Raw genomic sequence first — 55,443 nt, forward strand, 5'->3', positions numbered from 1 at the left:
GGCCACCGGCGCGTCACTGCGGCTGACGGACGACATGGACGGCGCGTTCTCGCTCGTCAACCGACTGCGGGACCAGGGGCTGACACTGGTCCACCCCTTCGACGACCCGCTGGTGATCGCCGGGCAGGGGACGGTCGGACTGGAGTTCGCGGACGACGCGGACGACCTCACCGACGTCCTCGTCAGCGTCGGGGGCGGCGGTCTGATCGCCGGGGTCGCGGCGGCGCTGCGGGCGCGTCGTCCGGGGGTCAGGGTCTGGGGCGTGGAGACCGAGGGCGCCGAGGCCATGTCCCGGGCGCTCGCCCAGGGCGGCCCGGTGCCGGTCGCGCTGTCCTCGGTGGTGTCCACGCTGAGCGCCCCGGCCGTGTCGCAGTTGACGTACGACCATGCGGCGGCTCTGGTCACCGAGGTGCTCGTGGTTCCGGACCGGGAGGCCGTGCGGGGCTGCCTGGACCTCGCCGACCACGCGAAGGTGTGGGGCGAACCGGCGGCCGGCTGCCTCCTGCCCGCCGCCCGACAGGTGCGCGAACGCGTCGGCGACGACTGCCGGCTGGGCCTCGTGGTGTGCGGCGGCAACGCGACGACCGCCGACGTCATGGCGTGGGCCGAGCGCTTCGGAGTGCGTTGAGCGAGGCGCTCGGACCCGGTCGAACGAGGCGCCCGACTCCGTTCGTTCTACTGACTTGTGAGTCAGATACCGACCGGTCAGAAAGCGGATTCCACCGGTTGAGGATTTGATTGAACGGACCCCGCCGCACCCGCCGTACCTCTGTGAAAGGTGAGAGCCAGGGGTTCAGCGAGGGATGACCATGGTCAAGGCGCACGTCTCCACACACGGGTTGGTCGCGGGACGGTACCGGCCCCTGGACGTCCTGCATCGCGAGACCAACCGGACCTGCTGGTACGGCGAGGACGTCTCGGTCGAACGCCCCTGTCTGCTCACCGAGATCGAGCTCCCGGCCTCCACGGACGAGGAGACCGCGCTGCGCACCGCCGGGGGTGTCGTGCGGATGTCCAAGACGATGCGGGTGGTCTCCCCCGGCCGGATCGCCTCGGTCGTCGACGCCGTGGTGCAGGAGGGCGTCCTGTGGACCGTCACCGAACCCGTCGACGGCATACCGCTGGGTGAACTGCTCGCCCAGCGGGGGACGTTCGACCACGCCCAGGCGGCACGCGTCGGTCTGGAGCTGCTGGAGGTGCTGGAAGCGGCGCACGGCGAGGGCATCACGCACGGCGAACTCAGCCCGGGCCAGGTGTTCGTGCGCGACCGGGGTGCCGTCGTGGTCACCGGCTTCGGCCTGGCCGGCGCGACCCTCGCCCCCAGGCTCTCGGCACCCTCGTACGCCTCCCCCGAACAGGCCCGTGACGAGCGCATCGGTCCGGCAGCGGACCTGTGGGCACTCGGCGCGATCCTCTACACCCTGGTGGAGGGCCGGCCGCCGTTCCGGGACCGCGACCGTCCCGCGGCCACCCTGAAAGGGGTCGACCGGTTGCCGCTGCGGGCGCCGGTGCGGGCCGGACCGCTCACCCACATCATCCAGGGGCTGCTGCGCAAGAACTCCCAGGAGCGGCTGACCCGCTGGGCCGTGCGCAACGCGCTCGTCAAGATCCTCAGCGAGGAGCCGGACGCGGTCCCGCCGGAGGAGCCCAGGCAGCGGCTGCGCGGCATGCCCGGTGTGGCCACGGGCCGCGGCAGCCGCGTCCTGATCGCGGGCACCGCCCTGGCCGTGGTCGCGGTGGCCGCCGCCGTCCTCACGATCACCAAGGCGCTGCCCGGCACCGACTCCGCGACGACCGGCGAGGCGCCCGCCCCGTCCGCCTCGGCCTCCGCGCCCGCCCCGGCGCCACCGTCCCCGTCCGTCTCCGCGTCCCCGTCGGCCTCCGCGCCCGGGAACCGTACCGACGAGACCTCCACCCCTCCCACGCCCACCCCGACCGGGTCGGCGTCCCCCACCGCGGGCACCGGGTTGCCGTCCGGGTACCGCGAGTACCGCTCCCCCGAAGGCTTCTCGCTCGCCCTGCCGAAGGGCTGGAAGCCGCTGGACACCTCGCGCCAGGATGATCTGGCCTACCGGGTCACCTTCGGCGCCGCCGGCGACCCGCGCACCCTCGCCGTCACGTACAGCAAGGCCGTGGGCTCGGACGCGGTGGCCGTCTGGCGCGACGACGTGGAGCCGGACCTCGAGGACAACCCCGGGTACGAGCGTCTCGGTGACATCCGTGCGACGACCTACCAGGGCCGGGAGGCCGCCGACATGCAGTGGATCGAGAAGGTCGACGGCACCCGGGTGCGCACCTTCGGCCGCGGCTTCCTCATCGGCGGGGGCAGCGGCTACTCGCTGCGCTGGACGACCCCGGCGGACGACTGGAACGACGCCGCGAACCAGACGGCGCTGGACACCTTCCTGCGCACGTTCGAGGTGCCGTCAGTGTGAGCCGCGCGGCGCCCTCATCCGCCGCAGCGGGCCCACGTGCAGCGGCCGGGTGCGCCAGCGCGCGGTGAACGTCCGGTCCTCCGGCGAGCACGTGACCAGCAGGTGGTGCGGGGTCTCCAGGAACGCCACGTCGACGAAGAGGGTCCCCGCGTCGGTCCGGCCGCCGCTCACCGCGACCGGGACCGGCTCGTCGACCACCGTCCAGCCGCCCTCCCCGAGCCCGGGCCCGAGTTCCAGCCGCTCGCCGCCGTCCACCAGGGTCACGCGGCCTCCCGGGCCCACCTCGACCGCGGTCAGGCTCGGCTGGTCCGCGCAGGTGCCGGTGGCGGGGGTGAACACGCTGGTGCTCTCCGCGGTGACCGCCTTGCCCTCGGCCGGAGGCAGCGCGAGCCGCGTCAGACGGTCGGCCAGCGCCGCGTCCGCCGCCTCCCGGCCGGGCAGCGGGCCGGGCCCGAAGGCGGGCAGCAGATGCTCCCAGGTCAGGTCAAGGACCTGCTGCATCTCCTCGCTGTCCGAGGTGATCGCCAGCACGGCGTCCTGCTCGGGCAGCACCACGCAGAACTGCCCGTAGGCCCCGTCCCCGCGATAGCCGTGCCGGGAGATCCAGAACTGGAAGCCGTACCCCTGCTGCCAGTCCGGCCAGCCGCCCTCCGGCCCTGTCTCGTGCGCGATCCGAACGCGCGTGGCCTCCGCGACCCACGACTCGGGCAGCAGCCGTTCGCCCTCCCAGACACCGCCCCGCAGGTACAGCAGACCCAGCCGGGCGATCGCGTCGGTGGTGGCGTGCAGTCCGCTGAAGCCGAGCTCGCGGCCCGCCCGGTCGTGGATCCAGGCCGCCTCGCCGATGCCGAGCGGCTCGAACAGGCGGGGCCGCAGGTACTCGGTGAGCTTCTGGCCGGTCACGCGCTGCACGATCGCGCCGAGCGTGTAGGTGGCGGGCTGGTTGTAGGCGAAGACCGTGCCGGGCTCGCGGTCCGGCGGGACCAGCAGGAAACCCCGGACGAGCTCGCCGCGGTCCAGAGCCAGCGCACGGTCCAGCGTCTCCTCCGCATGCCCGCTGGCCATCGACGCGACATGCCGTACGAGCATCGCGCGGCTGCGCGGGTCGGTGACGTCGGCCTCGAACTCCGGGAAGTACGAGATCACCGGGTCGTCCAGCCGGATCAGCCCCTCGGCCACGGCGAACCCGGCGGCCGTGGCCGTGAAGCTCTTGCTGAGCGAGTAGAGGAGGTGGGGCCGTTCCGGGGCGTACGGCGACCACCAGCCCGAGGCCACGACCTGGCCGTGACGCAGCAGCATCAGGCTGTGCGGCTCGATGCGCGGGTCGGATTCGAGGGCGTCGAGGAAGGCCTGTATGCCCGCGGCGTCGACGCCCTGGGCCGCGGGGGTGCTCGTGGGCAGGGAACTCATGCGGGCATCCTGCCGCGTTTCGGGGCCATGATCGAGAGGGCCTCGGTGTGACGGGGAGACGGCGGGAGACCCGTTTTCCCCTCCGGTCACCGGGGACTCGGACCCCATGGTGCAAATCGGATACACGATGATGACCGAGCAGGCCGGTCCGCGTGACCTCGTGGGCCATGTGGTGCGGGCCGAGGAGGTCGGCTACGACTTCTCGGTGACCTCGGACCACTACTTTCCGTGGCTGCGGTCGCAGGGACACTCGCCGTACGCGTGGAGCGTGCTCGGGGCGGCCGCGCAGGCGACCTCGCGCATCCCGCTGATGACGTACGTGACCTGTCCTTCCTTCCGCTACCACCCGGCGGTGGTGGCGCAGAAGGCGGCGACCATGCAGCTGCTCTCGGAGGGGCGGTTCCGGCTGGGTCTCGGATCGGGCGAGAACCTCAACGAGCATGTGGTGGGCGGCGGCTGGCCGTCGGCCGACGTACGGCACGAGATGCTGGAAGAGGCCGTGGAGATCATCCGCGCGCTGTTCCGGGGCGGCCATGTGAACCACCGCGGGAAGCACTTCGACGTGGAGTCGGCGCGGTTGTGGGACCTGCCCGACGAGCCGCCGCGGATCGGCCTCGCCGTCTCCGGGGAGCAGTCGTGCGAACTGGCGGGCCGGCTCGCCGACCTGGTCATCGCCACCGAGCCCAAGGCGGGCCTGCTCGACGCGTTCGACCGGCACGGCGGCGAGGGCAAGCCGCGCGTGGGCCAACTCCCCGTCTGCTACGACCCCGACCGGGACACGGCGATCAAGCGGGCGCACTCCCAGTTCCGCTGGTTCGGCAGCGGCTGGAAGGTCAACTCCGAGCTTCCGCACCCGGACGCGTTCGAGGCGGCCACGCAGTTCGTCACGCCCGACGACGTCGCCGCGTCGATCCCCTGCGGTGACGACCCCGACGACTTCGTCGAGGCGGTACGGCCGTACGCGGAGGCCGGGTTCACCGAGATCGCCCTGGTGCAGATCGGCGGTGACGCGCAGCCGGAGTTCCTGGACTGGTCGGAGAAGACACTGCTGCCCGCGCTGCGCGACGCGTTCGCCTGAGCGGGACGGCTGCCGGGGCGGCACCCGGGGGTGCCATAGGCTTCCGAGCTGCACAGGGCGCGGTCCGAGGCGCTGTTCCGCGACACTGTGCGGTCCGAACGAGCCTGCCCAGGAGACGCACCCGTGACCACAGCGATCGACCCGTCCGAGACGCCCGCGCAGACCCCGGTCGAGACACCGGCCGAGATCTGGGTGGAGCCCTCGGCCGAGAGGTCCGCCGCCCCGCTGTCCGACCTCGTCGCGCGGGACGCCCGCGAGTTCGGGGTGTACGCGCGGACCGGCGGCTGGGCCTTCGGCCTGATGGTGGCGCGCAGTGTGCGCCCCGGCGGCCAGGGCGCGTACGAGACACCGAAGGTGTCCGCGAAGGAGTTCGCCGAGCTCGCCGGCTGCTCCCCCGAGCGCGTCCTTCGCTACTACAAGGCCTGGGACCGCGCCGCGGACGACGGCATGGTCCCGCACTTCGAGGCGCTGTCCCCCGGCCAGGAGGTGGAGCTGCCGGACGCGGACGTGTGGCTGGACTACTACTCGTCCCGCAGCAGTGCCACGTCCGACCGCGGCACCGCCATCGCCGAGGCCGCCGAGGCCGAGGGCATCCGCCCCACGAAGGCCCTGGAGGTCGCCGAGAACCCGACCGCCCTGCGCGCCGCGATCCTCGCCGACCCCTCCACCGCCCGGGCCGCGCGCAGCGCGCTGCTCGACCGCATCAAGGAGGACCCGGAGCTCCAGGCGTCGCTGGCCCGGGACGTGGTGCGCACGGACGACCTGAAGAAGGCCGTGGCCACCGAGAGCCGGGCCGCCGACCGGATCGGGTACGTCCGCCAGATCGCCGAGTCGGGTCAGGTGAAGACGCCGGCCGGGCAGACCATCGACGCCCCGGTGGACCTCCGCCAGGAGGCCGAGCGCCACCTGTCGCTCCTGGCGGAGCTGGAGGAGGACGAGGACACCGGCGAGTGGGCGGCCGAGGCGTTCGACACCATGAAGTCGCTCGTCGCCGAGGCCGTGGAGGCCGATCCCGAACTCCGGGTGCAGGAACGGCGGACGAAGTTCTACAGCAGCCTCCAGAAGGCGACCAGGGCCTTCGAGGAGCTGACCTTCGACGACGCCCAGGACTTCTACGAGGACGACATGGTCCAGCAGTTGGAGGAACTCCAACAGGCCATCGCCGCGTGCATCACGTCCCTGCGCGGAGTGAAGGGGAATCACCCGGAAGGCTGAGCATCTTGGCCGTGGGAGGGGTACTAGAGGGCTCTACGTCGTTCTCCCCGGAGGCCTCCAGGTGAACTCCTTCGTCCACAGGACCGCACACAAGACTCTCGTCGTGCAACTCCAGGCGGGCGGTACGGGCCGTTGCCCCGTGCTCGCCCATCTGGGGTACGACGCGGCGGACCCGTTCGCCGTCACCGCGGTGTTCAGCCATGACGGCCGGGTGCTGGCGCGGTGGCGGCTGGACCGGGAGATGCTCGCCGAGGGCCTGAGCGGCCCGGTGGGCGTCGGGGACGTGCGGCTGAGCCCCGTGTCGACCGGGGTCTGGGAGGAGCTGCGCATGGAGTTCTACGGCGAGGCCCGCACCGACGGGGGCCGCCAGCACGCGGTGGTCTTCGCCTGGGCCCCGGCGCTGGCCTCCTTCCTGCGCGAGACCCGCGAGATCGTGCCGCTCGGCCAGGAGGAGGTCAGCGTCGACGACTTCCTGGCCTCGGTCATCGCCGGTGGCTGAGACGGGTGCCGCTGCGCACGGGGGCTGAGTAGCCGTACTCATGCCGTCGGCGGCCCCCCGGCCCCGACGATGAGGGCTCCTACGACAAGGAGCACCTCATGACCGCTGGGCGAAGGCCGCTGCCCGTTCTGCTCGCGTGGGCCGTGGTCGCCGCGCTGGCCCTGTCCGCGTGGGGCCCGCGCGACCGCACCACCTGGTTCCTGGAGACCGTGTGGGTGCTGGTCGGGCTGCCGCTGATCGTGCTGACCTGGCGCCGCTTCCCGCTCACGGACCTGCTGTGCTGTCTGCTCGCGCTCCACGCGCTCGTGCTGATCGTGGGCGGCCACTACACGTATGCGCAGGTACCGCTCGGCGGCTGGGTGCGGGACACCTTCGGCCTCGACCGCAATCCGTACGACCGTTTCGGCCACCTCATGCAGGGGTTCGTGCCGGCGGTCCTGGTGCGGGAGTTGCTCAGCCGTACCTCACCGCTGCGGGGCAGCCGCTGGCTGGCGCCGCTGACGGTGTGTGCGTGTCTGGCGTTCAGTGCCGTCTTCGAGATGCTGGAGTGGGCGGCCGCGGTGATCGGTGGCCAGGCGGCGGACGCCTTCCTGGCCACCCAGGGCGATGTCTGGGACACCCAGTGGGACATGTTCTGCGCGCTGGTCGGTGCCACGGTGTCGGTGCTCGTCCTGAGCCGTGTGCACGACCGGCAGCTCGACGGGCGGGCCGTCAGTCCGTCGTGTAGCGGCGCCGGGTCCACAGCGGCAGGGCGAACCAACACAGCAGGTACCAGGCCACGACCGCGGTGACGAGCCAGGGCACCCAGGAGTCGTGGGTGGCAACGCGCAGGATCAGCAGCAGGGCGGCCGTCATCGTCGTCAGGAGGAGGACAAGGCCCACGAAGGTCAGCCGGGAGGCGATCCGCACGGCCTGCGGCTTGATGCGCCGACCGGAGACGAGGCGGTGCAGGGACACCGGCCCGATGAGGGCGCCGGTGGCGCAGGAGCCGAGGACCACGGTCACGATGTAGATGACCTGGTCGGTATGGGCCAGGTCGTCGTACTTCGGCGTGAAGACCACGGTCAGCAGGAAGCCGAAGAGGATCTGCACACCTGTCTGCGCGACGCGTATTTCCTGGATGAGTTCGCCCCACATGCGGTCCGCGCGCTCTTCCTCGGTCTCGTCGCGGCCCGTCCGTCTCACCGTATCGACCATGCGCTACGGGTATCCGGTGACTGATCGTTCAAACAACAGTGCGGCTCCGGGCGGCGGGAGCGGTCCCGGAGCCGCGCGGGGGTCACCAGCGGGTCTCGACCTGGTCCTTGATGCGGCGGTCGTAGAGGTCGCGGATCGCCGCGAGGGTCTCCTCGGACAGCGGCGGCAGCTTGGCGGCGGCCGCGTTGGCGCGGGCCTGTTCGGGCGAGCGGGCGCCGGGGATGACGGTGGTGACGCCGGGCTGCTCGATGATCCAGCGCAGAGCGAGCTGGGCCGGGGTGCAGCCCTCGGGCGCGAGCGCGGAGAACTCGGCGGCGGCCTCGACGCCGGTCGCCCAGTCGACGCCGGAGAAGGTCTCGCCGACGTCGAAGGCCTCGCCGTGCCGGTTGTAGGCGCGGTGGTCGTTCTCCGGGAAGACGGTGTCCTTGGTGTACTTGCCGGACAGCAGACCCGAGGCCAGCGGGACGCGGGCGATGATGCCGACCCCCGCATCCCGCGCGGCGGGCAGGACCTCCAGCAGGGGCTTCATGCGGAAGGCGTTGAGGATGATCTGCACGCTCGCCACGCCGGGCCGGGCGATCGCGGTGAGCGCCTCCGCGCAGGTCTCGACGCTGACGCCGTAGTGGGCGATGCGCTCCTCCTCGACGAGGGTGTCGAGGGCGTCGAACACCTCGTCGCTGGAGTAGACGGGGGTGGGCGGACAGTGCAGTTGGACCAGGTCGATGCGGTCGACGCCGAGGTTGCGGCGGGAACGGTCGTTCCAGGCGCGGAAGTTGTCGAGGACGTAGTTCTCGGGGATCTGGTCGACGCGGCGGCCCATCTTCGTCGCGACCAGCACATGCAGGTCGGGCCTGCCGCTCAGGAAGGCGGCGATGGTCTGCTCGCTGCGCCCGTCGCCGTAGACGTCGGCGGTGTCGAAGAAGGTGACCCCGGACTCGGCCGCCGCCTCCAGCACCGAGAGGGCTTCCTTGTCGTCGACGTCTCCCCAGTCGGCCCCCAGCTGCCAGGTGCCGAGTCCGACGACGGATGCGTGCTGCTGAGACCTGCCGAATGTGCGCTCGTCCATAAGGGCAGTCTGTCATCCGTCGCCGACATGCGCGGAACAGGTTGCTCCGGGTCACGACCTGTGAATGTTTCACTCACACGGGTGACACCCTTCGCCGTAAGGCATGCACGTGTCAACGTCCGCCTAGCGTGATCCCGTGACCGATCGTTCAGTGAGCAACCACCCCGGCGACCACCCGCGGGACACTCCGTCCTGGTCCCGTCGCGGCTTCCTCATGAGTGCCGCCGCCCTGGCCGCCGTACCGATCCTGCTGCCGACTGATCCCGCGGCAGCGGCCGAGGAGCTGCCCGACTTCCCGGCCGGTGTGGCCCTTTACCGCTCGGCGTACCGGAACTGGGTCGGCGAGATCACCGCGGACGGGCTGTGGGCCTGTGCGCCGACGGGCCCGGACCAGGTGGTCGAGGTCGTCAACTGGGCCTGGCGGCACGGCTGGCGGGTGCGCGCCCGGGGCTCCTCGCACGGCTGGTCGCCCCTGACGATCACGGAGGGCACGGCCTCGGACGCGCCCGTCCTCCTTGTCGACACCGCCTCCCACCTGACCGGTCTGTCCCTGGACTCCGCCTCCGAGGTCCGGGCCGGCACCGGCGTCACGCTGGAGGCCCTGCTCACCTTCCTGGAGGGGCACGGACTCGGGGTCACCGCCGCGCCCGCGCCCGGCGACCTCACGCTGGGCGGGGCGCTGGCGATCGACGCGCACGGCACCGCCGTCCCGGCGGACGGGGAGCAGCGGCTGCCGGGGCAGACGTACGGCTCGCTCAGCAACCGTGTCCTGTCGCTGACGGCGGTGGTGTGGGACGAGGACCTCGGGGCCTATGCCCTGCGGGAGTTCGGCCGTGCCGAGGCCGACAGCGCCGCCCTGCTCGCGCACCTGGGGCGTGCCTTCGTCACCGAGGTCGTCCTGCGGGTCGGGGCGAACAGCAATCTGCGGTGTGTGAGCAGGGTCGACATCCCGGCCGCCGAGCTCTTCGCGGCTCCCGGCGCGGACGGGCGGACCTTCGCGAGCTTCCTGGCGGAGGCCGGGCGCGTGGAGGCGATCTGGTTCGCCTTCACCGAGTTCCCCTGGCTGAAGGTGTGGAGCGTGGCGCCCACCAAGCCGCTGACCTCGCGGCGCGTGACATCGCCGTACAACTATCCCTTCTCCGACAACGTACCGACCCTGGTGGCCGATCTGGCCGGGCGGATGGTGTCGGACGCGGCCTGGTACCTGGCGCCGGTGCTCGGGAACGCGCAGCTGGACGTGGCGACCGTGGGGCTCACCGCGACGCTGTCGGCGGACATCTGGGGGCCGTCGAAGAACACGCTGCTGTACATCAGGCCGACGACGCTCCGTGTGACCGCGAACGGGTACGCGGTGCTGACCTCGCGGGACCAGGTGCAGCGGGTCGTCTCCGAGTTCACGGACTTCTACCGGGAGCGCCTGGCCGCGTACACGGCCCAGGGGCGCTTCCCCGTCAACGGCACGGTCGAGATCCGGGTCACCGGGCTCGACGACCCGGACGAGGTCGAGCTGGCGGGAGCGCGGGCACCGCTGCTCTCGGCGCTGCGGGCGGACGCGGCGCATCCGGAGCGGGACACGGCGGTGTGGCTGGACATCCTCACCCTGCCGGGGACGCCGTACGCGGAGGCCTTCCTGCGGGAGATCGAGCAGTTCCTGTTCGAGGGCTACGACGGGACGCGCGTCGAGTGGTCCAAGGGGTGGGCCTACACGGAGGACGCGGTGTGGGAGGACGCGGAGGTGCTCGGCACCACGATCCCGGGGTCGTTCGGAGAGGCGGTGTGGGGGCAGGCGGCCGGGGTGCTGGACCGCCTCGATCCGCACGGCGTGTTCGGCAACGCGTTCCTGGACCGGCTGTTCCGCTAGGACGTCAAGTGCGCCTGCACCGTGGGGGCATAACGGTCCACGAGGTCCTCCACGGCGGCCGCCCTCAGCTCGGCGCCCCGGGCGATGCCGTACATCACGCCCAGGCCGAGGAGGGTGCCCACCGCCAGCTCGGCGCGCAGACCGGCGTCGGGGCCCTCCAGCCGCTCCGTGAGGCGATCGACCACCTGGGTGCGGAAGTTGACGCGCAGGATGTCCCCGTGTTCGCCCTGCACCGGGGCGAAGGCGATCCGCAGCAGGGGGTCGGCGCCGCGTTCGGCCTGGCTGGTGAGGACATGGCGGACCATGTGGCGGCCCAGCTCGCCCAGGGGGGCGTCGAGCAGGGCCGTCGCGTCGGACTCGAAGGACATGACGCGGGCGAAGAGGGTGTCCTTGTTGCCGAAGTACTTCACGATCAACGGCGGGCTGACACCGGCGCGTTCGGCGACGGCCTTCAGGGTGATGTCGGCGTGGGGGGTGCGGGCCAGGAGATAGCGGGCCGCACGGAGGATGGCGGCCTTCGTCGCCTCGGCGTCCCGGCGGGCGGGCGGGGCGGCGGGCGGCGTGGACGTGGGGGGCGTGGAGGTGGGGGGCGTGGTGCTCACGGCACTCATGCTCCCTCCATCGCCTCGTCCCGCGCGCCCCGGGTGCCGTCTTTCGCCCCGCGCGGTCCGTCGGAGGGCGGGTCGCCGGGGATGGTGAGGGCCGCCGCGCAGGCCGCGAGGGCGACCGCGCCCGCCATCGCGAAGGCCAGCAGATAGCCGTGCAGCGTGGGCACGGGAGCGCCGCCGACCGGGCTGGTGTGGTGGACCAGGACCGCCGCGACGGCCGCGCTGGAGGCGGCCTGGCCGATGGTGCGCATGAGGACGTTGACGCCGTTGGCGGAGGCCGTCTGCTCGGCCGGGACGGCCCGCAGGATCAGGGTGGGCAGCGCCGAGTAGGCGAGGGTGGTGCCGGTGGACACCACGGTCGCGCCCAGGATGATCATCCACAGGTCGCGGCTGTCCGCGATGCGCAGCGCGTAGCCGCACGCGATGACCGCGGCGCCGAGTGCGAGCGTGACGCGTGGGCCGCGGGACGTGGAGATCCGGGCCGACAGCGGTGAGAACAGCAGCATGGTGACACCGCCCGGCAGCAGGCACAGGCCGGTGGCGACGATCGACAGGCCGAGTCCGTAGCCGGTGGCCTCCGGCGCCTGCACCAGCTGGGCCGTCACCAGCGAGTTGGCGTAGAACGCGAAGCCGGTGAGCAGGGCCGCCACATGGGACAGGCCCACCCGTGGCCGGGTGACGAGCCGCAGGTCCACCAGGGGCTGCTCGGTGCACAGTTGGCGCCACCACCACAGGGTCAGTACGGCGGCGGAGCCCAGGAACAGGCCCAGCACCCGGGGACTCCCCCAGCCCCACTGGCCGCCCTGCGACACCCCGAGCAGCAGGCTCACCAGGCCCACGGCCAGTCCGAGGGCGCCCCAGACGTCGAAGCGGCCCGGCTGTCGGACCGGCGATTCACGGACCGCCCACGACACGGCCGCCACGCCCAGCGCGCCGAGGGCGCTGGTCATCCAGAACATGGTGTGCCAGTCGGCGTACTGCACGACCATCGCGGCCAGCGGCAGTCCGAGGGCGGCGCCGATGCCGACGGTGGAACTCATCATCGCGACCGCGGAACCCCGCCGCTCGGGCGGGAGTTCGTCGCGCAGGATGCTGATCGACAGCGGTACGACGGAGGCGGCGGCGCCCTGCAGGGCACGGGCCGCGATGAGCACGGTGATGTCGGACGACAGGGCGCACATCACCGAGCCGAGCGTCATCAGGGCCAGGGACGCCGTCAGTACCCTGCGCTTGCCGTACATGTCCCCGGCCCGGCCGAGGACCGGGGTGAGGACCGCTCCGGACAGCAGGGTCGCGGTGACCATCCAGGAGACGGCTCCGGCCGAGGATCCGGTCAGCCGGGGCAGGTCCGGCAGCAGCGGGACGACCACGGTCTGCATGACCGCCATGAGCGTCCCGCACATCGCAAGCACCGGCACGGTCAGCCTGGCGCGCGGGCCTGCTCCGCGTGGCGGGGATGTCGGGCGCGGGGGTATCGGGCCCTGCTGGTCCATCGGCGCTCCGGAATGCGATACGTGAACGTGGGGTGAATGCCGATTCACCTTACCGGTGAATCGGCATTCACCCCACTCGCTTTTTCGAGCCGACGGCCGGCCGGCGCTACTTGCGGGAGGACAGCTCCCGCGCGTGCACGCTCCGCGCCACCTTCGGCCCGAGCCACCGCTTGAACCTGCGCAGCGCCTCCAACTGCCCGGCGGCCTTGTCGATCCGGTAGTAGAGCTGCGGCGGGACATAGGGCAGCAGGGGCGAGTGCCGCTGGCCGAGCAGGGCGAACATCTGCTCCGGGGGGAGGTCGATGTAGCGCGTCAGGTTCTCGTACCACTGGGCGCTGTAGCGCGCCGCGCTCTGGATGGAGAGCAGTTCCGAGGTGCGCTGCCGCTCGTAGCGGGCGAGGGCCCGGGGCAGGTCGGCGTGCTCGCGCAGGGCGTCGGCCAGGGCGACGGCGTCCTCCAGGGCGAGGGTGGTGCCGGCGCCGATGGAGTAGTGGGTGGTGTGGGCGGCGTCGCCGAGGAGGACCAGGTTGCCGTGGTGCCAGGTCCGGTTGGTGAGGGTGCGGAAGGTCAGCCACTGGGCGCGGCCGGAGCCGGCGGAGCGGCCGATCAAGGGGTGGCCGTCGAGGATGTCGGCGAACAGCTTCTCCAGCAGGCCGAGGCCCTCGGCCTCGTCGGCGCGGTCGAGGCCGAGGCCGGTCCAGGTCTCGGGCGCGCACTCGACGACGACGGTGCTGTGTCCGGGATCGAAGGCGTAGCCGTAGCACCAGATCCAGCCGTGGTCGGTCTCGACGAAGGCGAAGGTGAAGGAGTCGAAGACCTTGCCGGTGCCGAGCCAGATGTAGCGGTTGCGGCCTTCCTTGATCTCGGCGCCGAAGTGGTCGGCGTGCGCGGTGCGCAGGGCGCTGTTCACACCGTCGCCGGCCACGACGAGGTCGGCCTCGGAGAGGTCCCCGGCGGTGAGGTCGTCGGCGGTGATCCCGCGCTCGAACTTCAGCTTGACGCCCAGCGAGCGGGCCCGTGCGGCGAGGATCTCCAGGAGGCGGTGCCGGCCGATGCCGTGACCGAGGTCGCTGGGGCGCCGGGTGACGAGGTCGCGGACCCTGGCCTCGCCCTCGCTCCAGGTGACCGAGGCCTCCTCGATCGCGCGGGCGGACTCGGGGTCCTGGGCGTGCAGCTTGTCGAGCAGTCCGCGCCAGTAGGTGACGCCCCAGCCGTAGGTCGAGCCCTCCGGGTCGCGCTCGTGGACAGTGATGTCGTGGGACGGGTCCTGCTGTTTCAGCAGGATGGAGAGATACAGGCCGGCGGGCCCGCCGCCGACACAGGCGACCTTCACGCGCACCCCTAGTCATTACCCAAAGCGGTCGATTGGCAACGCAGGGTAGCAGTCGGGGGCTGTGGGGCCCGCGCTTCGGATCGCGTCACTTTCCGCACGTGAGGCGGGCCACTGCCTGCGGGTCCGCCCGCAAAGGATCATCGAATCCACGGTCCGCGGGCGAAGGAATTCCTCCGTCCGGGTTCCCGAGGACCCTCCCCACAGCAAGATCATCTTTGTTCAACGCTGTACGACATGTAAGGAATTGTCTGGATCACAGCCAACCGGTCTCGAGTGATTTCTCCCGCTCTCGGCAGGGCCGATAGGCATGCGGAGTCCGTCAACTCAGGAGGAACACCGCATGCCGGAACTCACCCGCCGAACCGCGCTCACCGCTACGGCCGCCCTCGCCGCGGCGACCGTCGCCGCCCCGCGGGCGTCCGCCGAGGACCACCATCACGGTTCGCCGGAGGCCTTCGACGAGGTCTACAAGGGGCGCCGGATACAGGGCCGGGCCACCGGCGGCCACCACGGCGGCTGGCTCGTCACGGTCGACGGCGTGGAACTGCACGTGATGCGGAACGCCGACGGCACCTGGATCAGCGTCGTCAGCCACTACGACCCGGTGCCCACCCCGCGTGCCGCCGCACGGGCCGCCGTCGACGAGCTCCAGGGGGCGCGGCTGCTGCCGTTCCCCGCCGGCTGACCGTCCCGTACCGACCTGAACGCACTGAACACCGTGAACGCCCCTTTGGAGCATCCGCACACATGACCGTCCGCAAGAACCAGGCCGCCCTGACCGCCGACGAGAAGCGGCGGTTCGTCGCCGCCGTCCTGGAGCTGAAGCGCTCCGGCCGCTACGACACGTTCGTCACCACGCACAACGGCTTCATCATGGCCGACACCGACGCCGGCGAGCGCACGGGCCATCGTTCGCCCTCCTTCCTGCCCTGGCACCGCAGATTCCTGCTCGACTTCGAGAGCGCCCTCCAGTCCGTGGACGCCTCGGTCGCGCTCCCCTACTGGGACTGGAGCACCGACCGCTCGACGCGTGCCTCGCTGTGGGCGCCCGACTTCCTCGGCGGCACCGGGCGCAGCCGGGACGGGCGGGTGATGGACGGACCGTTCGCCGAGGCCACGGGGAACTGGCCGATCAGCGTGCGCGTCGACGGCCGGACCTATCTCCGACGCGCCCTCGGCACCGGTGTACGCGAGTTGCCGACCCGGGCCGAGGTGGAGTCGGTGCTGTCCATGGCGACGTACGACATGGCGCCCTGGAACAGCGCCTCGGACGGCTTCCGCAACCATCTGGAGGGCTGGCGCGGGGTCAATCTGCACAACCGGGTCCATGTGTGGGTCGGCGGGCAGATGGCGACCGGGGTCTCCCCGAACGACCCGGTGTTCTGGCTGCACCACGCCTACGTGGACAAGCTGTGGGCCGAGTGGCAGCGGCGGCATCCGGACTCCCGCTATGTGCCGGCGGCCGGGACCCGGGACGTCGTCGACCTCGACGAGACCATGAAGCCGTGGAACGACGTGCGCCCCGCCGACCTGCTGGACCACACGCGCCACTACACCTTCGACACCGAATAGGAGTCGTCTTGCTCCGGTTTGCCCCGCGGAGCATGCGGTACCCGCGCCCCACACACCGAGAAGACGAAGGAGGGATTCACCCGTGTCGCAGGTCGAGGAATCCATCGAGGTCGGCGTGCCGGTGCACACCGCCTACAACCAGTGGACGCAGTTCGAGACCTTCCCCGAGTTCATGAGCGGGGTCGAGCGCATCGAGCAGCGGACCGACACGCTCACGCACTGGGTGACCAACGTCAACGGGGTGCACAGGGAGTTCGACGCGGAGATCACCGAGCAGATCCCGGACGAGCGGGTCGCGTGGACCACGATCGCCGGGGAGGCCAAGCAGGCCGGTGCGGTCACCTTCCACCGGCTCGACGAGGGCCACACCAAGGTGATGCTCCAGATGGACTTCCACCCGGACAGCATCACCGAGAAGGTCGGCGACAAGCTCGGCTTCGTGAAGCGGCAGACCAAGGGTGACCTGGAGCGCTTCAAGACGTTCATCGAGGAGCGCGGCCGGGAGACCGGCGAGTGGCGCGGGGCGGTGATCTGACCACCGCGGGCTAACCGGCCCCTTCCGTACGGCACTCCGGGTGCCCCCAGCCCTGGGCGTTCTTGGCGATGAGCTCGCCCGCCGCGTAGGAACGTCCGCACAGGCACCGGCCGGGGAACTTGGCCTTGATCGTACGGGACGACGAACCACCGCTCCGCTTGGGCGACTTGGCCCGGGCGGGGCGGTCGGCTTTCGGGGTGTCCGGGGACGGCGGCGGCACGGGGGAACCGAGGGCGCTGCTCGCGGGTTCCTGGACGATCGCCGCCTGGCTGGCCGCGCGGTCCGCGAAGTCGTTCAGCGGGTCTCCGTCGACCTGGTGGGCGGGGACGTAGCGGAACTCGACCGAGCGCCCGTCGAGCAGTTCGTCGATGCGGACCACGAGGTCCTGGTTGGCGACCGGCTTGCCCGCGGAGGTCTTCCAGCCGTTGCGCTTCCAGCCGGGCAGCCAGGTGGTGACCGCCTTCATGGCGTACTGGGAGTCCATCCGGATCTCCAGCGGGACGTCCGGGTCGGTGGCCGCCAACAGCCGCTCCAGCGCGGTGAGTTCGGCGACGTTGTTGGTGGCCCTGCCGAGCGGCCCGGCCTCCCAGCGGTCCGGGGTCTCGCTCTCGTCGGCGATCACATAGGCCCAGGCCGCGGGTCCCGGATTTCCCTTCGAAGCCCCGTCGCACGCGGCCACCAGTCGTTCACGCATGCGCTCGATCATGCCATGAGCGGACGGCGGCCCGGTCACCCACCGCAACGACAGCGACCCCGACCCTGCGGACCTCCCGGTCCCGGGTGCCGCGTCATCGCCGGTGTCGGCGAAGAGCAGAGCGTGGTCCCGATGAGGTCGGTGAGGGCTGCGGACGCCGACACGGGCCGCTGAGGCAGGGACCCGGCACGGGCCGGCCGTCGCGGGGGCAGCCGGCACGGGTCGGTCAGGGTACGTCGGTGACCTGGGGCATCTCGCCCTGGGTCGTCGTCACGTCGATCACCGAGAAGCTCGCGCCCTGCGGGTCGCTCAGCGCCGCGAAGCGGCCGAACGGGGTGTCCATCGGGCCGAAGCGCAGGACACCGCCGAGCTTGGTGGCGCGGGCGACGGCGCCGTCGCAGTCGTCGACGGTGAAGTAGACGTTGATGTAGGCCGGGACCTCGGGCGGGAAGTCGTCCCCCATCTTCATGCGGCCGAGGACGGTGTTGTCGCCGAGGTTGAACATCCGGAAGTCGATGGCGTCGTCCTGCATCTGCTTGGCGCTGTAGCCGAAGACGGCGGGGAAGAACGTGTCGGACTTCTCGGGCTCGCGGGTGAAGACCTCGGCCCAGCAGAACGCCCCGGGCTGCTGGGGCGCGGCCTCGAACCCCTCGTGGGTGCCCGCCTGCCACACGCCGAAGACGACCCCGCTCGGGTCACGGCCCAGGCACATCGTGCCGAAGTCGCCGACCTGCATCGGTTCCATCAGCACCTCGCCGCCGTGCTCACGGATCTTGCCGGCGGTGGCGGCGGCGTCCGGCGACGCGAGGTACAGACACCACTGCGACTGCCCCTCCTGGCCGGGCATCGGCGGGACGACCGCGGCCACGGCCTTTCCGTCGGCGTAGGCCTGCGTGTAGTTGCCGTACTCCGACGACGACTCGCCGAAGGTCCAGCCGAGGACGTCGCCGTAGAAGCTCTTGGCCCCCTCGACGTCGGTGAACATCGCATCGGCCCAGATGGGGGTTCCCTCAGGTTGTACGGCCATGATCGCGGCCTTCCGAATCGGTGGCAGGTCCGATTCCTCACGCTAGTCACGGGTGCGTCCGAGCGCGCGCTGAGCGGAAGATCCCGCACTGGTGCACGAGCCGCCCAGCGGAGCGCGCGGGCACTCACGGGCTCCGACTGCCTCACCCGGCAGGTTTACACCTTCCCTGTCGTGAAGCCGCCCCCTTCACGCCCTGAACCGCGGCGACCCGGGCTGTTTGGCTGGTACACGCGCATGGCCAGCCCACTCACCGCCCAGGAGGGAACGTGTCCACACCGGACAGCGCCACCGGCCCCGCCGTCGACGAATCCGACCCCCCTTCCCCCGCCGCACTGACCAGCCTCAGCACCCGGGCCGCCCGGCAGCTCGCGACCACCACCAAGACCGAACCCCAGATGCAGGCCATCAGCTCGCGCTGGCTGCTGCGCATGCTGCCCTGGGTGGACGTCAAGGGCGGCACCTACCGGGTCAACCGGCGCCTCCAGCTCAAGGTGGGCCGGGGGCGGGTCGAGTTCGAGCAGAACGGCGCCGACGACATCCGGGTCATTCCCCGGACGCTCACCGAACTCCCCGTCCTGCGCGGCTACTCGGACCTCGACGTCCTCGGGGAGATCGCCACCCGGTTCCGGGTCCGGGAGGTCCGCGCCGGCCAGGTCCTCGTCGAGGCCGGGCAGCCGGTCACGGAGGCCTTTCTCGTCGTGCACGGCCGCTTCACCCGCTTCACCGAGGGCAAGTACGGCGAGGAGGAGATCGTCGGTGTCGTCACCGACGGCGCCCAGATGGGCGACGAGGCCATAGGGCAGCCCGACCCGCTGTGGCTGAGCTCGGTCCGGGCCGAGACCGCCGCCACCGTCCTGGCCCTGCCCTGGTCGGTGGTCACGGAGTTCACCGAGCGGGTACCCTCCCTCGCGGAGCATCTGGAGGCCTACGCGCGCCGGCAGAGCCTGCCGATGAACCGCAAGGGCGAGGCCGACGTCCCCGTCCAGGCGGGCCATGTCGGGGAACCGACGATCGGCGGCGGGTACGTCGACTACGAACTCGCCCCGCGCGAGTACGAGTTGTCGCTCACCCAGACCGTGCTGCGGGTGCACACCCGGGTCGCCGACCTCTACAACCACCCGATGGACCAGACCGAGCAGCAACTCCGCCTGACCATCGAGGAGATCCGGGAACGCCAGGAGTGGGAGCTGGTCAACAACCGGGAGTTCGGACTGCTGCACAACGCCGACCACGGTCAGCGCGTCAGCACCTTCACGGGCCCGCCCACCCCGGACGACATGGACGAACTGCTCGCCATGCGCCGCAAGACCAAGCTGTTCCTCGCCCATCCGAAGGCGATCGCGGCGTTCTTCCGGCAGTGCAACCGGCGCGGGCTGGTGCCGGGCACCGCGAACGTCGAGGGGCACGAGATCCCGGCCTGGCGCGGGGTGCCGATCTTCCCGTGCAACAAGATCCCGGTGAGCCCGCAGCACACCAGCAGCATCATCGCGCTGCGCACCGGCGAGGGCGACCAGGGTGCCGTCGGGCTCTACCAGACCGGGATCCCCGAGGAGTACCAACCGGGCCTGAACGTGCGGTTCATGGGCATCGGCGCCAACTCGATCATCAGCTACCTCGTCACCGCCTACTACTCCATGGCCATCCTCGTCCCGGACGCGGTCGGGATCCTGGAGAACGCCCAGATCGGCCGGACGGCCGAGTGACCGCGACGAGTTCCCGCTCCCTGCCCGGCCCGCCGGACATCGCGAGCCGTCTGCGGACCCCCCGGCGCGGCGGGGCGATCCCGGGCCTGAGACACCGGCAGGTCGCTCCCGCCGACCCCGTGAAGGCCGCGGAGATCGACCGCAGGCTGGAGGCCTGGGCCCGGCGTCTGGACCTGTTCCCCGAAGCCTGGAAGGGGGACTTCTCGGGGTTCCAGTTCGGCCGGGCCGTGGTCCTCCAGCATCCCGAGGCCGCCGACCTCGAACGGCTCACCGTCGCCGGGGAGCTGCTGCTCGCCGAGAACGTCGTCGACTCCTGCTACTGCGAGGAGGACGAGGGCCGCGGCGGAGCCCGCCGCGGCCTCGGCGGGCGGCTGATCATGGCCCAGTCGGCGATCGACCCGTACCACGGCGTCCCCGAGCTGGAGGCGGAGTGGCGCGAGGGCGTACAGGCCGACGGGCCCCTGCGCTCCTACCACTTCGCCCTGAAGGACTACGCCGCCCTCGCCACCCCGAGCCAGACCACCCGGTTCGTGCACGACATCGCCCGACTGCACCTCGGCTATCTGGCCGAGGCCGCCTGGGCGGAGACCAGGTACGTGCCGCGGGTCTGGGAGTACCTGGTGATGCGGCAGTTCAACAACTTCCGGCCCTGTCTGTCGATCGTGGACGCCGTCGACGGCTACGAACTGCCCGAGGCGCTCCACTCCCGTCCCGAGATCCAGCGGGTCACGGCGCTGGCCTGCAACGCCACCACGATCGTCAACGACCTCTACTCCTTCACCAAGGAACTGGCGAGCGACCCCACCCACCTCAACCTGCCGCAGGTCGTCGCCGCCAACGACCGGTGCGGGCTGAAGGCCGCCTATCTGAAGTCGGTCGAGATCCACAACCGGATCATGGCGGCCTTCGAGGAGGAGTCCGCCCTGCTGTCCGCCGGCTCGCCGCTCGTGGAGCGCTACACCCGGAGCCTGTCCGACTGGGTGGCCGGCAACCACGAGTGGCACGCCACCAACAGCCACCGCTACCACCTGCCCAACTACTGGTGACAGGCCATCGCATGACAGAACGTCAGACCCACCAGCACGAGGAGTCACCGTTGACCATCACCCCCCACGCCGGTACCAGGACAGCCCAGGTGCCGACCCAGTCGACGTACCAGAGCCGTGTCGCGGACTACTGGAACGCCGAGGAGAACCCGGTCAACCTCGAACTCGGCAAGCTCGACGACCTCTACCACCACCACTACGGCATCGGGGAGGCCGACCGCACGGTCCTCGACGAGCCGGATCCGGTCCGGCGGCGTGAGCGGATCACCGCCGAACTGCACCGCCTCGAACACAACCAGGCCGAGCTCCTCGCCGCCCGGCTCGGCCCGCTCTCCCCCGAGGACCGGGTCTTCGACGCCGGGTGCGGGCGCGGCGGCGGCAGTGTCGTGGCCCATCTGCGGTACGGCTGCCACGCCGACGGGGTGACCATCTCCGAGAAGCAGGCCGAGTTCGCGAACGCGCAGGCCCGCAAGCGGGGCATCGACGACCGGGTGCGCTACCACCACCGCAACATGCTCGACACCGGGTTCGCCTCCGGGGCGTACGCGGCCTCCTGGAACAACGAGTCGAGCATGTACGTCGAGCTGGACCTGCTGTTCGCCGAGCACGCGCGGCTGCTGCGCCGCGGCGGACGCTATGTGGTGGTCACCGGCTGCTACAACGACACCTACGGCCGGGCGTCCCGGGAGGTGTCGCTCATCAACGCCCACTACATCTGCGACATCCATCCCCGCTCGGAGTACTTCCGCGCCATGGCCCGCAACCGGCTGGTGCCGGTGCACGTGGAGGATCTCACCGAGGCGGCGCTGCCCTACTGGGAGCTGCGCAAGGAGGCGGACCATCTGGTCACGGGCATCGAGGACACCTTCCTGACCGCCTACCGCAACGGCAGCTTCCAGTACCTGCTCATCGCGGCCGACCGGGTGTGAACCGGGCCCCGGTCGCAACCGGGGCCCTCGCTCCGGCGCGGACGCGTGCGCGGGTGCCGACATCCCCGCACCGCACGTGTCCGCGCCGGAACTCCCCCGGGCGGCTCCCCCCTTGAACCGTGGTGTCTCCTGTTCTACCTTCGCCACATGGTCTGGGCATCAACGCCCGCTCATCAGCGACACAACGGGCGGGTGCCGGGCGGGCCAGGTGATGCGGAATGCGCCCGCACCTCGCCCTGATCGAGGACGACCCCGACTTCGCACTGATGTGCCGTTCCTATCTGGAGCGGGCCGGATTCACCGTCACCTGGGCCATGGACGCCCGCGCCGGAAAGGCCGTGCTCCACGAGAGCGGTGTCGATCTGGCCGTCCTGGACCTGGGTCTTCCCGACGGCAGCGGGCTCGAACTGCTGCGGGCGCTCAGGTCCACCAGCAGGCTTCCGGTCATCGTCGTCACCGGCCGCGGCGCGGAGGCGGACCGGGTCGCGGGGCTGGAGATCGGCGCCGACGACTACCTGGTCAAGCCGTTCTCGCAGCGGGAACTGGTGGCCCGTATCCACGCCGTGCTGCGCCGCTCGCAGCCCCCGGACGCGCCGGCGGTGATCCGGGCCGGCGCGCTGCTCGTCGACACGGCCGCGCGGCAGGCCTCCGTGGACGGCGTCCCGCTGACGCTGCGGCCGAAGGAGTTCGCGCTGCTGGAACTGCTGGCCGGGGCGCCCGGGCGGGTGTTCTCCGCGGAGCAGCTCCTGGAGCGGATCTGGGGTGCGTCCTGGCAGCAGCCCGCGACCGTGGTCGAGCACGTGTACCGGCTGCGCGGCAAACTCGCCCGACTGCCCGCACCCGCCCCGCGGATCACCACGCTCCGCGGCTACGGCTACCGCCTCGATCCCTGAGACGGCGATCCCCGAGACGGCGATTCCCGAGACACCGGCCCGGCCAGGAGGTCCGCCCATGCCCGACGCCCCGGACTTCCGGCGCCTGTTCGACTCCCTGCTGTCCCCGCTGCTCGTCCTCACCCCCGACTTCGTCATCGTCGAGGTCAACCGCGCCTATCTGACGGCCACCCGCACCGACCGCGGCATCGTCGGGCGGCCGGTCTTCGAGGTGTTCCCGGACAACCCCGGGGACCCGACCGCCGACGGCGTGGCAAATCTGCGGCGCTCCCTGGAGTCGGTCGTGGCGAGCGGCCGTACGGACACGATGGCGCTCCAGCGCTACGACATCCCGACAGACGAGGAGGGGGTCTTCGCCGAGCGGTACTGGAGCCCGGTCAACGCGCCGGTCCTGGACGACGAGGGGCGGGTGACCCACGTCGTCCACCGGGTCGAGGACGTCACGGAGTTCGTGCATCTGCGCAAGGTGGGCCGGGAGCAGCGGCGGGCCGTCGCCGACGCGCAGATGCGCGCGGAGGGCATGGAGATCGACCTGTTCGTGCGGGCGCGGGAGATCCGCGAGGTGAACGAGCAGCTGAGCCGGGCCAACGCCGAGCTGGACGCGGCCGGGCGCCGGCTCCGGGAGGAGCAGCGGGCCAAGGACCGGTTCATCGCCACGCTCTCCCACGAGTTGCGCAATCCCCTCGCGGCGGCGACCGCGGCCACCGAACTGCTCGCCCTGGACATGCCGCAGGGGCATCCGGCGTTGGCCGTGCTGGAGCGGCAGCTCGGCACGCTGGCCCGGATGAGCAACGACCTGCTGGACGGCACCCGTGCGGTGACCGGACGCCTGGAGCTGGTGCGCGAGCCGGTGGACGTGCGCTCGGTCGTCGAGGGGGCGTGCGCGGACATCCGCGGTCTGTTCGCGCACGACGGCCGTACGCTCGACGTACGGCTGCCGGAGGCGCCGCTGGTCGTGGACGGAGACCGGCTGCGGCTCGCGCAGGTGCTGACGAACCTGCTGTCGAACGCGCTCAAGTACACCCGGCCCGGCGGGCGCACCGAGGTGGAGCTCACGGCCGGGGACGGCGAGGCACGGCTGACCGTCCGGGACGACGGCATCGGCTTCGAGCCAGGTCAGGCCGAGGAGTTGTTCGGGGTGTTCATGCGGGCGGCCCCGGCGGGTCCGGACACCCCGGAAGGGCTGGGCCTCGGGCTTGCTGTCGCGCGGACGATCGTGGAGCTGCACCACGGCCGCGTCACCGCGCACAGCGAAGGGCCCGGCAAGGGGGCGACGTTCTCCGTGACCCTGTCCGCCGTCGACTCCGCGGTCCCACGACCGCCCCGCGCCACGACCCGGTCGGTGCCCCCGCGGCTGTCCGTCCTGATCGTCGAGGACAACCAGGACCTGGCCGCGACCTATCACACCCTGCTGGAGCGGCAGGGGCATCAGGTGACCACCGTGCACACGGGCACGGCCGCGCTCACCGCGACCGAGACCCGGCTCTTCGACGTCGTGCTGTGTGATCTGGGGCTGCCGGACATCGACGGCTACACGGTCGCCCGCCGGGTGCGGGCCCGGCCGGGCGGCGAGCGGCCGCGCATGATCGCCGTCTCCGGGTTCAGTCGGGGCACCGACCGCGCCCTGTCCCGGGCGGCCGGTTTCGACGCCCATCTGACGAAACCGCTGCCGCTGACCGACCTGATGGAGTTCCTGGAACGCCCGGGCGGTGACTGAACCGGGGCCGTGTGTCTTCCGCCCGCGGCCCGGCTGTGCTTGCCTGGGGAACCGTTTTTCGGCGACCGGGGCGGGAGTCGCGCATGCGGACACCGTGGATCGTGGTGGTGCTGACCGGAGTTCTGCTGCTCGGCGCGTGCGGCGACCCCTCGGACGGGCCGGAGCAGGCGCCGCCCACCCCGGACGTCTCGCGGGCGGCCACCACGCATCAGCGGTCCCAGGCCTCGCCGAGCGCCGCTCCCGCGGTGGTCGCCCCGCGCGTGCTCTATCTCGGCGACTCGCTCGCCATGGAGGCCCAGCGGGTGCTCGGGCAGGAGCTGCGCCGCGAGCTGCGGGCGACGTACACGAGCGCGCCGTACTCGGGCACGACGCTCTGCGACTACCTGGAGGGCACCGGGGAGAAGTCGCTGGTGCCCGACCGGGACAAGGCGGCCGCGCTGGTCCGGGCGCTGCACCCGGACTACGTGGTGCTCCAGTTCTGGGGCAACGCGTGGGGTTACACCTGGTGCATGGACGGGATCAGCCACGCCGCCGCACCGCAGAAGTACTTCAGCAGGTACCGCGCGGACCTGAAGCGGCTGACCGACCAGATCGCCACGGCGGGCGGGGAGCTCCGGCCGCGGATCGTGTGGGTGGCGCAGGGCCCGGACCCGATCACCCCCGACCGGGTCCGGCGCGTGAACGAGCTGTACGAGGAGCAGGCGGCCGCCTCGGGCGACCTCGTGGCCGACGCGGGCGGGACCGTGGCCCCCGCCGGGGCGCGCTACTCGTGGACGCAGTACCTGCCCTGCACCGCCTACGAGCACGAGCACCCCGAGTACTGCACCGAGCCCGCCCGCGACCGCACCGCCCTGCACTACGGCAAGGACTACCTGCACTTCTGTCTGGCGCCCACGACGTCCACGCCGAAGCCGTGCCCGGTCCGCTCCCCGGGCATCCTGCGGATGGCGCGAGAGGTCACCCGGGTGATCGGCTCGTCCTGAGCGGGGGTCACTCGCCCGCGTAGGCCTTCTCCAGGGCCGCGAGGTCGAACTTGCCCATCGCCATGAACGCCTTGGTGACCCGGGCCGCCTTCTCCGGGTCCGGGTCGGCGACCATGTCGGCCAGGCCCTCCGGTACGACCTGCCAGGACAGGCCGTACCGGTCCTTGAGCCAGCCGCAGGGGCCGGGCTCGCCGCCGTTCTCGGTGAGCTTGGCCCAGTAGTGGTCGATCTCCTCCTGGTCGGCGCAGAAGACCTGGAAGGAGACCGCCTCGGTGAACTTGAACTCGGGTCCGCCGTTGAGGGCGACGAAGTCCTGCCCGTTGGCCGTGAAGTCGACGGTCAGGACGGTGCCGGCGGGCTGCATCGCGCCCTCCGGGTAGTGGGTGACCCTGCCGATCCTCGAGTTCTTGAAGACGGAGACGTAGAAGTGCGCGGCCTCCTCGGCCTGGCCGTCGAACCAGAGACACGTGGTGAAGGGCCTGCTCGCCATGGGTTCCTCCTGTGGCGTGGAAGTACGGTCATCTGTGTCGACCGATCCTCGCCGCGGAACTCATCGGTCGCGCGCCGGAACAATCCAGGTGGCCTATACACCCACGCGGACTAGCATCCCCGCATGACGTCACCGCGCACCGACCTCGTCCAGCCCTTCCGCCTCGACATCGCGCAGCGCGACCTCGACGACCTCCACGACCGGCTCGACCGCACCCGCTGGCCGGACGACCTCCCGGACACCGGCTGGGCGTACGGCGTACCGGCCCACTACCTGCGCGATCTCGCCCAGCACTGGCGGCACTCCTACGACTGGCGCGCCGCCGAGGCCGAGCTGAACGCGTGGCCGCAGTTCACGACCGTCATCGACGGGTCGACCGTCCACTTCGCCCATGTCCGCTCCCCCGAGCCGGACGCCACCCCGCTGATCATCACGCACGGCTGGCCGGGCTCGATCGTCGAGTTCCTGGACGTGGTGGGGCCGTTGACCGATCCGGCGGCGCACGGCGGCGACCCGGCCGACGCCTTCCACGTCGTCGTGCCGAGCATTCCGGGCTTCGGGCTGTCCGGGCCGCCCGCGGACACCGGCTGGGAGGCGGGCCGGATCGCCGGCGCCTGGGCCGAGCTGATGACGCGGCTCGGCTACGAGCGGTTCGGCGCCCAGGGCGGGGACTGGGGCGCGGCGATCTCCCGGGAGCTGGGCCGGGCCCACCCGGAGCGGGTGATCGGCATCCACCTCAATCTGCTGCCGGGCGCCCAGGCCACCCAGGAGCCGACCGAGGAGGAGCTGGCCACGCTCGCGCCCGCGGATCGGGAGCGGACCCTGGAGTCGTGGCGGCGGTGGAGTGAGTGGTCGCGCGAGGGCACCGGCTACGCCGTGCTGCACTCGACCCGGCCGCAGACCCTCGCCTACGCGCTCACCGACTCCCCCGTCGGCCAACTCGCCTGGATCGTGGAGAAGTTCCAGGCGTGGACGGACTCGGCCGAGCTGCCCGAGGAGGCCGTGGACCGGGACCGCCTGCTGACCAACGTGATGCTGTACTGGCTGACCGGGACCGCCGGTTCGGCCGCCCGGATCTACTACGAGCGGGCCCACGCGACCGGCGACCGCGCGGCCCGGCCCACCGAACCGTCGACCGCGCCGACCGCCCTCGCCCTCTTCCCCGCGGAGATCCAGGTCCCGCTGCGGCACAAGGCCGAGCGCACCGAGAACATCGTGCGCTGGACCGAGCTCGGCCGGGGCGGCCACTTCGCGGCGATGGAGGAGCCTGACCTGCTGGTGGACGACGTACGGGCGTTCTTCCGGCAGCTGCGCGACAAGGGCTGAACGCCCCGGGGCCCGTGCTCTGCCCGTGGCGAATCTGCTCCGGGCAGAGAAATCGTGGCCCAGCGGTGTCCGAGGTCAACAGTGGATGCGACGGCATCCCTACGACCCCGAGGACAGCCCATGACTGCCATCAGGGCCGAGGAGGGGGACACCCCTCCCACCCGCTTCGACGACCACCTGGCGGCCCAGCTCCTCACCCAGCGCATCGTGCTGCTGGGCACCCAGGTCGACGAGGTCTCCGCCAACCGGGTCTGCACCCAGCTGCTGATCCTGTCCGCGGAGGACCCGCGCACCGACATCAGCCTGTACATCAACAGCCCCGGCGGCTCGGTCTACGCGGGCCTCGCCATCTACGACACCATGCGGCTGATCCCCAACGACGTGTCGACGCTCGCCATGGGCTTCGCCGCCAGCATGGGCCAGTTCCTGCTCTGCGGCGGCACGCCCGGCAAGCGGTACGCCCTGCCGAACGCGCGGATCATGATGCACCAGGGGTCGGCGGGCATCGGCGGCACCACGGCCGACATCGAGATCCAGGCGGAGAACCTGGACCACAGCAAGCGGACCATGGAGCGGCTTCTCGCCGAGAACACCGGCCAGACCCCGGAGACCATCGCCCACGACGGCGACCGCGACCGCTGGTTCACGGCCGAGGAGGCCAAGCAGTACGGCATGGTGGACCAGGTCGTGGCGTCGCTCGCCGACGTCCGCCCGGCCGCCTCCAGGCGACGGATGGGGCTCTGACATGGCGAACTACACGATTCCGTACGTCGTCGAGCGCACCGCGCACGGCGAGCGCTCCTCCGACGTGTTCAGCCGCCTGCTCTCGGAGCGGATCATCTTCCTCGGCACCGAGATCGACGACGGGGTGGCCAACGTCGTGATCGCCCAGCTGCTGCACCTGGAGTCGGCGGCACCGGAGAACGAGATCTCGATCTACATCAACTCCCCCGGCGGATCGTTCACTTCACTGATGGCGATCTACGACACCATGACCTACGTGCAGGCGCCGATCTCCACGCTCTGCGTGGGCCAGGCGGCCTCCACGGCGGCCGTCCTGCTGGCCGGAGGGGATCCCGGACGCCGGCTCGTGCTGGAGCACGCGCGCGTGCTGCTCGGCCAGCCCGCCTCCGGCGGCAACCGCGGCGCGATCTCCGACCTCGCCCTCCAGGCCAAGGAGATGGTCCGCATCCGCTCCCAGGTGGAGGAGGTGCTGGCCCGGCACACCCACCACGACATCGCCACGCTGCGCGCCGACATGGACCGCGACAAGGTGTTCACCGCCGAGGAGGCGGTGGCGTACGGGCTGGCCGACGAGGTGGTGAGCCGGCGCCTCGTGACGGTCTGAGGCGCCGGCTCCCGCGTCAGGCCGCCAGACACATCCCGTCGTACGACGATCCCGGCACCGCGCGCCGGGTGCGGGCGGAGTGCCGGGTGAGCTCACCCTGGGCCAGGGAGAGCAGGTCGCCGAGGCCGAGGCCCAGGGCGTGGGCGGCGGCCGCGAGGACCTCTGAGGAGGCCTCCTTGCGGCCGCGCTCCACCTCGGAGAGGTAGGGCATGGAGATCCGGGCCGCGTCGGCGACGTCCTTGAGCGTGCGCTCCTGGGCGAGGCGCTCACGGCGCAGGACGTCTCCGACGAGGTCCCGCCACAGGGGTTCCCTTCCCCGGCTCGGGGCAGGTTCCGTCGGTGCGACCGGGCGCGGCGGTGTCGTGGCGGGGCGTTCGGACACCGGGCGGGCGGTCCCGGGGCGCGCGGACTGCGGGCGCAGGGGGATCACGCGGGCTTGGTTCGGCGCTTCGTTGCTCACCCGCTCAGCCTAGGTTCAGGGGCGGCGATGGGAAGGGGGCGGCGTTCCGCCCTGAGTGGACACGGCACGCGCGTGTGGCCGCGAGCGGCGAGATCCGGCCACATTGTTCGACGGGGACGCCGTTCACACTGCTTGCGGATGCCGCCGTACTCCTCTCCCACGGGGGTCACACGGGGCGGGACCAGCGATTTTGCGCCGTCGGCGAACCGTGCGGGCATGTGCCGTCACTCCTCGGGTACGCGCAGAGCGAGGGAGCTGCGGGCAGATTTCGTGAAGCCGGTGGCCCGGTGACGCATACGTCGACGCGTTCCGGGTACCCGAGTGGCCGCTGATCGCTTTCAGCACCTGAGACAACCCAGGCCGAAGAGGCAGACGTCGAGCCGTGACTTTCGTGGGAGAGGTAATGCATACCGCCGTCACCGCCGTGAACCGCTCGGAGACAGAGGTCGCCGAGCACGCCAGCGGGACCAGGACGGGTGGGACACCGCTGCCGGGAGTCGAGGAACCGCGGGCCGTGGCACCGCGGGACGCGCGGGAGCTGTCCCGCCAGTTCTTCCAGCGCCTCACGGAGCTCGAAGAGGGCACGCACGAATACCAGTACGCGCGCAACACCCTCATCGAGATGAACATGTCCCTCGTGCGGTTCGCGGCCGGCAGGTTCCGGGGCCGCGGCGACGACATGGAGGACATCGTCCAGACCGGCATGATCGGCCTGATCAAGGCGATCGACCGGTTCGAGGTGTCGCGCGAGGTGGAGTTCACGTCGTTCGCGCTGCCGTACATCGTCGGCGAGATCAAGCGTTTCTTCCGTGACACCACCTGGGCGGTGCACGTCCCCCGGCGCCTTCAGGAGCTGCGCGTCGAGCTGGCCAAGGCGCGTGAGGAGCTGGCGAGCCGCCTGGACCGCGATCCGTCGGTGGCCGAGCTCGCCACCCTGATGAACATCTCCGAGAAGGAGGTCGTCGAGGCGCAGATCGCCTCGAACGGCTACAACTCCTCGTCCCTGGACGCGGCCCTGACCGGCGACGGCCCCGAGGGCGGCGAAGCGGTGCTGGCCGACTTCATCGGCGTGGAGGAGGACGGGCTGCGGCTCGTCGAGGACTTCCAGTCGCTCGCGCCGCTGATGGCCGAGCTCAGCGAACGCGACCGGCAGATCATCCACATGCGGTTCGTGGAGGAGGCCACCCAGTCGGAGATCGGTGAGCGGCTCGGCTGCTCCCAGATGCATGTGTCCCGGCTGATCAAGCGGATCATCACGCGGCTGCGCGAGGGCATGCTGGGCGAGCTGGGCTGCGCCTGACAGAGCCGCACCGGCGCACAGACACGGAAGGCGGGTGTCGTCCACGGACGGCACCCGCTGCGCGACGCACGCTCACTCACTCCCGCGGCCGAGTCACTCCTTGCCGTCGAAGCCCACCACCGCGCGGACCCGCTTTCCCACCGGGACGCGTTCCGCCGCCACTTCCCGCGCCAGCACGTGCACGATCTCCAGACCGTGCCGTCCGATGCGCTCGGGATCGCGGGGGAACCGGCGCGGCAGGGCGGCGCTGCTGTCGTAGACCGTGACGACGACCGCGCTGTCGGTGCCCTCCAGTTCGAGGATGTACGGCCCGTTGCTGTGCCGGTCGGCGTTGGTGACGAGTTCGCTCACGACGAGGAGCACCTCCTCCTCGACCCGGCCGCCGATGGCAGCGCACCACTCGGTTCTGAGCCTGCCGAGGAACTGCGCGGCGAAACCCCGTGCCTCGGCGATACATCCCGGCTCGCCCGTGTAGTGCGCCGCCTGCCGTAGCGGTTCCACGGGCACGTCGAAACCAGTCGGTATCACTGCCCCGTCCAGGTGCTCGATCATGCGTTTCTCTCTCGGATGCCGGACTGGCCGGACGCTGCTGCATCAGTGCTCGTACCCCGAGCCGCGCGCCGCAGTCCCGGGGACGCGTCACACTGCCGGGGGCACGGAGGCGTCGGACAGGCGCGCCGAGCCGGTCGTTCCGGCCGTGGTGTCGGAGGCGAGCGGTGGCTGCGGTGCCGAGGAGTCGGGTGCGAGGGGCTCCTCACCCGAGGACTCGCTGCTGGGCGGCTGCGACGAGGGCGGGCTCGGGACCAGCGAGGACGGGGGCTTGGAGGTCGGCGGGCAGGGGCTGGCGGAGCCGGAGGGGGTCCCGGTCGGGGTCGACACGCCGGCCGGCAGCGAGACGCAGGGCAACGGAGATGCCGGTGACGTCGGTGTGCTGGGGCTCGTCGGGGGCGTCGGTGTCGACATGGTGACCGACGGGGAGGGCCGTGCCGGCGGGTCGGTCCTGTGGTCCTTGTGCCCGGTGTCGCCGCGGTGCCGGCCGATCCAGTCGTGGTGGTCGGCGTCGTAGATGACGAAGACGTTGATGACCGTCGTCGAGGGCGCGACCACGACCACGTTCGAGGGGCGGTACGACGACCAGGTGTCGCCGGTGCGCTTCGGCGCGGTCTGCTGGGCGACCGGCGGGGTCAGCGGGTTGCCGCAGGCGCAGCGGGTGCGGGGCACTCCGTGGCCGTCGACGAGGACGGCGGTGCCGGCCTGGAGGACAGCCTGGTAGCTGGTGGCGGCGCCGTCGCGGTAGCCGTGGTTGGTGACGCGGGTGTCCATGCGCAGCTGGACCGGGGTGAGCGCCCGCAGGTAGGCCGGGACGCCGGACGGCTGCACGCCGGCGACCGAGGCGAAGGCCTTGTTCTTGGCGGGGTCCGACTGGAGTGCCTTGACCTGCTTCTCGACGTCGCAGCTGGAGACGTTGCGGGTGCCGCCGTAGAGGCCGGGAGCGCCGCCGTCCACGCCGCGCACGGCGTTCGCGGGCTCGGAGGAGCCGGCCGGGGAGGCGGGGACGGGCGGGACCGAGCTGTCCTTCGCGGTCGACTCGGTGAACGGGTCGGGGCCCGTCTTGCCGGCGGCCTGGAGGAAGACCTCGCCGTCGCCCCCGGCCGCGGTGGAGCCGCCGTCGGAGCGGGTGAAGACGACCGCGAGGACCACGGCGGCGACCACCGCGGCCGCGATCAGCGCGACCCGGGGGGCCGATCCCCACCACGGGCGGCGGGGTTCGGGCGCGGATGTCCCTCCGCCGCTGCCCGGGGGCTGCGAGGGCGGGCCCGACGGCGGCTGCGAGGGGCCCGACAGCGGGCCTGAGGGCGGCCCGGTGGGGCGGCCCGACGAGGGCGGTTCGACGCTCACGAGCTCTTCTTCCCGACGCGGGACTCCTGCGGCGCGCGATCCAATTGCCCCGATTTGGCCGCATTCTCCGCGACATACCTATTGTTTGCTCCGGTCCGGTGCCGCTCGCAAGCGGACGCGGACGGCCCTCCCGGCAGGCGAGCGGTCGCGGGGCTGCTTAGCGTGGCAGGGTGAGCCCCCACTCCCCCTCCGACCAGGCAGTCGTCGCTCGGCACGGCTGGGCGCAGGCCGTCCTCACGGTCCTGACGGCACTGGCCGCCATGGTGCTGGTGGCCGCGCTGGGGCTGTGGGGGGCGGGGGCGATGGATCTCCCGGACCAGGCGTTTCCCCGGGTCGTCATGGCGACCGTCGTCACGGCCGTCGGCGGCACCGTCGAGCTGTCGGGCAGCGCGGGAGGACTCGCGGACAGCGCGGCCGGGCTCACCGTCATCCCGCTCTCGGTCACCCTCACCGGCGCGCTGGTGCTCGGCGCGGGTTTCCTGCGGCCATTGCGGCACCGCGCCGTCGCCGGTGGCCGGGAACTCGCCGGGTGGGCCGCGAGGGTCGCCGTCCTGTGGCTGCTCGCGCTGCTCGCGGTGGCGTACGCCGCCCGCCAGGACTTCAAGCTGTCCCTCGGTGACGACACGCTGGGTGACCTGGGCGATGTCTTCGGTGTCTCGCCCGAGGTCGGGTTCAGGACCGATGTGCCGCCGACCCTCTTCTTCGGCCTGCTGTGGCTGGCCGGGGTGCTGATCCTGGCACTGCTGGTGTCGCGCCGGGCTCCGCTGCCCGGACGGCTGCTGCCGTTCCAGGAGTCGGTGCGTCCGGCGGCGCACGCCATGGTGGTGCTGCTGCTCGCCTACGTCGTCCTCGGCACCCTCGTCGCGCTGGTGGTGGCCGTGAGCCGCGGCCATGTGCCGGAGACCTTCGCGGTGATCCTGCTGGGCATGCCGAACCTGGTCTGGCTCGCCCTGACCATCGGTCTCGGCGCCACGTGGAACGGCAGGGTGCAGGGCCCGTTCGGACTGCCCATGCCGCACGTCCTGGACGAGGTGCTGCGCTCGGACGACACCCAGGCGCTCAATCTGCGCACGCTCTCCGAACACGACGACCGGATCTGGTGGCTCCTGGTCGTCGACGCGGTCCTGCTGCTCGCGGTCGCCTTCCTGATGGCGGCCCGCTCCCCCGCCCAGGTCCGTGCCTGGCGACACGCCGTGCACCTGGCGGTCGCCCTGGTTCTCACCGTCCTCATGATCTGCCTGCTCTGCCGGATCTCCGCGCAGTACGGCCTGTCGGTCCTCGGCATCGGCGACCTCGGCGGCGGCCTGGGCGGAAAACTGTTCCTCAAGCCGGACCTGTGGCCCGCGCTGGCCCTGGGCGCCTTGTGGGGCCTGGTCACCGGCTTCCTGGGCGCCCTGCTGGCCCGACCGGTCCACCGCAAAGGAGAGCTCAAACCGGCCGCGGGGTGACGCGGGGCTCGGTAAGCAACGGGGACCTGTCCGACCCCGGACAGGGAGGGTGACCGGCCGGGTGAGCGCGTTCCCAGGGGCTGGCGGTCATGGCGAACGGGTCGTGCGGGTCGGTTGCTGATACGCCAGTCCTCGATGCAGACGCGCATGACGACGTCCTCCGACTAGCGCTCCCGGACCACCGGCCTGGCCCAGTGAGGGGGCGGTTTCGGCCGTACCTCGTCCGGTTCTGCGGTTCTCGCCGCGACCTCCGTCGGTGGGTGGGCGCCCGTCGCCGCCGAGCGGAGGGCCGCGACGAAGGCCAGGCAGGAGTCGTGGCGGTCGTCCGGGCTCTTGGCCAGGGCTCTGGCGAAGACGCCGTCGAGGCCGGCCGGGAGGCCGGGGCGGGTCTTGGAGACCGGCGGCGGTTCGTCGTACTGGTGAGCCCACAGCAGGGCCATGTCGTCGTCGCGGCGGAAGGGCGGGTGGCCCGTGAGGGCCTCGTGGACCACGCAGGCGAAGCCGTAGACGTCGCAGCGGCCGTCGACCGGACGGCCGGAGATCTGCTCGGGGGCCACGTAGTCGAGCGTGCCGACGAACTGGCCGACCGTCGTGAACCCCGTCAGCGACAGGGACTTCTTCGTGAGGCCGAAGTCGGTGAGATAGGTGTGCTCGGGGTGGTCGCTGTCGGTGCCGCGCGCGACCAGGATGTTGCCGGGCTTCACGTCCCTGTGGACGAGCCCGTGCTCGTGGGCCGCGTCGAGCGCCGAGGCGACCTGGGCGGCGATCCGCAGCGCCGTCGGCAGCGCCAACGGGCCCTGACGGTCGAGGAGATGACGCAGGTCGCTGCCGGCGACGTACCGCATGGCGATGTAGAGCACGCCGTCCGTCTCGCCCGCCTCGAAGACCGGCACGATGTGCGGGTGGTCGATCGCGGCGGCCACCCGCGACTCGTGGCTGAACCGGTTGCGGAAGGTGTCGTTGCGGGCGAGCTCGGGGGCCAGCAGCTTCAGCGCCACCGTCCGGTCCAGGCGCAGGTCCCGGGCCCGGTAGACGACGGCCATGCCGCCCCGGCCGATCTCCTGCTCGATCCGGTAGCTCGCGACCTGCCGGCCGACCAGTTCGGAGGGCCGTCCGGAGAACAGGCTGGTCTCATGGGCCATCGCGCGTCACCACCTGCGTCGGGGGGTGCCCGCCCGCCTGCGCCACTTCGGTCGGGGCGTGGCCGCCGGCCTGCGGCTCCTCGTCGGTGGCGTAGGTGCTGAGCCGGGTCCCCTCCGCGTACACCCAGCGCCCGTGCGCCGCGTCGTACAGCCACACGTGCTCCCCGTCCACGATCACCCCGATCCGCAGCCCCCGGGTGCGCCCTCGGAAGGCCTCCCCGTCCAGCCGGCCGGCCGCGAGCTCCTCGACGGCGGCCCGGTAGCGGGCGAGGGCGTCGTCGGCGCGGGCCAGCAGCGGGCGCGGGTCGGCGGCACGGGTGAGCGGGCTCTCGGGGGCCGGCGGGTCCTGCGGTACGGCGATCAGGTGGCGGCCGTCGACCCAGGCCGCCCAGCCGTTGGCGCACAGGACGTACGCCCAGTCGCCGCGCCGCTCGACGAGCTGGACGGGGAGGAGGGGGTCGAGGGGCACGGTGGGGCGGGCCGGGTCGGGGGCCTCCCAGGCGGGCATGCCGGGCCCGGGGACGACGTGGGTGGGCCGGAAGCCCGGGGTCGGCATGGTCATGGGGCCGCCTACTTCCGCATGACCGCGGGTTCGTGGCGGCGCAGCAGCCGCGAGACGACGTATCCGAAGAGCACGGACAGGACGACGAGCATGCCGATGTTGAGCAGCCACACGCCCGCGGAGTGCTTGAACAGCGGGTCGCCGGTGAGGTCGCCGGGCACGATCCCGGCGAGGCCAATGGTGCCGGCCATCGCTCCGAGCGCCCAGCGCGAGGGCACCAGCCAGGACAGCTGCTCCAGGCCGGGCACGCCGTCGAGCTTCAGCAGGGCGCCGCAGAAGACCACTTGGACGATGGCGAGCAGCACGAGCAGCGGCATCGTCACCTCCTCCTTGCGCACCAGCGCGGAGACCAGCAGGCCGAGCATCATCGCCGTGAACGCCAACAGGGCGACGGCGATCGTGATCTCGACAAGGGGCGGCATCAACACGCCTTCGCCGCCGGGCGCGTTGAGGTCGACTCCGAGCAGGGCGACCAGGGTCAGCACGACCGCCTGCACGACGGTGATCGTGCCCAGCACCACGACCTTCGACATCAGGTACGCCGATCTGGACAGGCCGACGGCCCGCTCGCGCTGGTAGATGACCCGCTCCTTCACCAGCTCGCGCACGGCGTTCGCGGCGCCGGTGAGGACGCCTCCGACGCACAGGATGAGCAGGGCGTTCATCGCGGTGTCCCGGGTCAGTTGGCTGCCCGCGAGGGCCCGGGCCATGGCGCCCATCACGAACGGCAGGGCGATCATGATGACCAGGAAGGTGCGGTCGGCGCCGAGGGCCGCGGTGTAGCGGCGGATCAGGGTGCCGAGCTGGGCGCCGCGGCTGCGGGGCCGGGGTGGGGGCGCGATGATGACCGGTTCCGAGCGGGGCATGCGGGGCTGGGCGGTGGCCTCGGCGATGTACTGGTGCTGGAAGGCCGAGAGCCGGAAGTCGCCCGCCCAGTCGCGGTCCTGGTCGCGTTCGAAGGCCTCGAAGGCCTCCGGCCACTGGGTGAAGCCGAAGTAGGCGAGGGCGTCCTCGGGCGGGCCGTAGTAGGCGATCCTCCCGCCGGGGGCGAGGACGAGGAGGCGGTCGCAGACGTCGAGGCTGAGGACGCTGTGGGTGACCACGATGACTGTGCGACCGTCGTCGGCGAGACCGCGCAGCATGTGCATCACCGAGCGGTCCATGCCGGGGTCGAGACCGGAGGTCGGTTCGTCCAGGAAGAGCAGCGACGGCTTGGTGAGCAGCTCCAGGGCCACGCTGACACGCTTGCGCTGGCCGCCGGAGAGGCTGTGCACCGGCTGTCTGGCCCGCTGTTCCAGGCCGAGCTCGCGGATGACCTCGTCGACGCGCTCACGCCGCTCGGCCTTCGCGGTGTCCTGCGGGAAGCGCAGTTCGGCGGCGTAGGACAGGGCGCTGCGGACGGTCAGCTGGGCGTGCAGGATGTCGTCCTGCGGGACGAGGCCGATGCGCTGGCGCAGTTCGGCGTAGTCGCGGTACAGGTCGCGGCCGTCGTAGAGGACGGTGCCGTGGTCGGCGGGACGCTGGCCGGTGAGGGCGTTGAGGAGCGTGGACTTTCCGGCGCCGGACGGGCCGACCACCGCGAGCAGGCACTTCTCGCCGACCGGGAAGGACACGTGGTCGAGGAGGGTCTTGCGGCCGTGGTCGACGGCGACCGTGAGGTCCTGGACGTCGAGGGAGACCTCGCCGGTGTCGACGAACTCCTGGAGCGTGTCGCCCACGAGGCAGAACGCCGAGTGGCCGATGCCGACGATGTCGCCGGGGCCGAGGGGGGCGCTCGTGACGGGCCGGCCGTTGAGGTAGGTGCCGTTGTGGCTGCCGAGGTCGACGATCTCGTAGCTGCCGTCGGGCAGGGCGCGCAGCTCGGCGTGGTGGCGGGAGACGACCAGGTCGTCGATGACGAGGGCGTTGTCGTCGGCGCGGCCGATGCGGACGGTGCGGGCGGGCAGCGGGCGTACGGCGGTGGGCTGCCGGAAGGTGCCGGTCAGGCCCGGCATCGAGACGGCGGAGGGGCGCTCGGGGGTGGGGAGTCCGAGCAGAACCGCACAAGGGCCGTCGGAGGGGCTGCCGAAGCGGATCACGCTGCCGGGGCCGACGTCCCATTCGTGGACGCGGCGGCCGTCGGCGTAGGTGCCGTTGGTGCTGTCCTCGTCCTCGAGGGTCCAATGGTCGGCCTCGGGTCGCAGCACCGCGTGGTGCCACGAGACCCGGGCATCGTCGATGACGATGTCGCTCAACGGGTCGCGTCCGACGTGGTAGTCGTGGCCCGGGCTCATCACCGTGGAGCCGGTGTCGGTCTCCAGGACGAGCTCGGGCGCCGTCGGTGCGACCGGCCGCTCCGCCATGCCAGAATTCTACCGATTCACCCCTTTGGTCGCCTGATGGGACAGAGGGGCGCAGATCAGATGAGGGGAAGCCGGGGCCTTCGAGGGCCTCGGCAGGATCTACGACGCCCTCCGGGACACACCGGTCCGGTGGCGGGGAGTTGAGGTAGCCCGTGCGGGTCAGGCCACCGGAGTGAAGAGGGTGGATGCCGTGCGGTGCATTCTCACCGCGTCCACGGACTCCGCGAGCAGCTCGTACTCCGTCGTGTCGTCGCTCGCGGCGATCCGGATGAGACGTCCGGCCGCCAACTCGTCGGCGACCAGCCCCTGTTGGACCGGGTCGGCACACCAGGTCCGCATGACGGCGGGCACGTCGAGCACGGTGTCGGCGACCGGGGCGAGCGCCCCCGCGGGGAAGTACCCGGCCTCGGGCTGCGGGTCTAATCGGTCCGCGATCCAGGAGGCGCGGTCACGCAACCACCACAGGGCGAGCGCGAGCGTGGGCGCGCGATAGGTTCCGAGCGGTACACCGATGCGCCGCCCGTCGCAGATGCCGTACCCCGTGACATGGCACAGGAATTCGTCGTGCACGATCCACTCCCCCGCTTGCTCCGTTCGGCTGTCGGCAGGGCCTCGCTTCCGTGCGGCTCATGTGCTTTACGCGAATCCAGCTGCTGTACGTGACGGGCACTTCGCTCGATGTGAAGGACCTGTCAGTCGAGTATGTTCACTACTGAAACACTGTCACCACATCTTTTTGGCCAGTCTCCTGGCATATTCACCGGCACCGCTGGCCGAAATCTGACGGGTACACGCTCAAACGTCATTACCCGAGGAGTAATCGACGGTCGCGGGCGGGGCGGGCAGGGTTGCGACACCAGGTCCCACCAGCACAGATGACCTCGATGGAGGCTGATTTCCCATGCCCGCGAACACGGACCGTTACGAGAGCGCCGTCGCCCGCTACTTCGAAGCCTGGAACGCACGGGAGCCGGAGGCCCGCGCGAAGGCCGTCGCGGCCGCCTGGGCGGTGGGCGGGGGTTACACCGACCCCCTCGCCGACGTGGTCGGCCATGAGGGCATCGCCGCGGTGATCGCGGCGGCCCACGAGCAGTTCCCCGGCTTCGTCTTCCGTCTCACGGCCGGCGTCGAGGGTCATCACGACACCGCGCGCTTCTCGTGGGAGCTGGTGAGCGAGGCCGACGGATCGGCACCGGTCGCAGGGTCCGACGTGATCACGCTCGCCGGGGACGGCCGGATCAGGTCCGTGTACGGCTTCCTGGACCGGTTGCCCGCCGGAGCCTGAGGGACCGCCCGGAGCAGAGGACGGACGCAGAGGACGGGCACCGGCCGGAAGCCGGTGCCCGTTCGTTCAAGCCCTTGCCGTCGGACCGGCCAGCCCTTGCCGTCGGACCGGTCAGCTCTTGACGATCGCGTCGATCCTCGCCAGTTCCTCCGCCTCGAAGTCCAGGTGGGCGATCGTGCCCACGCTGTCCTCGATCTGCTGCGGGCTGCTCGCGCCGACCAGGGCCGAGGTGACCCGGCCGCCGCGCAGCACCCAGGCCAGCGCGAGCTGGGCGAGGGTCTGGCCGCGGTCCTTGGCGATGTCGTTCAGGGCGCGCAGCTTGGCCACCAGGTCCTCGGTGACCGCGTCCGAGTTGAGGAAGGGGCTGTCGCTCGCGGCGCGGGAGTCCTCCGGGATGCCGTCCAGGTAGCGGCCGGTGAGCAGGCCCTGCTCCAGCGGGGAGAAGACGATCGAACCGGCCTTCACCTCGTCCAGCGCGTCCAGGACGCCCTCGTCCTCGGGGCGCCGGTCCAGCATCGAGTAGCGGGGCTGGTGGATGAGGAGAGGAGTGCCCAGCTCGCCCAGGATGCGCGCGGCCTCACGGGTCTGCTCGGCGTTGTAGTTCGAGATGCCGGCGTACAGCGCCTTGCCCTGCTGGACCGCGGAGTGCAGCGCGCCCATCGTCTCCTCCAGCGGAGTCTCCGGGTCGGGGCGGTGCGAGTAGAAGATGTCGACGTAGTCGAGGCCCATCCGGGTGAGGCTCTGGTCCAGCGAGGACAGCAGGTACTTGCGGGAGCCCCACTCGCCGTACGGGCCCGGCCACATCAGATAGCCGGCCTTGGTGGAGATGATCAGCTCGTCGCGGTAGGACGCGAAGTCGGCCTTCAGGGCCTCGCCGAACGCGGACTCGGCGGCCCCGGGCGGCGGGCCGTAGTTGTTGGCGAGGTCGAAGTGGGTGACACCGAGGTCGAAGGCACGGCGCAGGATGGCCCGCTGGGTCTCGACGGTACGGTCCGCCGGACCGAAGTTGTGCCACAGGCCGAGCGAGATCGCGGGCAGCTTCAGGCCGCTGCGGCCGGTGCGCCGGTAGGGCATGTCCGCGTAGCGGTCGGGGTGTGCGGTGTACAACGCGACTCCAGAGGGGTTGGCACGGTGGTCCTCTAATCCTTCACCCACTCTTTCGCGACCTGGGGGCATTGGTCCAACAGAAGAATCCGATGGAATTCAGCGGATAGGCTTCTCAATCATGGAACTGCGCCATCTCCAGCATTTCGTCGCGGTCGCCGAGGACCAGCACTTCACCCGGGCCGCCGAGCGGCTGCTCGTGTCCCAGTCGGGACTGTCGGCCTCCATCCGGGCGCTGGAGCGCGAGCTCCAGACTCCGCTGTTCGTGCGGACCACCCGGCGGGTGACGCTCACCCCGGCCGGGCGGGCGCTGCTGGGCGAGGCCGAGCGGATCCTCGCCCAGGTGCGCTCGGCCCACGAGGCGGTGGCCGCGGTGCAGGGGGTGCTGCGCGGAACGCTCGCGATCGGCTCCGAGCAGTGCGTCGCCGGGCTGCATGTGGCGGGGCTGCTCGCCGCGTTCCGGCGGCAGCATCCGGACGTGGAGATCTGTCTGCGCCAGGCGGGCTCGGCCGCGCTCGCGGAGGAGGTCGGGGCCGGACGGCTCGATCTGGCGTTCGCCGTCCGCACGGCGCAGGAGGACATCGACCAGCTGCGGGTCGTACCGCTGTCGAGTGAGCCCATGACCGTGCTGTGCCATCGGAGTCACCGGCTGGCGGCCGCCGGTGCGGCCGTGACGCCGGCGGATCTGGCCGGTGAGGTGTTCGTCGACTTCCATCCCGACTGGGGCCCGCGCCGCACCACCGACGCGGCCTTCGCCGACGCGGGTCTGCGCCGGAACGTCACGCTGGAGGTCAACGACGTGCACAGCCTCCTCGACCTGGTGGACGAGAACCTCGGCGTGGCCGTCGTTCCGCAGCACTTCCGGCACAAGCGGCCCGCGCTGACGGCCCTGCCCGTCAAGGGCACCGGCGAGGCCGTGTACGAGACGGTCGCCCTGCTGCCGCCCCCGCAGGCGACCAGTCCGGCGGCCCGGGCGCTGATGTCCCTGCTCGAAAGCTGATGCCCCCGCGGGAAAAACAGGGGGGCTGAGTACACCCCCCGGACGGGTCCCAACCCTCGTGACCCGATCCGTTCCGCGCACCAGACTCATGACCGTTCCCGAAAGCACAACTACGGTCAGGAGTAAGGAAGATGACAGATCCCACCCGACGGAACGTACTGCGCGGCGCGGCGGCGATCACGGCGGCGGGCGCGCTCGTCGGCACCGGAGCGAGTGCGCTGCCCGCGGCCGCCGGCACGGCGCGCCGCTTCCCGTTCCTGGAGGGCGCGTTCAAGCCGGTCACCGAGGAGCTGACGGCCTTCGACCTGCCGGTCACCGGCCGCATCCCGCGCGAGCTGAACGGCCGCTATCTGCGCAACGGCCCCAACGTCCTGGGCCTGGAGGACCCGCGCGCCCACCACTGGATGCTCGGCGACGGCATGGTGCACGGCGTGCGGCTGCGCGAGGGCCGCGCCGAGTGGTACCGCAACCGCTGGGTGCGCTCCTCCCAGGTCGCGAAGAAGCTCGGCGAGCCCTACCCCGGTCCCGTGCCGCCGGACGACTTCCCGTGCAACACCCATGTGATCCCGTACCGGGGGCGGATCCTGGCGCTCCAGGAGAGCGGACCGCTGCCGTACGAGCTCGACGACGAGCTGAACACCGTGGGCACCCACGACTTCCGGGGCACCCTGGAGGGCGCGTTCACCGCCCACACCAAGTTCGACGCGCACGCCGGTGAGCTGCACGCGATCGCCTACTACCCGACCTGGGACCACGTCCGGCACCTGGTCGTGGATCCGGGCGGCCGCGTCTCGCGCAGTACGAGGATCCCGGTGGCGGACGGGCCGATGATCCACGACTTCGCGCTCACCGAGAACCACGTGGTGATCCTCGACATGCCGGTCACCTTCGACCCGGCGGGCGCCGAACGCGGCGACGTCGTGCCGTACGTCTGGAACGACCGGCATCCGGCGCGGATCGGTGTGCTGCCGCGCAAGGGCGGTGCGGTGCGCTGGTTCGAGGTGGACCCGGTGTACTACTCGCACACCCTCAACGCGTACGAGGAGGGCTCGAACCTCGTCATCGACATGACGAACTTCGACGCGGGCTTCCTCGTGGCGGGCAACGGCTCGGGCGGCCCGTACACGCCGGGCACACCCCGGCTCGACCGCTGGACGGTCGACCTGCGGCAGGGCCGGGTGCGGGTCCGGACCCTCGACGACCGGCCCCAGGAGTTCCCCCGGGTCAACGAGGCGCTGGTGTCCCGCCGGCACCGCTACGGCTACGCGGCGGCCTCCGCGGAGATGGCGGCGGCCTATCAGGCGGTCGACGGCAACCCGCCTCCCGACCGGGCGTTCAGCAACGCGCTCATCAAGCACGACCTGCTGCGCGGCACCACGCAGGTGCACCGGCTGCCCCGGGGCGCGGCGGCGAGCGAGGCCGTGTTCGTGCCGTCCGACCCCTGCGACACCAGGGCCGCCGAGGACGACGGGTACGCCGTCGCCTATGTGCACAACCCCGATCGCGGGGCCTCGGACCTGGTGATTCTCTCGGCCCAGGACTTCACCGGGGAGCCGGTCGCCCGCATCCATCTGCCGGGGCGGGTGCCGCTGGGCTTCCACGGGAGCTGGATCCCGGACGCGTGAGGCGGGATCGGCTTTTGCGAGGCGGGACGCGGCGCGATGCGCGAGGGTGGACGTCATGCATGCAAAGGACATCCTCATCGACGGTTACAGCCGTATCCAGGAAGAGGTCCACGCCGTCGTCGAGGGCCTGGCCCCCGACGACCTCAACCACCGTCCCGGTCCCGACGCCAACTCCATCGCCTGGCTCGTCTGGCACCTCACCCGCGTCCAGGACGACCACGTGGCCGGCGCCTTCGACCTCGACCAGGTGTGGCTGACGCAGGACTGGGAGAAGCGGTTCGGCCTCGGCGTGAAGCCCCGCGACATCGGCTACGGCCACACCTCCGCGCAGGTCGGCAAGGTGCGGGTCGACTCCGCGGACCTGCTGACCGGCTACTACGACGCCGTGCACGCCCAGAGCCTGGAAGCCCTGCGCGGGCTGAGCGCCGGGGACCTGGAACGGATCGTGGACGAGAACTGGGACCCGCCCGTCACCCTCGGGGTGCGGCTGGTCAGCGTCCTGTCCGACGATCTCCAGCACATCGGACAGGCCGCTTATCTGCGGGGGCTGCTTCAGAGCGCGTAGCCCGGCAGGACGACGTCCTCGATGAGGGCCCTGCGCTCGTCGAACGGGATGAAGGCGCTCTTGAGCGCGTTCACCGTGACCGTGCGCAGGTCCTCGACGGTCCAGCCCGCCTCGTCGACCAGCAGGGACATCTCCCGGGTCATCGTCGTGCCGGACACCAGCCGGTTGTCGGTGTTGAGGGTGACCCGGAAGCCCAGGTCCTTCAGGGCCGTGATCGGGTGTTCGGCGATGGAGGTGGCCGCGCCGGTCTGGAGGTTGGAGGTCGGGCACATCTCCAGGGCGATACGGCGGTCGCGGACCCAGCCGGCCAGCCGGCCGAGCTTGCCGTCGACGATGTCCTCGGTGATGCGGACGCCGTGGCCCAGTCGCTGGGCGCCGCACACCTGCACCGCCTGGTGGATGCTGGGCAGGCCGTGGGCCTCACCGGCGTGGATGGTGAACGGCACGCTCTCGCGGCGCAGGTGCTCGAAGGCGGCCAGGTGGTCGGCGGCCGGGAAGCCGTCCTCGGCGCCCGCGATGTCGAAGCCGACGACACCGGCGTCCCGGAAGGCCACGGCCAGGTCGGCGGCCTCGCGCACCCGGTCGAACATCCGCATCCCGCACAGCAGCGTGCCGACCCGGACCGGGGTGCCCGCCGCGGCGGCCTTCGCCATCCCGGCGGCGAGGCCCTCCTGGACGGTCTCGACGACCTCGGCCATGGTCAGCTCGCCGTTGGTGTTCAGCTCGGGCGCGTAGCGGACCTCGCCGTAGACGACCCCGTCGGCGGCCAGGTCGAGGACGTACTCCTCGGCCGTGCGCAGCAGGCCCTCGCGGGTCTGCATGACGGCGAGGGTGTGCTCGAAGGTGGCTATGTAGCGCACCAGGTCGCCGGAGTTCGCGGCCTCGAAGTACCAGGCGGCGAGCTCGTCCGGGTCGGTGGTGGGCAGGGTGTGGCCGACCTCCGCCGCGAGCTCCACCACGGTGGCGGGGCGCAGGCCGCCGTCGAGGTGGTCGTGCAGGACGGCCTTGGGGAGGCGGCGGACGAGGTCGGCATCTACGCGCGTAGCGGTCATGGCGGGGTCTTTTCTTCGAGCGGGGTGGCTGGCGAATCAGTCGGCGGGCTGGAGCAGGTCCCAGCGGTTTCCGTACAGGTCCTGGAAGACGGCGACGGAGCCGTAGGGCTCGTGGCGCGGCTCCTCCAGGAAGGTGACGCCCGCGGCGAGCATCCGGGCGTGGTCGCGGGCGAAGTCGTCGGTGTGCAGGAAGAACCCGACGCGCCCGCCGGTCTGGTCTCCGACCCGGCTTCGCTGGGCCTCGTCCTTGGCGCGGGCGAGCAGCAGATCGGTGCCGCCCTCGCGCTCGTCCGGCCGCACGACGACCCAGCGGGAGCCGTCGGGGCGGGGCGTGTCCTCGACGAGCCGGAAGCCGAGGGCTTCGGTGTAGAAGCGGATCGCCTCGTCATAGTCGTCGACGACGAGGGTGACCAGGGCGACGCGTCTCATCGGGACCTTCCGGGAGGGGTGGTTGACGGGAGAGGTTATACGTAAAACGTCAGGGACGCCAGTCCCGTTCCGCGGGGCTCCGGTCAGGGGTCCTGACCGGAGCCCGGCTTCAGCCACCGACGGAGGTGCCGGCCGGCGTCAGTTGCGGTACCGGAAGACGATCCGGCCGCGGGTGAGGTCGTACGGCGGGAGTTCCACCAGTACCCGGTCCTCCAACATGATCTTGATGTAGTTCTTGCGGATCTTCCCGCTGATGTGTGCGAGGACCTGGTGGCCGTTCTCGAGCTCCACGGTGAACATGGCGCTGCGCAGGCACTCCACGACCCTGCCCTCGACCTCGATGACGTTCTTGTGCTTCGTCATCGCACCAGCTCCAGGTTGCTGTTCATCGGCCGGGCGCCGATGCCCTCGAACAGTGCCGAGGCTGCTCGGTTGGTCTCCTGGACCTCGGTCCAGGCCTCGGCGAACCCGGCGCGGTGCAGTGTCCCCAGTGCGTGGGCCAGCAGCGCCCGGCCGATACCGCGCCGTCGCTCGCCGGAGCGGACCGCGAGCAGCCCGATACGCGGCCGGATCACCGTCACCACCCGGATCAGGCCCAGATAGCGGTCCCGCGTCGCGGCCACCGCGTACTTCGACGGGTCGACGACGGTGTCCCCCTCGGGGAAGGGGATCACCTCCGCGGGCATCGACTGCCATCCGACGCTCGCCTCGACCTCGTCACGGATGACGCGGTCCACCGCCCGCAGCAGACCCTCGTCCGCCTGACCGGCCGACACGATCGTCACCCCCGGTGGCGGCAGGACCTCGTCCAGCCCGGTGGTCCGCGGGTCGGTCGGCACGGCGTACTCCCACTCTCGGCGCCGGACCGTGAACCCGGCCCGCAGCCAACGGGCGGTCAGTTCCGCGTCCGCTTCGTCGACCACCGTGTGCACGGGTGTCGGCAACTGCGCCAGCATCGCCTCGGCGAGCCGGTCGAAGGGGGCGTCGTGCCAGGCGTCGATGCTGACGAACAGGCGTCCGTCCGACCGGTGTTGCGCATGCCCGCGGCCGACCACCAGGTCGTCGTCCAGGGCGTGCCATTGCCTGTCCCCGACACGCGTGATGGTCACCGCGTCGTCGCTCAGGCCGGAGGTGAAAGGCTGTGTGTTCATCGGAGTCTCCCTCCAGGAGTGCCTCGATCTCAGGCGCTCCTGGCGACACCGAACGTCAGCCGCCGGACCGTGACGGGATGAGGGAGCACCCACGGGTAACTGTGTTCACGGGGCTCACCTCCCTACGACGACTTACGGTCCACCGCGAACCTAGCAGCGTCGCCTCGCCTCGCTCAAAGTCTTTTTCCGGTGGGCTCGGTCCGGGGTCGTAGGGCCCGGGACCGAGGCGCGGGGGCCGGGTCGCCGGTAGCGTCCCGGCCATGACGATCACCGAGAGCCGCAGCCCCGAGCAGCGCAAGCGCGACGTACTGGCCCGTCTGGAGCGGGAGACGGACATCTGGGTGGCATCGGCGGACGCCGACGGACTGCCCTGTCTGGTCGCGCTGTGGTTCGTCTGGCACGACGGGTGCGTGTGGCTGTCCACGCGGATCACCAACCCCACGGGCCGCAATCTCCGCGACGGCGGCCGCACCCGGCTCGCCTTCGGGGACACCCAGGACGTGGTGCTCATCGACGGTGACGTGCGCACCTACGGCGGCCAGGAGGTGCCGGCCGGGGCGATCGGCGCCTTCCTGGGCAAGCACGGCTGGGATCCGCGCGAGGACAGCGCGTCCTACGCCTTCTTCGAGGTGCGCCCGCACACCGTGCAGGCCTTGCACGGCGTGCACGAGATGCGCGGGCGGCACATCATGAAGGACGGCGTGTGGGTCGTATGACCTCTCGTCCCGCCTTCTGGTGACCTCTCAACCCGCCTTGTGATGCAGTGAGTCGAGGCCGGCGAGTTCGTCGTCGGTGAGCCGCAGCGCGCCCGCCGCGACGTTCTCGGCGAGGTGGTCGGGGTTTCCGGTGCCGGGGATGGCGAGGACGTGCGGGCCCTGGGCGAGGGTCCAGGCGAGCCGGACCTGGGCGGGGGTGGCGCCGTGCGCCTTCGCGATCGCCAGGACCGCTTCGTCATGGCTGCTGATGGCGCCCTGTTCGGCGCCCTCGCCCGCGATGGCGAAGAACGGCACGAAGGCGATGCCCTGTTCGCCGCAGATCCTGAGGAGCTCGTCGGTGCCGGGGTTGCCGGAGCCCAGCCCGAACCGGTTCTGGACACAGACCACGGGGGCGATGGCCTGCGCCTCGGCGAGGTGGCGGGCTGAGACGTTGGAGATGCCGAGATGCCGGATCAGCCCCTTATCCCGCAGCTCGGCCAGGGCCCCGAAGTGCTCGGCGATGGAGTCCTGCCGCATCCGCCGCAGGTTCACCACGTCGAGGTGGTCGCGCCCGAGCTGGCGCAGGTTCTCCTCGACATGGCCGCGCAGGTCCTCCGGGCGGGCCGAAGTCCCCCACTCCCCCGCGTAGTCCCGGTACGGCCCGACCTTGGCGACGATGACGAGGTCGTCGGGGTACGGGGAGAGCGCGCTGTTGATGATCTCGTTGGCGGAGCGCAGCGAGGAGAAGTAGAAGGCGGCCGTGTCGATGTGGTTCACGCCGAGCTCGATCGCCCTGTGCAGCACCGCCATGGACCGTTTCCGGTCGCTCGGGGTGCCGAGGTGGAAGGCCGCACTGCCCGTCAGCCGCATCGCGCCGAAGCCGAGGCGGTTGACGGTGAGATCGCCGAGTGTCCAGGTGCCTGCCGCGTCCGCGGTGATCGTTTCGGAGGTCATCGGCGGATGATGACACACCCCCGGCCCGCCGCCGACGGCGTTTCCCGAACTCCTACCTGCGCTGTGCGGCCAGCCGGACGGGCGCGTTGGCCGCGCCGAACCCGCTGTAGCCGCCGGAGCGTTGGACGAACTCGAAGAAGACGTGGCCGACCGTCTCGGTGTAGCAGTGGCGGAACTCGCCGCCGCGCTCGTCGCGGTCGTAGAGGATGCCGAGTTCGCGGAGGGTCTCCAACTCCCCTTCCGCGAACTCGAACCGCGCCTGGAGGTCGTCGTAGTAGTTCGCGGGGATCCGCAGCAGCGGTGCCCCCGCCGCCCGGAAGCGGCGCACCGCGGCGACGAGGTCGTCGACGGCGAACGCCACGTGCCGGGCCCGCGTCCCGCCGTCCTCCGCCGGGGAGGGCGCGAGGTTGAGGACCAGCCGGGGCCCGTCCGAGGAGGCGGACAGGGCGCGGCTGCGGAACAGGCCGTAGGGGTCGGCGAGTTCGACGGTGTCGTGCGGGCTGAGGCCCAGGACCGTGCGGTGGAAGAGCACGGACTCGTCGAAGTGGTGCCAGGGCTGGGTGAGCGCGAGGTGGTCGATGGCCGTGACGTCGGCGGGTGCGCTGTCGGCCGTGTACGCGAAGTCGTCGGTCCAGCTGGGGAGTTCGGGGCGGCCGGTCGCGCAGAAGAGGACCTCGGTGCCGTCCGGGGCGGCGATCGACTCCAGGGGCACGTCCTGGGCGGTACGGCGCTTGGGCAGGGCGGGTGCCAGCAGGGCCTCCGCGCGGCGGGCGGAGGCCGCCGGATCCGCCGTCTCCAGGCCTACGGCGGCCAGGGTGGTGTCCGTACGGCGGTCCGCGGCGCCGGTGTTGACCAGGACCCGGGCCTCGCCCTGGGTCCAGAGGTCGACCGGCTTGCCGTGGTGGCGGGCGGTGCGGGTGAAGCCGAGCGCCGTGAGGAGTTCGCCGACGGGTTCGGGGTCGCTGGTGGCGAGTTCGGCGAAGGCGACACCGGAGGGGATCACCGGGGCCGGGAGCGGCAGGATCCCGGCGTCCTCCTCCAGGGCGAGCAGGGAGCGCAGGCCGTCCAGGGCGGTACGGCCCGCGTCCGCCTGGCGGAAGACGTCGTTGAAGACCTCCAGGGACAGCGGTCCTTCGTACCCGGCGTTCAGGACGTGCCGCAGGAGTCCGGCCACGTCGAAGCCGCCCTGCCCGGGGAAGCAGCGGTAGTGGCGGCTCCACTGGAGGACGTCCATGGCCATGCGGGGCGCGTCGGCGAGCTGGACGAAGAAGATCTTCTCGCCGGGGATGGACTCGATGCCCTTGGGGTCGGAGCCGCGGGACAGGATGTGGAAGCTGTCGAGGCAGGTGCCGAGCGCCGGGTGCCCGGCGGTCTCGACGATCCGCCAGGCGTGGTCGTAGGTGCTGACGTGCCGCCCCCACGCCAGCGCCTCGTAGGCCACCCGGATGCCGAACTCCTGGGCCAGGTCGGCGAGTCGGCTCAGCTGCTCGGCGGCGAGGGCGTCGTCGTCGACCGTCTGCGGGGAGACGCTGGAGCAGACCAGCACGGTGTCGGCGCCGAGCCTGCCCATCAGCTCGAACTTGTGCCGGGCCCGCCGCAGGTTGCGGGCGAAGACCTCTTCGGGGACGGCCTCGATGTCCCGCATGGGCTGGTAGAGGTCGATGCCCAGGCCCAGGTCGGCGGTGCGGGCGGCGATCTCCTCGGGGGTGAGGGGGCTGGCGAGGAGGTCGTTCTCGAAGATCTCGACGCCGTCGAAGCCGGCCCGGGCGGCGGCCGTCAGCTTCTCGGTGAGGGTGCCGCTGAGGCAGACGGTGGCGATGGACTTACGCATGGTCGCTCCCTGCGAGGTCGATCCAGGTCTTCCCGGCCCGGGCAGCCGCTCCGGCGAAGGCCTCCTGCGCCCTCGCGAGCGGGAAGCGGGCCTCGGTCACGGCTCCGGGGCGGGCGGCGGGCAGTTCGGCCAGGGCGGCCGTGAAGTCACCGGGGTGGTCGTAGATCATCGAGCCGCGCAGCACGAGCTGACGCCGGACCACGTCGTCGGTGGTCAGCGGCAGCCGCTCGGCGTTGAGGCCGACGAGCACGACGGTGGCCCCGGGGTCGGCCCGGTCCACCGCGGGACGCAGGGCGGGCGCGTACCCGGAACTCTCGAAGACGAAGGTGAATCCGCTACGGCCGTCGTCGGCGACGGCACCGAGCCGTACCGCCCGCGCCAGCCGCTCGGGGTGCGGTTCGCTGACGACGGGGGTGAGGCCGAGGCGGGACAGGATGAGGCAGAGCAGCAGGCCCTGGGCTCCGGCACCCACGACCAGGCAGCGGTCCCGGTCGGTGACCCCGCTGCGGCGGACCGCGGCGCGGGCGACGGTGTACGGCTCGGCGCAGGCGAGGTCGGCGCCCGACAGTCCGTCGGGGACGGTGTGCACGAAGGGCGCGGGGACGGCGACGCGTTCGGCGAGCACTCCCGGGGAGTTCAGGCCCACGATGGCGCGGTGGGGGCAGGCGGAGGTCAGGCCGGTGAGGCAGTCGGCGCATTTCAGGCACGCGTAGTTGGGTTCGATGACGACCTGTCGGCCCACCAGGTGGTCCGGGGCGTCCGCGCCGGTGGAGACGACCCGGCCGAATCCCTCGTGGCCCATGACCCAGGGGGTGGCCGGCGCGGTCCGCTTGCCGTGGAACACGGCCAAGTCCGTGCCGCACAGGCCCACTCCACCCACGTCGACGATCACCTCGCCGGGTGCGGGGACCGGTTCCGGCCAGTCGTCGACCGTCTCGATCCGTTCCGGCGCCGTGAGGACCGCTGCTTTCACTGGGACTCCCAAGTGGACCACTAGATGGTTCCTTCGATCCGCTGTGCGGTAAGCCTAGGTGGCATGTGGCGCTCGGACAAGGGCCCGGTGGTCGGAAATGCCGAAGGGGCCGGTCGCGGAGGCGACCGGCCCCTGTGCTGTCGGAGGTCAGACCGCCGCGGCCTCCTCGGCCACCGCGGCCGGTGCCTCGGCCGTGTCCACGCCGGGCAGGCGCAGCGCGATCAGGAAGGAGACGAGACAGCCCACGGCGACGTACGCGGCCACCAGCGACCAGCCGCCACCGGCCCAGATGACCAGCGAACCGGCGATGAGCGGGGTGAAGCCGCCGCCGACGGCACTGGCCAGCTGGTAGCCGACACCGGCGCCGCTGTAGCGGTACTCGGCGCCGAACATGTCGGTGAACAGCGACTGCTGGACCGAGACCGCCATGTCGTGCGCCACGTTCACCAGCAGGACCGCGCACACCACGATCAGCAGCATCGAGCCGGACTCCATCGCCCAGAAGTACGGCACCGCGCTCACCGCTCCGATCAGCGCGCCCCAGCAGTAGACGCGGCGGCGGCCGTGACGGTCGGCGAGATAGGCGAAGGCCGGGATGGTGACGACGGCCAGGCCGCCGACCGCGAGGTTCACGTCGAGGAGGCTGTCGCGGTCCAGGCCGAGCTCCCCGGTGCCGTAGGACAGGCCGAAGGTGGTGACGCCGTAGAAGGTGAACAGCTCCACGAAGCGCAGGCCGATGATGGCGAAGAAGCCGGCCGGGTTGGAGCGGACCGCGGCGACCAGCGGGAGGCGGGGCTTGACGGTCTCCGACAGGGTGGCGACCTGCTCGGTGAAGACCGGGGACTCCTCGACCCTGGCCCGGATGACCAGACCGACGATCACGAGCACCGCGCTGACCAGGAACGGGATGCGCCAGCCCCAGGCGCGGAAGGCGGCGTCGGTGGTGGTGCCGGACATCACCTTGGTGATCAGGGTGGCGAGGAGCAGACCGACGGACGCGCCGACCTGGACGCCGCTGCTGTAGAGGGAGCGCCACTTGCGGGGGGCGTTCTCCACCGCCATGAGGGCCGCGCCGCCCCACTCGCCGCCGACCGCGAAACCCTGGGTGGCGCGCAGCAGGACCAGCAGGACGGGTGCCCAGACGCCGGCCTGGGCGTAGGTGGGCAGGACGCCGATCAGGGTGCTGGCCAGGCCCATGATCAGCATGGTCAGCACGAGCATGCGTTTGCGGCCGAGGCGGTCGCCGAAGTGGCCGAAGACGATGCCGCCCAGGGGCCGGAAGAGGAAGCCGACGCCGAAGGTGGCCCAGGCGGCCAGGGTGCCCACGGCCGGGGAGGCGCCGGGGAAGAACAGGTCGCCGAAGAGGAGGCCCGCGACGATGCCGTAGAGGAAGAAGTCGTACCAGTCGACGACGGCTCCCATGAAGCTCGCGACCGCCGCGCGCCGGGCGAGACCGGGAGCTCCGGCCGCCTGCTGCGTACTGCTCATCTCACACACTCCGTCGGATGCGCTGGGCAGTGGTCTCCCGTGCCGTGCGAGCGGTGCACGGCACGGGACCACTGCGGGGATGGCTTCGGTGGGGACGGTCGGACGCCGTGGCGCCACCTGGGTGCGGGCGCGCCGTCGCGTACGAACCGGGCCATCGCCACAGCGGTTCGGGCGGCGACCCTTGACTCCGGGGTCCACTGTGCGGAACTCCAGGACCGGTGAGCGGCACGATAGAGCGGTGCTCCGGTGGCATCAAGGGGTGTGACAAGATTTCCCGGATGTTGCGGTTTCCCCGGTCCGCAGAGCGGACTACGGTCGGGAGCGGGAGCGGAACGCCGGGCACGGCACCAGGACACGGGGAGGCAGCGGGTGAGCGACGGACGGACGCGGGCGGAGGGCGAGGCGGACCAGCAGTCGGGCGGGGTGCGCAGTGTGCGGCGGGCCTTCGACATCCTCACCCTGCTCACGGAGGACCGGCCCGTGATCACCCTGCGGGAGATCACCGAGGCGACCGGGCTCGCCAAGACGACCGCGCTGCGCCTGGTGCAGACCCTGGAGGAGTCGGGTCTGCTGGGCGCGCATCCGTCGGGCTACACCGCGGGACCCGCTTTGTGGCGCTGGGCCTATCTGGCGCGCGGTCAGTGGGAGGTGCCGCAGGAGACCCGTAAGGTCATGCGGGATCTCGCGGACCGGCTCGGCGAGACCGTCAACCTCTTCGTGGCCCGGGGTGTCCACCGGATCTGCGTGGCCCACGAGGAGAGCCCGCACCCGCTGCGCCATGTCGTCGACGTGGGTGACGAGCAGCCCCTGTGGGCCGGTGCGTCCTCGAAGATCCTGCTGCGGGACGCCTCCGAGGCGTTCCTGCGCCGGGTCGCGGCCGCCTCGCCGCAGGGCGAGGAGCATGCCGGGCGGCTGAAGACCTGGGCCGCGGAGGCCGCCGAGCGCGGGTACGCCGTCAGCAGCAGCGAGTTCGACGAGGGCCTCACGGCCGTGGCGGTCCCCGTGACGGGCCGTTCCGGCAAGGTCGCCGCGTCCCTCTCCCTGAGCGGGCCCAGCCACCGCTTCCCGTACGAGGCCGTGGAGCGCTTCGCCACCGAGCTCACCGAGGGAGCCCGCCTCATCTCCGACCAGGGCTTCAGCCATCCGCTGAGCAGCGAGGTCTGACGGCGGGGGGTTTGCGGGCCGGACGCGCCGGCCGAGCTGCAATGCCCGCGCCTGAGGTGGTCAGCGGGCGTGGGAGCACCTTCGCTCCACCGCCCCGCTCAGGCACCGGTCCCGGACCGACCGCCGTCCTTCTCAGGCACCCGTCCCAGGGCCCGGGGCCGCCCCGCTCAGGCACCCGTCCCGGACCGACCGCCGTCCTTCTCAGGCACCCGTCCCGGGGCCCGGGGCCGCCCCGCTCAGGCACCCGTCCCGGGGCCCCGTATCGTCCCCTCGCCGGCACCCACCCCGGGCCCGCCGCCGTCCCGCTCAGGCTTCCGCCCCGGGGACCGCCATCGTCCCTGCTGCGGCACCCACCCGGCCCCACCGCCATCCGCTCAAGCGTCCGCCTGGGGACCGCCACCGCCTCGCTCAGGCTCCCGTCCCGGGCCCGCCCCCATCCCCCTCAGGCACTGGTCCCAGGCCCCGCCACAATCCCTCAGCACCCGTCCCCGAGGCCCGCCACCACCCCGCTCAGGTCCCCGCCCCGGACCCGCCGCCGCCCCGCGTCTTCTCGTCGAAGCTTGCGAAGTATGCGGCGGCCATGTCCTCGTCGCCGTGGCCCTGGGCGGTGGCGCGCTCGAAGCGGTCCGCGCTCGCGGCGGCCACGTCCAGGCGGACCCCGCCGCGCTCGCCGGCCTCGACGATGAGTCGGGCGTCCTTCGCGGCGGTGGAGACCGCGAACTGGGCCGGTGACAGTCGGTCCTCCAGGATCAGCCCCGACTTCGCGCGCAGGTAGCCCATGTCGAGCGGTCCGCCGTCGATGGCGTCGAAGAAGGCCTGCGGGTCCACGCCCAGGGCCTTCGCCAGGGCGAGCACCTCCCCCGCCGCGTTGGTCACCGACAGCACCCAGCTGTTGGCGACCAGCTTCAGCCGGGTCGCGCTGCCCCCGGCTCCGTCCTCGCCGGTCCACACCGTGCGGGCGCCGACCGCGTCGAACACCGGCGTCACCGTGTCACGGCCGTCGACCGGTCCCGCCGCCAGGACCAGCAGCTGACCGGCCTCGGCGGGCTGTCGGGTGCCCAGCACGGGTGCGTCGAAGAAGACCAGGTCACGCTCGCGGGCGAAGGCGGCCAGGTCGGAGATCGCCTCGACGCCGGCGGTGGTGGACTGCACCCACGCGAGGCCCGGGCGGAGGCCGTCGGCGGCCTGGCGCATCACGTCCAGGGCCGCGGGGCCGTCGTACACCATGGTCAGGACGACGTCGGCGCCCCGGACCGCCTCGGCGGGGCTGTCGGCGACCGTGACGCCGTCCTCCGTCAGCGGCCGCGCCTTGTCGGGGCTGCGGTTCCAGGCGCGGACGGTGTGTTGGGCGCGGGCGAGGTTGCGGGCCATGGCGGCGCCCATGATGCCGGTGCCCAGGACGCTCACGGTGAGTGTGTCGGTCATGACGTCAACTCTCTGCGGGGGTGCGGTGGTGCTGTCCGGTCTCGAGCTTGCCGGAAGCGGCGCGGAGCGGCACAACCCGGGGGCGGACCTCGGCGGCCCGGTACGGCGTCATCGCGCTGCCGGGAGCGGTTCGACCGTGACGAAACCCTGGGTGGCCGCGGCCGGGACCGGTGCGTCCGGGCCGTAGAGGAGGCCCGCGAGGGCCGGGGTGGCGCGGTAGGCGAAGACGGAGCCGGGGACGCCGAGGATGGCCGGGGTGTCGAGGAGGAAGGGGAGCTCACTGTCCAAGTACTCCGCCCCCGCGGCCAGTTGGTCGGCGGTCGGAGCCCAGTCGGCCGGCATCGTGGTGCGCAGGACGGCGGTGACCATGCGGGTGCAGATGGCGTGGAAGGCGGGCTGTTCCCGATGGGCCCGGGCGATGCGCCCACGGGCGGCGCGGTAGGCGGGGGTGTCGTGGAAGTCGTGGAACTGCGCGACCTGGAGGCGGTCCGGGTCGAGCCGCGCGGTGGCCACGGCACGGGAGACGCGGTTGGCCGTCTGGCGTACGTCTCGGTAGGCGCGGGCGCGGGCGTGCCGGGGTTCGTAGCCGCGGCCGAGGTAGGTGCAGGCCACGATGTCGGTGCCGGGGTGGGCGATCTCGATACGGGTGAAGCGGGCGGCGGCCCAGCGCAGCAGCGCGACGAGCCGGTCCTCGGAGAAGTAGCCGTTGCCGGGGCTGATCCCGAGGAAGACGTGGTGTCCGGCCTCGACGAGGCCGGCGCAGCGCTCCGAGAACGGGGTGGCGACGAAGCCGTCGCCCCGGTGGGCCGCGACGGAGGGTGTCCAGGTCGTCGGCATCGCCCAGTCGTGCATCGTCGTTCCCCCGTGCTCCGTGGTGCTGCGTGTATCCGTGGCCTGCGTGTTCCGTACTGCTCCGGTCGTCGTCTTCGAGCGTAGGAGAGCCCGCGGGCGCGTCGGCCGCGCCGACGGGGAACTCCCGCGGATGGCCGAACGGCATGTGACGGACGCCTCACCGCGCCGCCCGCGCAAGGGCTCGCTTCGCGCCCCGCTCCGGGCGGAGGGTGGGCGGCATGAACGATCACCGCGTGGCA

Annotated in this window: 55 protein-coding genes (2 of these 55 cut by a window edge); 28 read left to right on the forward strand and 27 right to left on the reverse strand. The window is 71.8% G+C overall.

The genetic code is table 11. The features are described from left to right. Positions 1–628, forward strand: partial view of a threonine ammonia-lyase gene (locus AC2XR2_RS02510; RefSeq protein WP_491514102.1) — the 3' portion only. Its footprint begins 332 nt before the window's first position; the window shows 628 of its 960 coding nt (coding positions 333–960); its start codon lies beyond the left edge, outside the window; the stop codon is at positions 626–628. Between the two features lie 175 nt (positions 629–803). Further along, positions 804–2,435 carry a serine/threonine protein kinase gene (locus AC2XR2_RS02515; protein WP_491514103.1) on the forward strand — a complete coding sequence of 544 codons (1,632 nt, stop codon included), beginning with the start codon at positions 804–806 and terminating at the stop codon, positions 2,433–2,435. Here the strand turns inward: AC2XR2_RS02515 and AC2XR2_RS02520 are convergent. Continuing rightward, complete coding sequence (locus AC2XR2_RS02520; RefSeq protein WP_491514104.1) at positions 2,427–3,845, reverse strand: serine hydrolase domain-containing protein; 1,419 nt, start codon at positions 3,843–3,845, stop codon at positions 2,427–2,429. The two genes, AC2XR2_RS02515 and AC2XR2_RS02520, sit on opposite strands and share 9 nt — an antisense overlap. Positions 3,846–3,951: 106 nt before the next feature. Here AC2XR2_RS02520 and AC2XR2_RS02525 point away from each other — a divergent pair, with 106 nt between their 5' ends. From AC2XR2_RS02525 to AC2XR2_RS02540, 4 genes are all read left to right on the forward strand, one after another. Continuing rightward, complete coding sequence (locus tag AC2XR2_RS02525; RefSeq protein ID WP_381305129.1) at positions 3,952–4,923, forward strand: LLM class F420-dependent oxidoreductase; 972 nt, start codon at positions 3,952–3,954, stop codon at positions 4,921–4,923. 123 nt (positions 4,924–5,046) lie between these two features. Next, complete coding sequence (locus AC2XR2_RS02530; RefSeq protein ID WP_491514105.1) at positions 5,047–6,138, forward strand: hypothetical protein; 1,092 nt, start codon at positions 5,047–5,049, stop codon at positions 6,136–6,138. A gap of 61 nt (positions 6,139–6,199) precedes the next feature. After that, positions 6,200–6,637, forward strand: a complete 438-nt coding sequence (locus tag AC2XR2_RS02535; RefSeq protein WP_330269021.1) for an SsgA family sporulation/cell division regulator — start codon at positions 6,200–6,202, stop codon at positions 6,635–6,637. Between the two features lie 98 nt (positions 6,638–6,735). Then, positions 6,736–7,428 (forward strand): DUF2238 domain-containing protein, encoded by a 693-nt coding sequence (locus AC2XR2_RS02540; RefSeq protein WP_491514106.1) that lies wholly within the window; start codon positions 6,736–6,738, stop codon positions 7,426–7,428. Here AC2XR2_RS02540 and AC2XR2_RS02545 read toward each other — a convergent pair. Both AC2XR2_RS02545 and AC2XR2_RS02550 read right to left on the reverse strand, forming a co-directional pair. Further along, positions 7,349–7,834, reverse strand: a complete 486-nt coding sequence (locus AC2XR2_RS02545; RefSeq protein ID WP_330269019.1) for a DUF6328 family protein — start codon at positions 7,832–7,834, stop codon at positions 7,349–7,351. The two genes, AC2XR2_RS02540 and AC2XR2_RS02545, sit on opposite strands and share 80 nt — an antisense overlap. Before the next feature lie 82 nt (positions 7,835–7,916). Next, on the reverse strand, positions 7,917–8,900 hold the full coding sequence (locus tag AC2XR2_RS02550) for an aldo/keto reductase (protein WP_491514107.1): 984 nt from the start codon (positions 8,898–8,900) through the stop codon (positions 7,917–7,919). 214 nt (positions 8,901–9,114) lie between these two features. Between AC2XR2_RS02550 and AC2XR2_RS02555 the strand changes: the two genes are divergently transcribed. Then, on the forward strand, positions 9,115–10,761 hold the full coding sequence (locus AC2XR2_RS02555) for a cholesterol oxidase substrate-binding domain-containing protein (RefSeq protein ID WP_491518391.1): 1,647 nt from the start codon (positions 9,115–9,117) through the stop codon (positions 10,759–10,761). On the opposite strand, the gene AC2XR2_RS02560 is transcribed toward AC2XR2_RS02555, so the two are convergent. The 3 genes from AC2XR2_RS02560 to AC2XR2_RS02570 form a co-directional block, all read right to left on the reverse strand. Continuing rightward, entirely contained in the window at positions 10,758–11,372 is a 615-nt protein-coding gene (locus AC2XR2_RS02560) for a TetR/AcrR family transcriptional regulator (RefSeq protein ID WP_381305119.1), read from the reverse strand. The genes AC2XR2_RS02555 and AC2XR2_RS02560 overlap by 4 nt on opposite strands. Further along, entirely contained in the window at positions 11,369–12,862 is a 1,494-nt protein-coding gene (locus tag AC2XR2_RS02565) for an MFS transporter (RefSeq protein WP_381305117.1), read from the reverse strand. Before AC2XR2_RS02565 ends, AC2XR2_RS02560 begins: the two co-directional genes overlap by 4 nt. Positions 12,863–12,968: 106 nt before the next feature. Beyond that, positions 12,969–14,195 carry an FAD-dependent monooxygenase gene (locus AC2XR2_RS02570; RefSeq protein WP_491514108.1) on the reverse strand — a complete coding sequence of 409 codons (1,227 nt, stop codon included), beginning with the start codon at positions 14,193–14,195 and terminating at the stop codon, positions 12,969–12,971. Between the two features lie 340 nt (positions 14,196–14,535). Between AC2XR2_RS02570 and melC1 the strand changes: the two genes are divergently transcribed. The 3 genes from melC1 (at position 14,536) to AC2XR2_RS02585 (ending at position 16,302) form a co-directional block, all read left to right on the forward strand. Next, the gene (melC1, locus tag AC2XR2_RS02575; RefSeq protein ID WP_449351451.1) at positions 14,536–14,880 is read left to right on the forward strand and encodes an apotyrosinase chaperone MelC1; all 345 of its coding nucleotides are present in this window, start codon (positions 14,536–14,538) and stop codon (positions 14,878–14,880) included. Positions 14,881–14,942: 62 nt separating this feature from the next. Continuing rightward, the gene (melC2, locus tag AC2XR2_RS02580; protein WP_449351450.1) at positions 14,943–15,767 is read left to right on the forward strand and encodes a tyrosinase MelC2; all 825 of its coding nucleotides are present in this window, start codon (positions 14,943–14,945) and stop codon (positions 15,765–15,767) included. 82 nt (positions 15,768–15,849) lie between these two features. After that, positions 15,850–16,302, forward strand: a complete 453-nt coding sequence (locus AC2XR2_RS02585) for an SRPBCC family protein (protein WP_062032140.1) — start codon at positions 15,850–15,852, stop codon at positions 16,300–16,302. A gap of 10 nt (positions 16,303–16,312) precedes the next feature. Here AC2XR2_RS02585 and AC2XR2_RS02590 read toward each other — a convergent pair whose 3' ends face one another. Next, positions 16,313–17,008, reverse strand: a complete 696-nt coding sequence (locus AC2XR2_RS02590) for a ribonuclease H family protein (RefSeq protein ID WP_491514109.1) — start codon at positions 17,006–17,008, stop codon at positions 16,313–16,315. Between the two features lie 214 nt (positions 17,009–17,222). Next, a complete protein-coding gene (locus tag AC2XR2_RS02595; RefSeq protein ID WP_449351447.1) occupies positions 17,223–18,023 on the reverse strand; it encodes a VOC family protein in 801 nt (266 codons plus the stop codon). A 266-nt stretch (positions 18,024–18,289) separates the two neighbouring features. On the opposite strand from AC2XR2_RS02595, the gene AC2XR2_RS02600 reads away from it, so the two are divergent. The 6 genes from AC2XR2_RS02600 to AC2XR2_RS02625 all read left to right on the forward strand — a co-directional run bounded on the left by AC2XR2_RS02600 (position 18,290) and on the right by AC2XR2_RS02625 (position 25,294). After that, complete coding sequence (locus AC2XR2_RS02600; protein ID WP_449351446.1) at positions 18,290–19,726, forward strand: family 2B encapsulin nanocompartment shell protein; 1,437 nt, start codon at positions 18,290–18,292, stop codon at positions 19,724–19,726. Next, positions 19,723–20,772: a family 2 encapsulin nanocompartment cargo protein terpene cyclase gene (locus AC2XR2_RS02605; RefSeq protein ID WP_491514110.1), complete on the forward strand. Its 1,050-nt coding sequence runs from the start codon at positions 19,723–19,725 to the stop codon at positions 20,770–20,772. The genes AC2XR2_RS02600 and AC2XR2_RS02605 overlap by 4 nt, the downstream gene beginning before the upstream one ends. Before the next feature lie 50 nt (positions 20,773–20,822). Next, positions 20,823–21,701, forward strand: coding sequence for a geranyl diphosphate 2-C-methyltransferase (locus tag AC2XR2_RS02610; RefSeq protein ID WP_491514111.1), 879 nt, complete (start codon positions 20,823–20,825; stop codon positions 21,699–21,701). A gap of 218 nt (positions 21,702–21,919) precedes the next feature. Then, on the forward strand, positions 21,920–22,594 hold the full coding sequence (locus AC2XR2_RS02615; RefSeq protein WP_449351444.1) for a response regulator transcription factor: 675 nt from the start codon (positions 21,920–21,922) through the stop codon (positions 22,592–22,594). Between the two features lie 58 nt (positions 22,595–22,652). Continuing rightward, positions 22,653–24,311: a hybrid sensor histidine kinase/response regulator gene (locus AC2XR2_RS02620; RefSeq protein WP_491514112.1), complete on the forward strand. Its 1,659-nt coding sequence runs from the start codon at positions 22,653–22,655 to the stop codon at positions 24,309–24,311. An 83-nt stretch (positions 24,312–24,394) separates the two neighbouring features. Further along, complete coding sequence (locus tag AC2XR2_RS02625) at positions 24,395–25,294, forward strand: SGNH/GDSL hydrolase family protein (protein ID WP_491514113.1); 900 nt, start codon at positions 24,395–24,397, stop codon at positions 25,292–25,294. Between the two features lie 7 nt (positions 25,295–25,301). Here AC2XR2_RS02625 and AC2XR2_RS02630 read toward each other — a convergent pair whose 3' ends face one another. Next, on the reverse strand, positions 25,302–25,784 hold the full coding sequence (locus tag AC2XR2_RS02630) for a VOC family protein (RefSeq protein WP_381296320.1): 483 nt from the start codon (positions 25,782–25,784) through the stop codon (positions 25,302–25,304). 123 nt (positions 25,785–25,907) lie between these two features. Between AC2XR2_RS02630 and AC2XR2_RS02635 the strand changes: the two genes are divergently transcribed. The 3 genes from AC2XR2_RS02635 to AC2XR2_RS02645 all read left to right on the forward strand — a co-directional run bounded on the left by AC2XR2_RS02635 (position 25,908) and on the right by AC2XR2_RS02645 (position 28,458). Then, on the forward strand, positions 25,908–27,110 hold the full coding sequence (locus tag AC2XR2_RS02635; protein WP_491514114.1) for an epoxide hydrolase family protein: 1,203 nt from the start codon (positions 25,908–25,910) through the stop codon (positions 27,108–27,110). Between the two features lie 120 nt (positions 27,111–27,230). Then, positions 27,231–27,854 (forward strand): ClpP family protease, encoded by a 624-nt coding sequence (locus AC2XR2_RS02640; RefSeq protein ID WP_491514115.1) that lies wholly within the window; start codon positions 27,231–27,233, stop codon positions 27,852–27,854. A 1-nt stretch (position 27,855) separates the two neighbouring features. After that, the gene (locus AC2XR2_RS02645) at positions 27,856–28,458 is read left to right on the forward strand and encodes a ClpP family protease (protein ID WP_123758728.1); all 603 of its coding nucleotides are present in this window, start codon (positions 27,856–27,858) and stop codon (positions 28,456–28,458) included. A 16-nt stretch (positions 28,459–28,474) separates the two neighbouring features. Here the strand turns inward: AC2XR2_RS02645 and AC2XR2_RS02650 are convergent, their stop codons facing one another. Next, complete coding sequence (locus AC2XR2_RS02650) at positions 28,475–28,918, reverse strand: helix-turn-helix domain-containing protein (protein ID WP_491514116.1); 444 nt, start codon at positions 28,916–28,918, stop codon at positions 28,475–28,477. Between the two features lie 403 nt (positions 28,919–29,321). Here AC2XR2_RS02650 and AC2XR2_RS02655 point away from each other — a divergent pair, with 403 nt between their 5' ends. Continuing rightward, entirely contained in the window at positions 29,322–30,218 is an 897-nt protein-coding gene (locus AC2XR2_RS02655; protein ID WP_381296314.1) for an RNA polymerase sigma factor SigF, read from the forward strand. Positions 30,219–30,311: 93 nt separating this feature from the next. Here the strand turns inward: AC2XR2_RS02655 and AC2XR2_RS02660 are convergent, their stop codons facing one another. Further along, positions 30,312–30,770 (reverse strand): ATP-binding protein, encoded by a 459-nt coding sequence (locus AC2XR2_RS02660; protein ID WP_330269000.1) that lies wholly within the window; start codon positions 30,768–30,770, stop codon positions 30,312–30,314. A gap of 87 nt (positions 30,771–30,857) precedes the next feature. After that, on the reverse strand, positions 30,858–32,117 hold the full coding sequence (locus AC2XR2_RS02665; protein ID WP_491514117.1) for a DUF6777 domain-containing protein: 1,260 nt from the start codon (positions 32,115–32,117) through the stop codon (positions 30,858–30,860). Positions 32,118–32,287: 170 nt separating this feature from the next. On the opposite strand from AC2XR2_RS02665, the gene AC2XR2_RS02670 reads away from it, so the two are divergent. Continuing rightward, positions 32,288–33,565: a streptophobe family protein gene (locus AC2XR2_RS02670; protein ID WP_491514118.1), complete on the forward strand. Its 1,278-nt coding sequence runs from the start codon at positions 32,288–32,290 to the stop codon at positions 33,563–33,565. 164 nt (positions 33,566–33,729) lie between these two features. On the opposite strand, the gene AC2XR2_RS02675 is transcribed toward AC2XR2_RS02670, so the two are convergent. From AC2XR2_RS02675 to AC2XR2_RS02690, 4 genes are all read right to left on the reverse strand, one after another. Next, positions 33,730–34,707, reverse strand: coding sequence for a serine/threonine-protein kinase (locus AC2XR2_RS02675; protein WP_381296308.1), 978 nt, complete (start codon positions 34,705–34,707; stop codon positions 33,730–33,732). After that, on the reverse strand, positions 34,697–35,263 hold the full coding sequence (locus AC2XR2_RS02680) for a hypothetical protein (protein WP_381296353.1): 567 nt from the start codon (positions 35,261–35,263) through the stop codon (positions 34,697–34,699). Before AC2XR2_RS02680 ends, AC2XR2_RS02675 begins: the two co-directional genes overlap by 11 nt. A gap of 14 nt (positions 35,264–35,277) precedes the next feature. Further along, the gene (locus tag AC2XR2_RS02685) at positions 35,278–37,611 is read right to left on the reverse strand and encodes an ABC transporter ATP-binding protein/permease (protein ID WP_381296306.1); all 2,334 of its coding nucleotides are present in this window, start codon (positions 37,609–37,611) and stop codon (positions 35,278–35,280) included. A 159-nt stretch (positions 37,612–37,770) separates the two neighbouring features. Then, entirely contained in the window at positions 37,771–38,181 is a 411-nt protein-coding gene (locus AC2XR2_RS02690) for a hypothetical protein (protein ID WP_449351436.1), read from the reverse strand. 331 nt (positions 38,182–38,512) lie between these two features. Here AC2XR2_RS02690 and AC2XR2_RS02695 point away from each other — a divergent pair, with 331 nt between their 5' ends. Beyond that, positions 38,513–38,896: a nuclear transport factor 2 family protein gene (locus tag AC2XR2_RS02695; RefSeq protein ID WP_491514119.1), complete on the forward strand. Its 384-nt coding sequence runs from the start codon at positions 38,513–38,515 to the stop codon at positions 38,894–38,896. 111 nt (positions 38,897–39,007) lie between these two features. Here AC2XR2_RS02695 and mgrA read toward each other — a convergent pair whose 3' ends face one another. After that, complete coding sequence (mgrA, locus tag AC2XR2_RS02700; protein WP_381296302.1) at positions 39,008–40,003, reverse strand: L-glyceraldehyde 3-phosphate reductase; 996 nt, start codon at positions 40,001–40,003, stop codon at positions 39,008–39,010. Positions 40,004–40,121: 118 nt separating this feature from the next. Here mgrA and AC2XR2_RS02705 point away from each other — a divergent pair, with 118 nt between their 5' ends. From AC2XR2_RS02705 to AC2XR2_RS02715, 3 genes are all read left to right on the forward strand, one after another. Then, on the forward strand, positions 40,122–41,000 hold the full coding sequence (locus AC2XR2_RS02705) for a LysR family transcriptional regulator (protein ID WP_330268992.1): 879 nt from the start codon (positions 40,122–40,124) through the stop codon (positions 40,998–41,000). 131 nt (positions 41,001–41,131) lie between these two features. Beyond that, on the forward strand, positions 41,132–42,625 hold the full coding sequence (locus AC2XR2_RS02710; RefSeq protein WP_491514120.1) for a carotenoid oxygenase family protein: 1,494 nt from the start codon (positions 41,132–41,134) through the stop codon (positions 42,623–42,625). Positions 42,626–42,680: 55 nt separating this feature from the next. Then, entirely contained in the window at positions 42,681–43,190 is a 510-nt protein-coding gene (locus tag AC2XR2_RS02715; protein WP_491514121.1) for a mycothiol transferase, read from the forward strand. On the opposite strand, the gene AC2XR2_RS02720 is transcribed toward AC2XR2_RS02715, so the two are convergent. The 4 genes from AC2XR2_RS02720 to AC2XR2_RS02735 form a co-directional block, all read right to left on the reverse strand. Continuing rightward, positions 43,178–44,242, reverse strand: a complete 1,065-nt coding sequence (locus AC2XR2_RS02720; protein WP_491514122.1) for an adenosine deaminase — start codon at positions 44,240–44,242, stop codon at positions 43,178–43,180. The genes AC2XR2_RS02715 and AC2XR2_RS02720 overlap by 13 nt on opposite strands. A 36-nt stretch (positions 44,243–44,278) precedes the next feature. Further along, positions 44,279–44,671 (reverse strand): VOC family protein, encoded by a 393-nt coding sequence (locus AC2XR2_RS02725; RefSeq protein ID WP_449351431.1) that lies wholly within the window; start codon positions 44,669–44,671, stop codon positions 44,279–44,281. Between the two features lie 138 nt (positions 44,672–44,809). Continuing rightward, positions 44,810–45,034 (reverse strand): translation initiation factor IF-1, encoded by a 225-nt coding sequence (gene infA / locus AC2XR2_RS02730; protein WP_123758744.1) that lies wholly within the window; start codon positions 45,032–45,034, stop codon positions 44,810–44,812. Continuing rightward, complete coding sequence (locus AC2XR2_RS02735) at positions 45,031–45,822, reverse strand: GNAT family N-acetyltransferase (protein WP_491514123.1); 792 nt, start codon at positions 45,820–45,822, stop codon at positions 45,031–45,033. Before AC2XR2_RS02735 ends, infA begins: the two co-directional genes overlap by 4 nt. A gap of 260 nt (positions 45,823–46,082) precedes the next feature. Here AC2XR2_RS02735 and AC2XR2_RS02740 point away from each other — a divergent pair, with 260 nt between their 5' ends. Beyond that, the gene (locus tag AC2XR2_RS02740) at positions 46,083–46,538 is read left to right on the forward strand and encodes a pyridoxamine 5'-phosphate oxidase family protein (RefSeq protein WP_381296289.1); all 456 of its coding nucleotides are present in this window, start codon (positions 46,083–46,085) and stop codon (positions 46,536–46,538) included. Between the two features lie 27 nt (positions 46,539–46,565). Here the strand turns inward: AC2XR2_RS02740 and AC2XR2_RS02745 are convergent, their stop codons facing one another. From AC2XR2_RS02745 to shiA, 4 genes are all read right to left on the reverse strand, one after another. After that, positions 46,566–47,471 (reverse strand): oxidoreductase, encoded by a 906-nt coding sequence (locus AC2XR2_RS02745; RefSeq protein WP_491514124.1) that lies wholly within the window; start codon positions 47,469–47,471, stop codon positions 46,566–46,568. Positions 47,472–47,523: 52 nt separating this feature from the next. Continuing rightward, positions 47,524–49,302, reverse strand: a complete 1,779-nt coding sequence (locus tag AC2XR2_RS02750; protein WP_491514125.1) for a bifunctional sugar phosphate isomerase/epimerase/4-hydroxyphenylpyruvate dioxygenase family protein — start codon at positions 49,300–49,302, stop codon at positions 47,524–47,526. After that, a complete protein-coding gene (locus AC2XR2_RS02755) occupies positions 49,295–50,275 on the reverse strand; it encodes a zinc-dependent alcohol dehydrogenase (RefSeq protein WP_381296284.1) in 981 nt (326 codons plus the stop codon). The genes AC2XR2_RS02750 and AC2XR2_RS02755 overlap by 8 nt, the downstream gene beginning before the upstream one ends. Positions 50,276–50,422: 147 nt before the next feature. Next, the gene (gene shiA / locus AC2XR2_RS02760) at positions 50,423–51,763 is read right to left on the reverse strand and encodes a shikimate transporter (RefSeq protein WP_491514126.1); all 1,341 of its coding nucleotides are present in this window, start codon (positions 51,761–51,763) and stop codon (positions 50,423–50,425) included. Between the two features lie 369 nt (positions 51,764–52,132). Between shiA and AC2XR2_RS02765 the strand changes: the two genes are divergently transcribed. Further along, the gene (locus tag AC2XR2_RS02765; RefSeq protein ID WP_381296280.1) at positions 52,133–52,927 is read left to right on the forward strand and encodes an IclR family transcriptional regulator; all 795 of its coding nucleotides are present in this window, start codon (positions 52,133–52,135) and stop codon (positions 52,925–52,927) included. Positions 52,928–53,437: 510 nt separating this feature from the next. Here the strand turns inward: AC2XR2_RS02765 and AC2XR2_RS02770 are convergent. Both AC2XR2_RS02770 and AC2XR2_RS02775 read right to left on the reverse strand, forming a co-directional pair. Further along, complete coding sequence (locus AC2XR2_RS02770) at positions 53,438–54,352, reverse strand: NAD(P)-dependent oxidoreductase (RefSeq protein WP_491514127.1); 915 nt, start codon at positions 54,350–54,352, stop codon at positions 53,438–53,440. A 108-nt stretch (positions 54,353–54,460) separates the two neighbouring features. Next, on the reverse strand, positions 54,461–55,204 hold the full coding sequence (locus tag AC2XR2_RS02775; RefSeq protein WP_491514128.1) for a tRNA-dependent cyclodipeptide synthase: 744 nt from the start codon (positions 55,202–55,204) through the stop codon (positions 54,461–54,463). A gap of 218 nt (positions 55,205–55,422) precedes the next feature. Between AC2XR2_RS02775 and AC2XR2_RS02780 the strand changes: the two genes are divergently transcribed. Further along, positions 55,423–55,443, forward strand: partial view of an amidohydrolase family protein gene (locus AC2XR2_RS02780; protein WP_491514129.1) — the start only. It continues 882 nt past the right edge of the window; 21 of the gene's 903 nt are visible here — the first part of the coding sequence; it begins with the start codon at positions 55,423–55,425; its stop codon lies off the right edge, out of view.

It is taken from the genome of Streptomyces sp. LS-MS-L19, from assembly GCF_058382285.1.

Bases quoted from the DNA above. Each gene is read 5' to 3' on its own strand.
- AC2XR2_RS02515 (WP_491514103.1), top strand. From the start codon at position 804: ATGACCATGGTCAAGGCGCACGTCTCCACACACGGGTTGGTCGCGGGA.
- AC2XR2_RS02520 (WP_491514104.1), bottom strand. From the start codon at position 3,845: ATGAGTTCCCTGCCCACGAGCACCCCCGCGGCCCAGGGCGTCGACGCC.
- AC2XR2_RS02525 (WP_381305129.1), top strand. From the start codon at position 3,952: ATGGTGCAAATCGGATACACGATGATGACCGAGCAGGCCGGTCCGCGT.
- AC2XR2_RS02540 (WP_491514106.1), top strand. From the start codon at position 6,736: ATGACCGCTGGGCGAAGGCCGCTGCCCGTTCTGCTCGCGTGGGCCGTG.
- AC2XR2_RS02545 (WP_330269019.1), bottom strand. From the start codon at position 7,834: ATGGTCGATACGGTGAGACGGACGGGCCGCGACGAGACCGAGGAAGAG.
- AC2XR2_RS02550 (WP_491514107.1), bottom strand. From the start codon at position 8,900: ATGGACGAGCGCACATTCGGCAGGTCTCAGCAGCACGCATCCGTCGTC.
- AC2XR2_RS02555 (WP_491518391.1), top strand. From the start codon at position 9,115: ATGAGTGCCGCCGCCCTGGCCGCCGTACCGATCCTGCTGCCGACTGAT.
- AC2XR2_RS02560 (WP_381305119.1), bottom strand. From the start codon at position 11,372: ATGAGTGCCGTGAGCACCACGCCCCCCACCTCCACGCCCCCCACGTCC.
- AC2XR2_RS02565 (WP_381305117.1), bottom strand. From the start codon at position 12,862: ATGGACCAGCAGGGCCCGATACCCCCGCGCCCGACATCCCCGCCACGC.
- melC1 (WP_449351451.1), top strand. From the start codon at position 14,536: ATGCCGGAACTCACCCGCCGAACCGCGCTCACCGCTACGGCCGCCCTC.
- melC2 (WP_449351450.1), top strand. From the start codon at position 14,943: ATGACCGTCCGCAAGAACCAGGCCGCCCTGACCGCCGACGAGAAGCGG.
- AC2XR2_RS02590 (WP_491514109.1), bottom strand. From the start codon at position 17,008: ATGATCGAGCGCATGCGTGAACGACTGGTGGCCGCGTGCGACGGGGCT.
- AC2XR2_RS02595 (WP_449351447.1), bottom strand. From the start codon at position 18,023: ATGGCCGTACAACCTGAGGGAACCCCCATCTGGGCCGATGCGATGTTC.
- AC2XR2_RS02615 (WP_449351444.1), top strand. From the start codon at position 21,920: ATGCGCCCGCACCTCGCCCTGATCGAGGACGACCCCGACTTCGCACTG.
- AC2XR2_RS02620 (WP_491514112.1), top strand. From the start codon at position 22,653: ATGCCCGACGCCCCGGACTTCCGGCGCCTGTTCGACTCCCTGCTGTCC.
- AC2XR2_RS02625 (WP_491514113.1), top strand. From the start codon at position 24,395: ATGCGGACACCGTGGATCGTGGTGGTGCTGACCGGAGTTCTGCTGCTC.
- AC2XR2_RS02630 (WP_381296320.1), bottom strand. From the start codon at position 25,784: ATGGCGAGCAGGCCCTTCACCACGTGTCTCTGGTTCGACGGCCAGGCC.
- AC2XR2_RS02635 (WP_491514114.1), top strand. From the start codon at position 25,908: ATGACGTCACCGCGCACCGACCTCGTCCAGCCCTTCCGCCTCGACATC.
- AC2XR2_RS02640 (WP_491514115.1), top strand. From the start codon at position 27,231: ATGACTGCCATCAGGGCCGAGGAGGGGGACACCCCTCCCACCCGCTTC.
- AC2XR2_RS02645 (WP_123758728.1), top strand. From the start codon at position 27,856: ATGGCGAACTACACGATTCCGTACGTCGTCGAGCGCACCGCGCACGGC.
- AC2XR2_RS02655 (WP_381296314.1), top strand. From the start codon at position 29,322: ATGCATACCGCCGTCACCGCCGTGAACCGCTCGGAGACAGAGGTCGCC.
- AC2XR2_RS02660 (WP_330269000.1), bottom strand. From the start codon at position 30,770: ATGATCGAGCACCTGGACGGGGCAGTGATACCGACTGGTTTCGACGTG.
- AC2XR2_RS02675 (WP_381296308.1), bottom strand. From the start codon at position 34,707: ATGGCCCATGAGACCAGCCTGTTCTCCGGACGGCCCTCCGAACTGGTC.
- AC2XR2_RS02680 (WP_381296353.1), bottom strand. From the start codon at position 35,263: ATGCCGACCCCGGGCTTCCGGCCCACCCACGTCGTCCCCGGGCCCGGC.
- AC2XR2_RS02685 (WP_381296306.1), bottom strand. From the start codon at position 37,611: ATGGCGGAGCGGCCGGTCGCACCGACGGCGCCCGAGCTCGTCCTGGAG.
- AC2XR2_RS02695 (WP_491514119.1), top strand. From the start codon at position 38,513: ATGCCCGCGAACACGGACCGTTACGAGAGCGCCGTCGCCCGCTACTTC.
- AC2XR2_RS02705 (WP_330268992.1), top strand. From the start codon at position 40,122: ATGGAACTGCGCCATCTCCAGCATTTCGTCGCGGTCGCCGAGGACCAG.
- AC2XR2_RS02710 (WP_491514120.1), top strand. From the start codon at position 41,132: ATGACAGATCCCACCCGACGGAACGTACTGCGCGGCGCGGCGGCGATC.
- AC2XR2_RS02715 (WP_491514121.1), top strand. From the start codon at position 42,681: ATGCATGCAAAGGACATCCTCATCGACGGTTACAGCCGTATCCAGGAA.
- AC2XR2_RS02720 (WP_491514122.1), bottom strand. From the start codon at position 44,242: ATGACCGCTACGCGCGTAGATGCCGACCTCGTCCGCCGCCTCCCCAAG.
- AC2XR2_RS02725 (WP_449351431.1), bottom strand. From the start codon at position 44,671: ATGAGACGCGTCGCCCTGGTCACCCTCGTCGTCGACGACTATGACGAG.
- infA (WP_123758744.1), bottom strand. From the start codon at position 45,034: ATGACGAAGCACAAGAACGTCATCGAGGTCGAGGGCAGGGTCGTGGAG.
- AC2XR2_RS02735 (WP_491514123.1), bottom strand. From the start codon at position 45,822: ATGAACACACAGCCTTTCACCTCCGGCCTGAGCGACGACGCGGTGACC.
- AC2XR2_RS02740 (WP_381296289.1), top strand. From the start codon at position 46,083: ATGACGATCACCGAGAGCCGCAGCCCCGAGCAGCGCAAGCGCGACGTA.
- AC2XR2_RS02745 (WP_491514124.1), bottom strand. From the start codon at position 47,471: ATGACCTCCGAAACGATCACCGCGGACGCGGCAGGCACCTGGACACTC.
- AC2XR2_RS02750 (WP_491514125.1), bottom strand. From the start codon at position 49,302: ATGCGTAAGTCCATCGCCACCGTCTGCCTCAGCGGCACCCTCACCGAG.
- shiA (WP_491514126.1), bottom strand. From the start codon at position 51,763: ATGAGCAGTACGCAGCAGGCGGCCGGAGCTCCCGGTCTCGCCCGGCGC.
- AC2XR2_RS02770 (WP_491514127.1), bottom strand. From the start codon at position 54,352: ATGACCGACACACTCACCGTGAGCGTCCTGGGCACCGGCATCATGGGC.
- AC2XR2_RS02775 (WP_491514128.1), bottom strand. From the start codon at position 55,204: ATGCACGACTGGGCGATGCCGACGACCTGGACACCCTCCGTCGCGGCC.